This is a genomic window from Pedobacter ginsenosidimutans, from assembly GCF_001442625.1.
GTDB lineage: Bacteria > Bacteroidota > Bacteroidia > Sphingobacteriales > Sphingobacteriaceae > Pedobacter > Pedobacter ginsenosidimutans.
In genome coordinates, this window is the sequence record NZ_LMZQ01000021.1 from 1 (window position 1) to 52,184 (window position 52,184).

Sequence of the window (52,184 nt, forward strand, 5' to 3'; positions counted from 1 at the left end):
TAAAGCCTGTGTAAAAAGGGTAATGTTCGATTCAGCCGAAACGGCATCGCCCAGTAAATCGTGCAGATAAGGACTTAACACCCGGTTAACTACCTGGATCAAGCCATTTGAAGCCGGGATATTCTGTGATATGATACGCGAGCCGTTTAGGGTAAGCACAGTATCGGTTCCCTTGATCCAGTGTGTGGCATATAACTTACCCCCCCGCGAGCGTAGCTCCTGGTTAAACAGATAGGGCAGTTTATTCAGCTCATATTTTCCATCCAGGGTATGGTATTGGGCAATACGCGAAATAATAGTGGGGTTTGCGGTGAGCACACTTACCGGACCTGCATAGCCCGCCAATGAAAATGCGGCATCCGAAGGTACTAAAGCGGTGTAAGGTCCGGCACCCTCTTGTAAGGTTTTATCAAGACCACTGCGTTTTAACGCTGCACTAAACGATGAAAGATTAAAGTTATCGGCAATAACGAGGTTAATTTTATTGTTGTCGTAATCGCTCAGTTTATTTTCATCTTTACTACACGATGCACCCAAAATGGCCATCAGCAATAAAGAAAATAAGGTATTCTTATGGTATTGGTTAAATTGCTGTGCCATGTTCTATTTAAGTTTAAATCCTTTGGGGAAAAGTAAGTGGTCTACCACGTGTATTGGTCCGTTAAGGGTATTGATATCTGCATCGACAACTGTTGCCGCAGGGTATTCAGAGCCTTTTACCTTAAGCTGAGCACTGTTGTTGCTGCTGAGCGAAAACTCGAGCGGCATCGTATAGGTATATTCTATCGGAGGATTTCCACCAATATTAACCGGATAGCTATTAAGTGCCGGCTTCAGCACATTACTATAAAATACCGTTGCATTTTTGTCGGCTTTGTCACCTCCTGAAGTGGCTGGCTGGAACATCCTGCCCCAGTTACGGTGAAAATTGTATACAGTATCCATCGGGAAAGCGCCTACAGCCGAATAGCTGTTTTCATCAAAAAAAACACCATCCATACTGCGTTCGTTAAATTTCAGGATATCGGCAACGGTTTGAAATCCGGCCTGATGAAAAGCTTCATCTGTTGGCGCAAACAAAGTGGAGACCGTGATATTTGGCCCAATATAACCTGCATATAGAGGCGTTTCTATTCCCCAATCCTTTTTATAATAAAGGCGGTTGTAGGCATAGTCCCTCATAATGTCTTCCGGTTCGGGTCTAAACCCAAAAACTGCCTCAATATCGGCACCAATTTTATCAAGAAAAAGCTCATCCGCCATGCGTTGCGATTCAATGAACATCGTAAACCGTCCGTCGGCTTTTAAAGCTTCCAATATGGTTTTTGTAGGTCTTTCTACGGCTTTTTCTATAATATAAAGTCCGCCGTTTGTCGCAGGCAGGTAATTCACTTTACCCACGTTTTTACCGTTCATCAGTAAATCATCGCCTTTTAACCCCATATAATGCCTATAATAATATAAATCATATTGATTATTGCTTTCGGCATTGTCATAATACTTAACATATAGACCGGGATGGGACAAGAGACTTTTCACCATAAAATTATCGCTCCGCAATTTCAGTTCATCCTTGGTTACCGGGCCAATGGAGGTATAAAACATCATCAAACTGTCCAATTCTTCTACAGGCAGCTGATTAATGGCACTAGCGCTTAAACCCGCAGCCTGCATGGCCGCATCGTTTGGTGCGAAAACCGTAAATACAACTTTGCTGCCTTGCTGTTTAAGGATATTTTTGATATTGCTTTTTTGCCATGCACTGTAAAACAGTTTCGCAGGCGAAGCGGTCAATAACTGCTCTACCGTTTGCGTGGCATCGCTTTGAAACGGGACCCTGGCCCCTTCCAGATCGGGCATAAATTCCGTTTTTGAACAGGCACCTAAAAAAAGGATACAAGCCCATAAAACGAATACCCAAAAGTTTCTTAAATTTCTCATATTCATAATGATATATTATTTCTTGATCGCTTGTTCTGGCGTAACCAATCCACGGATTAAATGATGTACAATGCCGTTGCTACACAGGTTATCGTTTTTTGCGGTTAAATTGCTGGTCACTGAGTTTAAGATGACATCAGAAATGGTATTACCGCTACGCAGTGTAAGGGAATAGCCCAGCTTAAATTCGGGATACAACTTTCCGCCTCCGAAATTCATATAATGGCTATCGTTTTTGAGAAAATAGTTATAGGCACCGTTATTATTGATCAGTGAAAACACCTGGGAATCGGAGATAAAAAAGTGCCTGCCGTATAAAATATAAGCCCCAAAAAGCCTGTCGCCAATGTATTTACCAGTCTCCAATGTATTTAAGGAAGCTTCGGTAATGCCAACATCCTCAAGAGCCTTATTATTGGGTGCAAAAATGGTGAATGTTGTACCTATGGCCAATTGATCCCACAGGTTAAACTTCTTTAAACCTTGAACAAACACACTATAATCAGGATGTGCTGCCAGCCACTGTTGTACTGTTTTGTTAAAGTTTGGTTTCATTACATTATCCATTAAATGCAATATGCCATTGGCTACAACCACATCTTTCCTGATCACCTCAACCCCATCAATGTAAAGCTCGTTTTCAACACCTCCATTGGGATTAAAAGCTGCACGCGAAAGATATAATTCCGGACCTGTGAGCGTAGCATAACGGATATCTACCCCATTACTCGGCATATCATTTACCATCAGTTTACGTGGCAGAATATGATAGCCGATTATTTTCTTTAAGCTGTCGACATTCATTTTGTCAAAATCTGTCGTGCTGTAAATACCCTGGCGGTTAAAGGCTTCGTCGGTTGGCGCAAACACCGTAAAAGGTCCGGCTCCATTTAACTGTTCGGTGTATCCTGTTTTTTTGAGCGCGGCATAAAAAAGGCGCATTTCATAATTGTTCTTTACAAAATCGGCTGCCGGACGAATGTTTTCGTTAGGTAAGGGCACCGATAAATCATCGTGTTTACAGCCTGCAAAAAATAGCAGTTGCAAACCCACGATCAATGCAAAAAGCACCTTACCCATTCTTAAGACTGGTTTGTTATGATTGAAATTGTTTAATTTTTTCATTGAAATCATATTTTAATAAATGGGCGGTGCATATTTTCGTTGAATAGTGGTTAGATAAACCCTGCCATTAACCACTTCTACCGTATTTACCGTGGCGAAGGTTTTAGGGTTATTTACACCTGAATGGATATTGACCAGCAGATTGGGAAGTATGGCCGCATTATCGTTACTTGTCATCCTTACTTTGCCATTTTGTAGACAGTTAACAGAAACCCAGTTTCCCCCGTTATCGGTTGAGGCTTCGTAAAAAGGGTTATTGGTAATATCCATACCTGGTACAAAAAAATCGAACCTTTGCCACATGTTTGTGGTGATGCCATTGGCAGTTTTACCTGACCAGATCGGGAAACTTACGTAAGGAGTTACATCACTTGTTGTCGTATTCAGTTTAACATTGGCAAGATATTTCCCTTTAAAACCAGGTATTGTAGCTGCCCTGGCACTTAAATTACTTTGATCTTCGTAAAGCGACAGGAAAACATTCATTTCATCTTTCATTCCGCCCTGAAAACTGGCCATCAAATAATCTTCGGCCTTAAGCGATTTATCGGCTTCCCAATAACCTTTGGCACTCATGTTGTAAAAGTTAACATAGGTAAGAGAATCAGATAGAGGCAGCTTTTGAAAAATCTCTTCGCGGAGCAAGAGCCCGGTTCTTTTTGTTACAAAATCTTTTTGCAGTACGTGCAGGGTATATACCTCTTTACTGGTGAGGTTAAGTACGGTATCAATCAGGATATCTTTTTTTAGCTGATTCTCCAACTGAAAAAAGGGTACTGTATTTTTCGGACGATAAGCAAACATGATCCGTATTTTGCCCGATGGAACCTGTGCCCAGCTGCTTAAATCGAAACCGTTTAAAATTGGACCAACCAATACATTTTCCTTTCCAGGATATTCGGGATTGTTAAGCGAGGTACTGGTCCCAATGTGCGATGGATATGGAGGTGCGTAGGCATCGCGCTGATCTAAAAAGTCGCCTACAATTTCGGCGCTCGTTGGCATGCCATTACCATCCAACACCGGATTGATTAGCATACAAAAAAACGGCACTTTATTATCCTTACTGCCAAGCGTTTGCACATAATTAAGGTTGTTGAACACCCTTAAGTATGCCGGATCGTCGATCTTAGAGTATTCTACTTTAACGCAGCCTGGGTTAAGCAATAGCAGGCAGGCAGCAAAAAGCCATGTCAACTGTTCAAATCCTGTTTTTATCATTCTATTATTTAATCTCTCTTTTTTCATTATTTATTGTGTTTGATAATGATCATTCTTGCTTTACTTGCGGGCGTACTGCCTGTGCCCGACTGGCCGATAAGACCAACAGTATAAATTCCAGGCTCTTGTACAGGCAATCCCCGCCCTACTTTCTGATAAAGGTTTTTGTCTGCAATAAATGCCTCGCTTTTTAACACCTCGATATCATTGGCCCATATACCCGGCACCACATTGGGTTTAGAACGGTAGACCATAATTTCGAATGCTTTTTGTGTATAAACATTACTGATATAAGGGCGTTCGAACAAGGGCATACCAGGTTGAAGGTTAACACCTGCATTTGCATTGTCATTCCCTCCGGCCGAAGATTGCCCGTTGCTTTGGGTAAAAGTGATATAAGGATTACCCACCGAAAGATTTAAAAACCTTTTAAAGAAGAAATAACGGTACTCATTGCGGCTGTAAGTGGCATCGTCTTCTGCCCCTAGATAGGTTGTACCACTTAAATCGTTGGCTACAATGAGTACCTTGGGCGTACCGGATTGATCGGGATATAACCATGCGGTATAGTTCTGCGCCGGACGGAGCACCTGAATGGCACTGGCAATGGTTTTGCCAGATGCATCCAAAGCTTCAACGGTATGGTTGCCCTGGACAAGATTTGTATATGCGCCAGCTGTACCAAAAGCTAAATTGCTGGATATTGTTTTTCCATCTACTTTAAAACTTACATTTTGCGCCACCAGACCATTTACACCCTGTATCCTGAAATAAGTACTATTGGCCGATGGACTGTTATCGCTAATTACCTGAAATGAATTTTGGTAGGTTGATGCAGTTTCATCAAGTTCATTGATTAAATAATCAAATTTTTGCGGAGCAATCAAAATAGTATAAATCCCCCCTGGCTGATAGGTTTGAATTGGTGCATAAGTTAATTTCGTTGAACTCATCAAATCAACAGGAATGGTTGAAGTAGGCGGATCGATCAGGGTGATCGCATCTAAACCTGCGCCTAAGGCCGGCATCTGTCTTCCATCGTCCATTAGTACTTTAAACTGATAGGTTCCATAAGGCAGTTCTATATATTCTGAAGCCCTTGCCACCGGACCGATGTGATTGGTCCTCGCATCAACCAGGGTACCATCAGCATAAGCCAGCGACACGTTTCCACTCAAATCTTCCTGGCTGCCACTGCTGTTAAGTGCTGGGTTTTTAATTGATCCGGAAAGGTTTACAATCCTGATCTTAAAATGATCGGGTTTTGATGGCGCGGTAGTCCCTCTTTTAATAGTAACAACTTCCGGCTGATCATCCATTGCAAAAGTTGGTAGCAGAAAATAATCGGTTGGATTGTTATAATCGTTTTTTACATCGAGTTTTACATTCCCCACAACGACAGGGGTATAACTTCTCGCCATAAAATCGAGTTTAGCGGTTTCCTGTGCATTGAACAGGTCTTGCGGAATAAACCAGGTTTTCCCCAACTGTCCGTTTGAGGGAAAATACGAAGTACCCGGATACTGCAGGCTGTTTGGCTTGTTAGGTTCCCGCACGATAAAATTGGTCAGGCTGTCGCCATTGGCAATCACCTGGTTAAAACCTGCTATATTGATAATACGGGCAGTTGAACTGACGCGGTTCTGCGTTAAAATCCTGTTATCTGCTTCGAAATTGGTCTTTTCCTTTTTACAGGCCTGAAACAACAACATCATACTGAAGCAGAGCAGACTAAAGCATTTATAATTTATCTTATTCATTATTTAAATAGATTATAGGTAAAGCCTAACATAATTTCGGCACCACGGGTATAACTTCTGTTGATGTATTCGTTGCCATACCATTTGCCCCCTGTTTGCGGGTTCGCATACACGGTTTTGATATCGGGGTTAAAGATATTTTTGGCATAACCTTTAAACTTGACACTTTTAGTAAGGCGCTGACTGAATACAAAATCCAAAACGGGTACCGGACGGGTGTATAAATCGGGTTCGCCGGTGAGGTTAATCTGCACCAAACGTTCGCCCACCACATTAAAGGTTAGGGTAAAATCAGAGCCCGATTTTGGATTTTCATAATTTAACCAGGCGTTGATAGAATATGGTGCCTGTTCAAAAAGCGGGCTGTTTTTTGGTGTATAACGGTCGAGCGAGCGGATGGCCTCGTAACGCTCAGGCGTTTTTTTAATGTCGCTCTGTGCGAGCAATAAGTTAGAACCGAAATAGAAATTTTTCAATGGATCCCAGATATTGCCCAAGCTTTTCACTACCTCTAATTCAAGTCCCCATACCCGCCCCACGTTAGGATCGTTCTGGAACTGAATGGTAGGAAATTCGGGATAGGTAGCTGCTAAACCAGCGGTTTGCAAGCTAAAAACCTTTACCAATTGATTTTCGATACGTTTACCAAATGCCGAAACAGCAAGCACCTCTCCTTTTGCCGGGAACCATTCCCACCTGAAATCGAGATTTTGGGTAAACTGGTTTTTAAGGTTTGGATTACCGACCACTAACCCCATCTGAAAGGCATCAAATTCAAAAACATTGGTAATTTCCCTCAATTCTGGTCTGGCGAGCGTAGTGTTATAAGCACTACGGAAATTCATGTTATGGTTTAGCGTATAGGTTGCATTAACCGAGTAAAATGGTTTATACCCTGTTTTATATACCGAGTTTGGATTAATCGGATTTAAAGGAATTTTGCCTCCGTTTGCTCCTCCGGCAGTAAGCGAAGGATCTAAAAACACACCGGAAGTATCAACAGATGAACCAATATTGGTCATTTCGAAGCGGACACCACCTGCAATACGCAGCTTTTCAGTCAGCTTTAAATCCAGCATGCCATAAAATGCATTGGTTTCGAAATAACCTGTATAGTTATTGGGCGATTTCTGGCTATTGTATAAAAATCCGCTAATAGGCATCATGCCCTCGCCCTGATTTCCGGTAGGGAGTTTAACACCGATAAATTCGCTGCTTACCAGGCGGTCCAGATTGCCTTCGGCGCCGTAAAGTGGTAAGGCCTTATTGCTGGTAAAGTTAGATCCCGGCAGAAAAAGCTGGTTTTCGCTAAAGGTCCGGTCCCTGAACAGATAATTTACACCGGTTTTCAATTCCTGTTTTTGTCCGAACAGTTTAAAAGGGATACTTAAATCACCTTTGTAATTGTAGTTTTTCTCATCAAGATTCCTCCACCTTCTTCCGTTAGGTTCGGCCTGTATAATGCCATAAGGGCCAAAACCGTTTACATAACCAGAGGTTAAGGCATAAAGGTGTTTGCTGTAAACGCTTGCAGGAGCGCCACTTCCTGTTCCTACTGTATAATAACCACCACCCCTTGGGATATAATCGGCCAAACTGGCGAAACGGAAATCAGGATCGTTTTGTTTCGATCTCGAACTGGCTACATTATAACTTAAACGTGGGGATAATTCTTTATCAAAAAACTTATGCTCACCCTGCAGGTTAAAAGTGTTCAGGTTACGGAAGGTTTGTTTTAACGAATAAGTTGTCGTTTTTACCTCTCCCGGTAAGCCCGTATATTCATACCGGCCAGCTAAATTAGTGGCTTTGGTTTCGCCACCCCAGCTGCCCAGGTATTGCATGCTGATTTCGTTACGGCGGTTAAACTGATAGGTAAGCCCAACCAGGGTACCATAGTTGAGTGTTTCTATACCAGTGTTTTCTTTATAGGTCTGGTATTTACCCATATACAAACTGTTCGGCGTAATATAGTTCGGAATGTTCCGTGGACTGTAAACATCGGGGTTACCGGTAACCACCCCCTGGTAAATGCTGTACTGGGTTAAATCGCCTCCGCTGATATCGGTAATGCGGCGATAGTAATTTCCGCCCATGATTAAACCGAGTTTATGTTTTTTAAACACATTAAAGCTGTTGCCATATGTAGCCGAATACAACTGGTTTAACGGCGCTTTTTTGTACTGTGTAGTCATTACCGGATCGAAAGACTGCATAATGTTGTTGATTCGGTTTACTTCCTGATAGGCTGTAGGGCTATAATTGCTGTTGGCAATCATACTTTGGATAGATCCCAGGCCGTTAGGATATTGACTGGCCAGGTTTTTAAAGTCGCTGCTTAAGTTTTTATTACTGATCTTATTGCCAAAGGCCCCCATATCACTGTTCCAGAAGCTATTGTACTGACCGCCGATACCCACATTCGAGTTGACACCTGATTGGGCGATGATCTCGAAAGTTTCCTTTTCAGGAACGGATTTGGTTTTCAATTCTACAATACCCGCAGCGGCATCGGCCGGTTTATCAGGTGTTACGGTTTTGTATATGGTTATATTATCAAGCAGTGATGCCGGAACCAGATCCAATGGTATGGTGCTCCTGTCGGGATCAGATGAGGCTAAACGCACACCGTTCAGCTGCCCGATTACACTTCTATCGCCTAAACCGCGGATGGCTACATATTTATCGTCTGTTACCGTAACCCCTGAAACACGCTGCAAAGCCTGCGTGGTTGTGATACTCCCTGTTCGCTCTATTAACTGGGCTGAAATTGCATCCTGTACAATGGCCGAATTTTTACGTTCATCGAGTACAGCAACATCGGTATTCCCTTTTCTGCGGGCCTGTACCATCACTTCATTCAGCTGTGTAGTTGAGGACTTTAAAGCAATGTTTAATACTTTGGTACTGGCATCGACTTTAATTTCGCGGCTAATATAGCCCATGTAAGAAATAATTAAGATAGCACCACCTTCCGGAACGGTAATCCTGAAATTTCCGTTCACATCGCTCGACGCTGCAGCAGTCCCGCCCTTAACTTTTATACTTACCCCAATCAGCGTCTCTTTGTTCTTCTCATCGAAAACCGTTCCTGTGATTAAAATCGGCACTGGTTTTCTGGTAATCACCACATATCCCTCTACCACACTGTATTTAAGATTGGTATTGGCTAAAATGCTGTTCAGTGCATCGGCAACACTGATGTTTTCGTTATTGAGGTTAACCTTTTTGCTTATGTTGTTCAACAGGTTTACCGCCACATTAATCTGGATATTGCCCTGTTTTTCTACAACAGCCAGACTATTTTCTATAGTTGCGGCTTCGAGCCTGAGTTTGATTTTCCGATTGAGATCCTGACCTGATACATTATTGGCGAAGAGAAGCCCTAAGCCCGTAAGATTTGCAAGGATCACTAGAAAAGAGCATTTCATAAAGAAATAAATTTTATCTGCGGGCAGATTGTTATCAGCCATCTGCCTCAGTTTCTTTTTAACATGATACAAGGCCTTATAACATTGCCTTGCATATTGAAAAGAAACATGCAGATGTAATACTTTTTGCATATTTTTGATCATTATGATTTTTCGCCTTTGGGCGGATATTATGAATATTTTATCGTGGGCTGACGGGTCTTCGAAAACAGCCAGTCCGTTGATGATTTACGCGTCCTCCCTCAAAGGGGGACGTTTTTATTATTAGTCTGTTTGTTACATCCCCATCCTTTCTCTCCTAAAAAATGCTAACATGATTTTGATTGATTTTATAGTTAAAATTGCCCGCAATACTGAGAATCTTAATCAGCTTGCTTAACGGGATATCGGTGGTTAAATTCACCCTGATCTGCCTTTCAGCTACCGCAGGACTTTTTATTTCGATGGCAACATTATAGGTTCTTTCTAAAATGTCGGTAATATCAGCAATCCTTGTTTTCCTGAATACCAATTTTCCGTTCTTCCATGCAATGATATCTTCAACAGGTACTTTACCCAGTTCACGCGCACCGGTCTTCCCGTTCCACACTACACTCTGGCCTGGAAGCAATACCGCAATAGGATGTAATACCTTGTTTACTTCACGGTCTACCCTCACCTTTCCTGTACTTACCAAAACACTCACCGGTTGATTTAAAAAAGCATCAACTTTAAAGGAGGTGCCCAATACCCTGGTTACTATATTTCCCGTATGAATGATAAATGGCCTTTTCGGATTTTTAGTGACTTCAAAAAAAGCTTCCCCCTTTAAAGATATCGCCCGAACATTTGTGGCAAATTTTGAAGGAAAAGAAAGTGTACTGCCCGGGCCCAGGTATACTATCGAACTGTCTGGCAAAAGAATTTTGGAACGCTTGCCCTTTGGATTTTCAAAATGCTGATCTATTAGTGCATACTGCTGAGTTTTTTTGTCCAGTCTTGGGATCAACAGTGAAATAGAACCGATAATTAACGCAATGGCCGCGGCATACGATAGGTACCTGCGGAGTTTTATATTTTTCGATGCTAAGCCTAAAACAATTGGTTCATTACCACCGATATTTCCGGCCGATTGCATTCCGTGGAATTTCGCAAGTGCCTGCGAAACATCTGGTTCAATGTACTCATCAGCAGTTGATGCCGCAATCTCGTCCATCACCTCGGAAAAAAGAACAGAAAGGTCACCTGCAGACAGCAGCGATTTTATCTCGGCAGTTTCTTCCGCCGTACATCCGCCGTTAATATATTTTCTGATGAGGGCTTTTTTTTCCGTTTTATGATCCATTGAGGTTGTTCTTCAATCATCATAACACAACTTTTTAAGGATACCACCTATCGAAAGGCAGAAAAAATATATTTTTTATTTAGGAAGGCAAAAACAAAAGAATATGCGCCGCCAGAAGCAAAAAAAGTGTAAAATCGGCATGCTCTTTTATGTGCTGCCTGAAAAAGCTAAGCGCCGCAACCATATAATTTTCGACAGTATTTACAGAAAGGTTCATATCACTGGCAATTTCGGCATAAGTTTTATTTTCCTCCCTGCTCATCTGAAATACTTTTCTGCGGGCAGGGCTTAACTGGCTAAGTTTTTCGCGGTAAATCTCTTCGAGCTGTGCGTACACCAGTGCATCATCTGAGGGCCGTGATTTCACAACCTCGGTCTCGAGCTGTTCATCAAGCTCAACAGTAGCCATTATTTTTTTGCGGTAATGGTTGTACAGCGCATTTTTGACCGAGCGGTAAAGATATGGGCCCAGATCGGTCTCTATTGAAATGTCACCCTGTTTCTTCCACAGACCGAGCATCACATCCATCACCAGTTCTTCTGCAACAAAAGTATCTTTAATGTTTTTTAAGGCATAACGGTAAAGTGCCGCATAATACCGTTTAAAAAGAAAATCGAAGGCAGCAGGACTTCCGTTTTTATGCTTTTCTAACAATACTGCATCCGGTAAATCTTTTATCTTATTGAACATGCCTGGGAAAGGGAATCTCTGTGCAGCAAAAATAAAACCTATACCGGCGTTGTATATTAAGGCAATATTAAGTTATTGAACATTACCGTAGCTTAACGGACCTGATGGGAATAAAACAGAATAAACCACAACATCTGTCACGGCTTATTTACTAACCAAATGATATAGCCAATATGTATATTGTAAAATTAGAAACCAAACATGAACAAGCCATGAAGCCCTGTCCAAAATAAAAAGTGGATAGACTGCTTATCATTTACCGCTAATGTTGTAGAGGAAGGAATCGAACCTTCTGCGTGCTCCCGGCAAGCGCTCTACAGCGATCATTTTCTCTTGACCGCTGCAAAAGTAATAAGTAAGATCACATTTAAAAGTGCAGACCAAAAGTTTAATGATTTGGTTTGATAAAAAGCATTACGACATAAAAGCCACTCGATTCTTTTGGATTAATCCTTCTTTTCAACAGGAGCGGTCCCTCCTCTCCTGAGATCAAATTTGCTCCTAAAATCTACATCATTCCTTACCTAAAGTTAATATGGAGTTCATACTGAGCGACTAGTTTTGCACACAGTTTATGAACCCATCCTCTGACAGTAATCTATTCGAACTGATAAAAGCCAGCAATCATTTGGCTTATACTTCAATTATAGATAGATACTGGGAAGAGTTGTACAGACATATCTACTCAAAGATCAAAAATTCAGAGGATGCTAAAGATATGGTCCAGGATATTTTCCTAAGCCTTTGGAAAAACCGTTTAAACATTATACTTAATAAAAATGACAGCCTGGCCCCCTATCTTTTCCGGTCGGCCAAATATGCGGTGATAAATCATTTTTCCAGACCAGGGGTAACCCTTGCAGATGAGCAGGCTTTATCGACGGCCTTAGAAGCACCATCTGAGATAAAGACAGACGATCTGTTGTTAGTCCATGAGCTCCAAAACATCCTTGAAAATGAAGTCAGTCAGCTTCCGGAAAGACTACAGCGACCTTACCGTTTAAGCCGGGAACAGGATCTGCCGATCAGGGAAATTGCGAAAACGCTTTCCCTGTCTGAACAGACTGTTAAAAATAATATCAGCGCAGCCATGAGTGCAATCCGGTTTAAGTTAGGAAAGTACAATTCTGAAGGCACAATTATCCATATTCTGGCTTTGGCAGCCCTCCTTCACCATAAATAATTAACAAAAACTTAACAAGCGCTTAAAGTACCCTCCACCCTCAGCTGTGATCTCTATAGTAACGATGTCACAACATAAAAATCAAAAAGCATTAAAATCGGTACTTAAAAAATACCTTGAGAAAAAAGCAAACGCAAAAGAACTCGAGGCTGTTGAGAAGTGGTACGAAGAACTGGGAAAAGAATCGCATGAAGATGCTCACCTGAACCGGGCAGATGCGATAAAAAACTTAGGCAGGTCGATCAAAAACAATGTTCTACAAAAAACCCTGGAGCATAGAAAAACCAGAATGAAGTCTCGATACATCAAGTATGCAGCCATATTTCTCTTAATGATCAGTGCAGGGCTTACCTTTTACCAACAGCATCATCACAGCGGAATACCTGAAACGGATATCAATTTTAAATCCAGCCATCAAGCTGCCAAGGAAATTACATTAAAAGACGGTTCAATTATATTGCTAAATGTTGGTAGTGAATTAATAGTAGCTAAGGACTTTGGAGAACGTGAAAGAAATGTAGCGCTAAAGGGAGAAGGATTTTTTAAAATAGCAAAAGATAAGAAAAAGCCTTTTATCATAAAATCTGGTGTACTCAAAACCATCGTTGTCGGCACTTCATTCAATATTAACGCATATCCAGATCTGGATAGAATTAAAATTGCCGTCACCACCGGGAAAGTGAGGGTTTCTAGAAAAACATTAAGAGGCGAAGAAGTACTTGCTACCGGCATGACCAAAAATGCTAGTTTAACTTTTGATAAATCTACGGGAAGTGCAACAGTTAAAACTGAAGACGCTGCACTGATATCTTCATGGAAAGACAATAAACTCTATATCGATAATGCAACAGTAGGTGAAATCGCAACGCAGTTGGAACGATACTATCACCTAAATGTAGTCTTCAATCCAAAAATCGATAAAGGAAAAAGATATACGATCCGCTTTAACCAGGAACCGGCAAACAGGGTAATGGAAATCCTGTCGATTCTTACGAAAACAAAATTTACCTACCGAACCAATCAAATCACTATAAAATAAAGATTATGTAACAGGTGTAAAAAACAAAAAAAGCCGAAAATGCGCTAACACTTTCGGCCAGTTATGAGCATTGAAGCAATGCTCATCATTTCCAATGATCTCTTAAAAACATTAAAAAATTATTCAAATATGCAAAAATATTACCCGGGTTGCAAACACCCGTCATGGTCACTTTTTAACTTAAAAATGAAGCTAACAATAGCCCTGCTTTTTCTTTCAAATGCATTGCTCTTCGCGGGACCAACTGCCGGACAATCTATGAATGAAATCAAAATAGACCTCTCGGCGAAAGATCTTTCCTTGAGAAAAGTACTGGATCTGATCGAAAAAAGAACTTCGTTCATAATTGGTTATGAAAATAATAATTTAATCAATACAAAAAACTTCAGCATAGAAGCCAGACAAAAATCCGTAGCTGAAGTCCTGGGTCAGTTAATGAAAAATTCGCCTGTAGAAATCCTGCAGATCAGCGACAGATACATTCTTATTAATACAAAAAAACCACTTCCTCCAATGTATGTTTCGGGAACAATTACCGATAAACGCACTGGCGAAAGTCTGCCAGGGGTAAGTATCAGGGTAAAAGGCGGTACTGCAATCACCCAGACGGATAGTAAGGGGAATTACAAATTAACGGTTCTATCAGATCATCAGGACATTGTGATTGAAGCCAGATCGATTGGATTCAAAACCCAGGAATTCATGGTTGCAAGAAATTCTACAAGCCTGACCATCAACTTCCGGTTAGAAGAAGACCTTTTAGGTTTGGATGAGATCGTTGTGACCGGACAGGGAATCGATGTGAGCAAAAGAAGGCTTTCTTCAAACGTGGTGAGCATTTCTGAAAAAGACATCAGGGATATTCCTGCATCCAGGATAGACCAGTTATTGCAATCGAAATTACCTAATGCCCAGATCAGGCTAACAGGAGGGCAGGCCGGCGCAACATCAATCATCCGTTCGAGAGGAGTCAACTCTGCTTTCATTAGCTCTACGCCTATCATCTATGTGGATGGGGTTAGAATGGACAACCTAAATACCCGGGCAGCATTAGGTGGTGGCAGTGCAACCGGGGCTGCAATCAGTTCTATTTCTGACATCCCGATGGACAATATTGAAAAAATCGAATTCGTTAACGGCGGCGCGGCCACTACTTTATATGGCTCAGATGCCGCCAATGGAGTTATCCAGATCATTACCAAAAAAGGTGGCGCCGATAAAACGGATATTACCCTGGAAACCCAACTGGGTGTAGAAACACCAACAACAGATTACCTTCACTTTAAACGCACCAAAGATCTATTGATGCAGAATGGATTTTATCAGAAACACAATATTGCCCTGAATGGTGGTGATGGTAAATTCGGATACAGCTTTTCGGGAGGTTACCAAAACAGTACTGGTACGCAGATCTATGACCAGAATAGCAATAGGAGAATTGATCTCAGAACTGGCTTAAGAGCCTCTTTAGGCACAAAGGTTACCTATGAAAGCTCATTTAGTTATATCAACAACAAATACAAAAGAAGCCGGAACGGAAACCAGGGTGGCTATACGGGTTTATGGTTTGCAGAGAGCGGAGCATCTTCTATCACAGGACCAAGATTTAAAAGCGATCTTGATGCAATGAGCGATGATGAATTCTCTGCAATCACTGCATTTGTAGATAAAGCGGAAGCTTTGCAGGATAACGGCATCACCATCAACAGGTTCCAGACTTCACAAATTTTCAAGTACCAACCTTTAAAAAACCTAACCTTCAAGGCTACAGGCGGAGTTGATTACCGTGCGCAGAGGCAAAATATAATCACAACCAATGAATACCTTTCACATACGACCAACACCGTGATTACCAATCAGGGAAGCATAGATAATTTTGACAGAAATTATCTAGGATTAACTTTTGAGTTTAACGGACAGTATGAGGCTAAGGTTGGTGATTTTTCTTTTATTACCACAGCAGGCGGTCAACTTTTCAGAAACGAGGACCACCAGATCCAATATAGCGGAACAAATATAAGGGATGGTGCCCAAACCATTAATATTGCTGCTACCCGTACGGGCGATGAGTACTATTCTGCAGTAACAAGTTATGGTATGTATCTGCAGGAAAATGCCGGCTATAAAAACAAGTTGTTTCTGGATTTAGGTTTACGTGGTGATGGTAACTCAGCTTTCGGAAAGAATATTGGCATCCAGTATTATCCAAAAGTTGGACTCTCTTACATTCCAAGTGCTGAAAAGTATTTCCAGTCTATTTCAAAAGTTGTGTCATCCGCGAAGATTCGCGGCAATTATGGTATTGCGGGCAACTTCCCTACTCCTTTTGCTAATGAGCGCACAATATCATTTATTGGTTTTAATGGAGAACAGGCCGCATCGTTTGGCCAGGCCGGAAATAATGACCTGAAACCTGAGAAAACAACAACCATCGAAGCAGGTCTTGATATTGGGTTCTTGAACGACCGGGTTATCCTTTCAGCAGGATTCTACCATTCAATCACCAAAGATGCATTATTTGTAGTTCCACCTGCCCCATCAACGGGACAGAGCAGTCAGTTGCAAAACACAGGAAAAATTTTAAACCGGGGACTGGAATTCAACACCGTTCTGACCCCCATTAAAACGACTTATACCAGCCTTAGATTCAACATATCTGTGAATACCTTATACAACAAGGTGGTAAGTTCAGGCGGTGCCGCTCCATTTAACATTAATGGTTTCAGTGCCAGAACAGTGCAAACAGTTGTACAGGAAGGTTATCCAATTGGCTTTATCAGGGGGAATTATGGGGTATTTGACGCCCAGGGACTACTGGTAAGTACAGCTGCACAACAAAACTTGGGTACTACCATACCAGATCTTTTTGGGAGTATCGGGATGAATTTCCAGTACAGATCATTCAATTTCTTTGCTAATGCCGATTACCAGAAAGGTGCAAACGCGGTATCATTTGACAGACAGTTCCGCTTTAACTATGGTACCTCAACAGAGGGGATTCCACAGGACGAAATTGATAAAAGTGGAAGAACCAGATGGCTGGATGTAACTAACATGTTTGTCGAAAAAACCGATTACATCAAGATCAGGACCATCGGGATAGGTTATAATTTTAAGCCAGCAGCATGGAACAAAGCTGTTAAGAGCGTAAATATTGGTTTTTCAGTTGTAAACCCACTCAACTTTGCCAGCTCAAGTTTCGATCCGGAAACAACGATCAGTGGAAGTGCCCAAGGACAGAATGGCGCTACAACCGGCGGTATTTCCTATTCTACATATTCTGCTCCAAGACAGTTTGTAGGCTCACTAAGGGTAAATTTTTAAACATAAAAGATGAAAACATATATAAAAAATATTTTTACGGCAGGTATAGCTTGCATTCTGCTGGCCGGCTGCGCAAAAGACAACCCTAACATTACCGATGAGGTTTACTTAACCACAACTAATGTTTCCACAACCTGGCTAACAGGATTAAAGCGCCAAATGGCACTAACGATGAACCAGGTGATTGTAAATACAGAGCTGGTATCAGATAATTATTTTAATAACAGAACATTGAGTAATAAAGTATTTGATATCCCACAGATCGATAATTTTGATCTGGATGTTAACAATATCCAATCTGCAATTCAACGTTTAAGAGAAATGTCCGAATATGGCTTAACCACTGTCGTCAATGCAGATAAATCAACCACTCCGGTACAAAAAGCAGAAATGTATTTTATAAATGCTTATGCACATGTGCTAAGTGGAGAATTGTTTACAGGCCTCCCAGGAACGGCTAAAGGGGTAGTGCTCTCGCCAGCCCAGCATTATGCTATAGCGATTACCGCATTGGATCAGGCGATTTCCTTACAAACCAACGCCACTGAAAAAGCAGCATACACACTGTTGAAAGCGAGGGTTTATTATGATCTTGGCGATGCGGCACAGGCAAAAACATTTGCAACCTCTGTAATGGCTACTCCACTACTACTTAAACAACAGGCCTTTGATGGGCAAAATGCGGCTTCAAATGATTTTCAGACTTATCTTTTCTCCTCAACGACGAATGAGTTTGCACCACTTCCCCGTCTGGATTTCCTGGATCCGAAATATTATAATACAGGTACAGTTGCGCTGGATCAGAAGCCAGTAAGTTACCTTAAAGGTGAAGAGGCCTATCTAATTCTAGCAGAAATTCAGGTTTCTACTGGTGATTTAGCAGGAACTAAAACAACCCTGAAAAGCCTATTAACGGATGTTATTGCAAAAAGAACTATTGTTTCTTTGAGTGATGTGAAGGAAACCAGGAACGGCGGTAACCGGAACGATTACCCATTGACTGCGGTAAAAGTAAAGTTTGATGAGACAGATGTTGAACGTTCAGGTTATGTATTAGACCGGAAAACAGCCAATATCAATATTTCAACCGTTTCTGGCACCAAGGTTAGCCCAACGGACATTGATGCGGCAACTACCCAGGATGCGCTATTGTATCTAGTTTATAGAATGAGGCAGGAAATTTTTATTTCTGAAGGCAGGCGAATGAGCGATTTGGGTATTAAATTCCCGGTGTCGCAAACCGAACAATTGAATAATCCTAATGTGAAACCAGCTGACCTGGTTGCTCAAATCCCATCGTTTATCCCGAAAAACCGGGGAATGGATGATTTCACCAATAATGCAGTAAGCGGAGTGGTTACCATGAAATACGATATGAACAAGGTCCTGGTCAGCAATAAAACAGCAAAAGAAATTTTTCCATTTATTAATTAATAAAAGAGATGAAACTGAATCGCTTAAAAAAAATAATTACCCTAAATATCCTGGTAGCCTCTACAATTGCCGTACAAGCACAAACGGCCAAGTATGTTGTTTTGGTTAGTATTGATGGATTTCGCCCCGATTTTTATCTGGACAAAAGCTGGCCCACTCCAAATCTTCAGCAGCTGGTAGCAAGCGGGTCTTATGCCAAGGGTGTACGCTGTATTTTCCCAAGTGTTACTTACCCCTCTCACACAACTTTGATTACTGGCACCTTCCCTGCTAAACATGGCATTACTTATAACACCATGCCAAATGAGGAGAACAAATATGAATGGACTACCGATGCCAAAAAAATTAAAGCAGAAACACTTTGGCAGGCTGCCAGAAAAAAAGGGTTAAAATCTGCATCTGTTTCCTGGCCTATCTCTGTTGGCGCAGAGGTAGACTATAATTTACCTGAAATTTGGTCAGAAACCAATATGGCCGATCGGAAGAGCGCAATCTCCGCACTGGCAACACCAAAAGGCTTGTTGGAAGAGATGGAAAAATATGCCATCGGGGATGTGGATATGGAAGATTTAAACCTGAGCTCTTTGGCTATGGATGAAAATAACAGCCGCATGGCTGCCTACATCCTGCGAAAATACAAGCCAAATCTGTTAAGTATACATATTGCAGGCGTTGATGGCGCAGAACATAAGGATGGAAGATCCGGTGATGGAGTGAGTAAAGCGGTTGCCTCGGCTGATCATGCAGTAATGAACTTAATGGATGCGATTAAAAAAGCTGGAATGCAAGATAGCACGACCATCATCATCACTGGCGATCATGGTTTTGTTAACGTAGAAAAAACACTGTCTCCTAATGTTTGGTTAACCGAAATGGGTGTTGACAGTAAAGTGGGGAAAGAAGAACCTATGGCTAAGTTCCAATCCGCAGGAGGCTCAGCTTTTTTTCATCTTAAAAACAGTAAAGACCTAACTTTGCTTAAAAAAGTCCGCCAGAAATTAGCTGATTTACCTGCAGAATACAAGCAGATGTTTCGGATTGTGGAGCGTGATGAGCTTACTAAAATCGGAGCGGATCCACATGCTAGTTTCGCATTGGCTGCAGCCAATGGTGTGTATATTCAGGATGCCACTACAGGTCCGGTTTCAGTACCTAAAAAAGGCGGTGCACACGGTTATTTCCCAGATAGCCCGGAAATACGTACCGGTTTTATTATCGCCGGAGCGGGAGTAAAAAATGGAGTTATTCTGGAATCCATTAACCTGGAAGACGTGGCACCGACTGTTGCCAGAGTACTTGGTTTTTCCTTAACTAATCCTGATGGGAAAGCAGTAACACAATTTCTAAAATAGCATTGCCTTGAAATCTGTCAAAAGCCCCATTCATAATGCATTGGGGCTTTTTTGATTGCCAACAGAAAGGATTTTTAGCCCGCTTTAGTATACTGGCCCAAATCACATATATAAACTTTACAGGAAATAATTTCCCCGGTAATTTGCATTTGTTTTCCATGTACCTTTATAAAAAACTTAATGAAAAACGCTAGTATTAAAATAACATTGATCACCCTTTCCCTGCCTGGTTCCTGCAGAAAAAGTAAAGACACAACACCCGGTTTATAGAAACGAAAACCAATTTTGCCACCCACAAACCAGCATCATTCTCTGCAATAAAAAACGCTAAGTATTTAGTACAATTAAGTTTAATTACATGTGCAAATATCTTGGGCTTAAAATTTGTCTTAGCCGATCCCCATTAATCAGATCATCATTAATAACGGCTACAGATATAAAAAATCACCACTGGAAATCATATTTTACAATTTAACTTCCAATGATGATTAAATCACCCTATAAATCAAGCCTAATTATGGAGTTTTTTAGTCTTAAGGTATTCGATAAGTTCTTTTGGGCGATCCGTTTGAATCAGGTTTGCCTTATGGCTAACCAGCCAGCCCCAGCTTTCATCCTTCTTATTTTCTTCCACCGCCATATCATCATCATGCCCACCATTTTGTTCCGGCCATAAACTATTGATCCAGAGGCCGTAACTTGCCCTTAAATTTCCAAGATGGGTTAATATTGATAAGGTATCGCTACTGAAATTGGCCTGAATAATTGTTTGTTTATGTGGCTGGTAACTTTCAATAATCTGAGCCGCATCTGTTCTTTTCATATCCACTATTGGCATTAGGATAATGTCATCGTCAATCTTGCCCTGCTCCTGCTCAATTATTGTTAAGGGCGTACTTCCCTTTACATTAATAATTGCCTGCCCGATCATTCCATGTTCACGCAGTTCTTTGACCACCTGCGGAAAATAATCATATCCTTTATCTACATCTATAATGATCTTATCTTTTGCAATGGCTAGTACCTCCGTAAAGGTAGGGATCCTGTGTTTAGTCGGATGCCCTGAACCTGAGCGTAAGAAAAATGTTTTTAATTCGGATAAAGTATAGTCTGAAACATTTCCTTTACCGGTGGTAGTTCTATCAATGGTTTGATCGTGCATAACCACAAGATATCCGTCCTTTGTTTTCTTCAGATCCAGCTCCATAATATCTACTCCCATAACAATACAGTTTTTAAGGGCCTGAATGGAATTCTCCGGTGTATTTCGCCAATCGCCACGATGGGCGGTAACCAGGACATCTTTACTTTTTGGATCAAAAACATTTTTGAGGCTTACCTCAGGTTTCGGTTGAGCAAATCCGCTAAAGGTGATAAGTACTACAAATAGCGATAGAATAATTGTTTTCATTTTGTATTTTATTTGGAGATATGTTATGATTATGGATTTTGTTTGATAGCCGGATCTGTATCGATCTGGTCCTGTGGGATTGGCTGAAGCAGATCGCGGTCCGTAATCCTGGTTGTGATGTTCTGTGAAGAAAACCAGGCATTCATCACAGAAACTGCTGTACCTGTTCTCAATAAATCAAACCAACGGTGGCCTTCACCGATCAGTTCCAATCTTCTCTCAAAAGAAATCGCAGCCCTCACATCAACCTGACTTTGTTGCCCGGCATCGGTCAGACCTGCCCGCTTTCTTACCATATTCAGATAGATTTTTGCTGGTTCCGGATTCCCCAGTTCATTTTCATCTTCTGCTAGCATCAGCAGTACATCAGCATAACGCAAAACAACAAAGTTACTTCCGCCATCTACAGGTGTTGTAGTAGAGGCTTTCAACTTGGTAGAAAATGGTGTTCCCGCAGCGGTAATCCCAACATAGGCTGTTTTACGCTTATCTGTACTGCTGTACAATTGATAGAAACTTTTGGTCGGCAGATTATGACCTTTAGCACCACTGATTGTACCCGAAGGGCTAAACTGCTGATAAGCCGAACTGCCTTCACTGTTACCGTTTATTCCAGATGCAAACTGAACGGCAAAAATGATTTCGTTGTTGTTTTTGTTACTCAGTGCAAAAATATCTGCAGGCTCACTGAGCAATTGGTGCCTGCCAGAGGCCACGACATCAGCCAATACAGCTTTGCTTTCTGCAAACCTGCCTAAGGTTAGGTATACTTTCCCCAATAATGATTGGGCCGCTGTTTTTACTACTTTGCCCGGTGTAGCGGTAGTTACGGGCAATTCCTGTATGGCACTGTTCAGGTCCGAGACGATCTGTGTATATACTGCATCTTTATTATTGCGCCCCTGTCCAAAAAACTCGTTGGGATTGGTTGTTTCCTTTATCACCAGCGGCACATCGCCAAATACCCTAACCATATTGAAATAAAGTAACGCGCGGATGAAATGCATTTCTCCTTTTCTGGCCTGCTTTACCGTTGAAGCGGTATAGGAAATGGCATCAATTCTATTAAGCACTGTATTGGCACGCTGGATGCCCTGGTAAGAATTCTTCCATAAATCCGAAAGCATACCATTGGATGCAACAGTAGTAAACTGATCGAGCTGTCCATACATCCCACCATCGTTTGCGGGTACCTCATCAAATGTATTATCTGATGGAATTTCCCCGATTGCAGGAAGATAAAGCCCGTAAAGTCCGTTTAACTGTAAAGTACCATAAACGGCATTAACATATTCTTCTACTTCAGTTTCAGTGGTGAGAAAATTAGCCAGAGATTTAGAAGTAATGGGCTGCTGGTCCAGTTCTTTAGTACAGGATGCTAAAACGAAAAGACAAAATAGGCCTCCTGTGATAAGCATTTTATTGATTATTTTTTTCATGTGATTGATCGTTTTATACAATACGTTAAAAAGTTAGGTTAAACCCGGCAACAAAAGATCTGGCTACGGGATAGTTCGAATAGGAATATCCGGAGGTGAGTACATTGTCACTTGTTGCATCTGGATTAAAGCCACGGAAATCGGTGATGGTAAGCAGGTTATTGCCCGTTATATATACGCTTGCCCTGGATACTTTTAATTTCGACAATAAACCAGAAGAAAAATTATAGGTGAGCTGAGCATTACGCAAACGCAGGTAATCTGCTTTCTGGAAGAAAACACTCGAAGCATTGGTATTTAACCTGTTGGCCGAGTAGTTGGTATTGGACTGTGCCAGAAACCCGCTGGGATTGTTCACTGGGTGATATCTATTTTCATAATAATAAGTGTCGGCCATCGAGAATCCTTCACCTGATTCCATATTGACCAACCCGTTATCGTAGATTTTTCTGCCCCAGATCCCGTTTATGGAAAAACTAAGCTCGAAGCTTTTATATGTAAAACTGCTATTGAACCCATAGGTAACCTTTGGCGCATAGGTACCAAAGCCCATCCTATCATCGGGCGTTATTTTTCCATCATTGTTTACATCCTGCACAATATAATCGCCCAGCAAGGTTCCTGTAATATGTGGACTGCTGTCAATCTCATTCTGGTTTTTGTACACCCCAGTTACGTTATAACCATAAAGTTCGGCAATTGGCCCTCCTACTTTAGTCCTAAATGCGCTATTGGTCCCAGTAACAATCTGGTTCTGCCCTGGTCCAAGTTCGAGAACCTTATTTTTATTGGTAGCAATGTTGGCACCAAAATTCCAGTTTAAAGGGCCAAGTTTAATGCTTGTACCGGAGAGCTCAAGTTCAAAACCTTTATTGCTGGCCCTACCCACATTTTGCAAAGCGCTATCGTAACCAGATTGCGCTGGCACAGGGACCTGAAGTAAAAGATCCGAAGTAACCATCGAATAATAATTGGCAGAAAGGTTCAGTTTTTTAAATAACCCCAGATCAAATCCAACATTATAAGAGGTTTTTGTTTCCCACGAAAGTGTGCTATTGGCAGGATTAACTGCTGCAAAGCCGGGAAGAAGCGTAGATCCGCTTACATAGCTTAAAGGATTTGCCAGTGCATAAGAACTGTAATTACCGATCTGGTTATTTCCTGCTTTACCGTATGTTGCCCTAAACTTTAATAGATCAATCCAGTCCATCTTCGGAAAGAAATCTTCTCTGCTCGCTATCCATCCCACGGTTACAGATGGAAAATTACCCCATTTGGCATCCTGGCCAAACCTCGAAGAACCATCTCTTCTAACCGCAGCTGAGAACAGATATCTGTTTGCATAGGCATACTGTAACCTTGCCAGATAAGAAAGCTGTGTCCATATGTACCTTACCGGAACGACCGAAAATGAAGATGCCCCGGCAATGTTATCGATATTATTATCAGGAATACCAGTCCCCGAAACCAAGGTGCTGTTACCGGATTCTTTTTGAAAGGTTGTTCCTGCCAAAATATTGATATCGTGTTTACCAAAGGTCTTTTCAAAAGTGAGGGTATTTTCCCAAAGGTAATTGATTACAGAACCCTTTGTTTCGCTGGCCCTTGCAGGTTTTGGTGCAGCCGTACGGTATTCGCCAACATCAGATGGAGTAAAAAAGTCGATAAAATTACTGCTATAGTCACCTCCCAAAAGTGATTTAAACGTAAGCCCCTCCAGGGGCTTAAAATTTACATATGCATTTCCAAAAGTCCTGAACAGGTTTCTGTTGTATTTCGTTTTTTCCATTATTGCAACAGGGTTTTCACCCAAAGCGCCGTCTTCTGCAGTATTGGCTACAATCTGCTGGCTTATGGCTAAAGACCCATCGGCATTACGCGCTGGAAAGAAAGGATACATGATCAGTGCGGCCCCTATTGCATCGCTGCTCCTGCTTGCATCATTCTGAAAAAACTTCTGTTGATTATAACTTGGATTGATACTTAAACCTACGTCGAATGACCTGGATATTTTGGAATCAAATTTAAACGACATGCTATAGCGCTTCAGGCCAGTCTCAATCACAATCCCGTCCTGATCAAAATAATTACCGGAAAAATAATATTTAGATTTCTCATTTCCTCCGGAAAGGGCAACGTTATAACTGCTTATTGGTGCCGTACGGAAAATTTCATTCAGCCAATCTGTATTCGTCAAGCCAGACTGATTGTTCAGATAAGGCTGTATGTAATTCAACCTTAAGTCTCTTTTATTGGCCCCTTTAGAAACCCTGGTGGCATAGTCGTCTGCAATATTTCTGGTCAAAGGATTCCTCGACACATAACCCCAGTCGCGGGCTTCGGTATTCAGCTGAGCGAATTGATAACCATCTACAAGTTCCACCCTGTCAGCACGCACTTGAGCACCGGTATAAAAGTCGAATGAAACCGTATTTTTATCAGAACGGCCGTTTTTGGTGGTAATCAGGATCACACCGTTGGCCGCCCTTGAACCATAAATGGCAGCAGAGGCCGGATCTTTTAGAATATCAATGGTTTCAATATCCTGAGGATTAACGGTATTTAGCGAGCTTCCTTCTGAAAGCGGAAAGCCATCCACAACAACTAAAGGACTTACGCCTGCAGTAAGTGTACCGATACCTCGGATCACAATCTGCGGATCCGTGCCTGGTTGTGCAGAGGCATCATTGATCACCACACCCGCTGCTTTTCCTGCTAGTTGCTGCGCAAAATTACTTCCGGAATATTTATTCAGTTCTTCTGATTTGACCTGAGAAATGGCTCCGGTAATCTTGGTTTTCTTCTGACTGCCATAACCAACAACAACTACATCATTTAAGCCCGATGAGCTGGTTTCCATGCGGATAAGGATAGAATTATTGATCCCAGGATTGATTAAAAACCCTGTAGACGTTTTCTTTTCGTAACCGATGTAGTTGAAAGAAAAATCATATCTGTTTCCGATTTTCAAATTATTGAAAACAAAGATTCCTTTAGGGTCTGTAAAGGTACTTTCCTGTTTTTTAGTCACTGGGTCTACCATTATTACCGATACACCGGGAAGTATTGCTCCTTTTTCATCAACTACGGTTCCCCTGACAGAAGTTACCTGCTGTGCCTGTACAGCAAAGGTAATCATGGTCAGTAGCGCTAATGCTGTCAAGCATTTTAATTTTCTGATTGTCTTTTTAAGTGTGTTTGTTTGCATGATGGGATTAAAAAATTAAGCAATAGTGTTCCATTATCCTGTTTTCAGGATATCCATTTTGGCTAAACCAAGGGTTAAAAGTTATTTTTGTTTGCTGATGATAATGCTGTTAGCGGCCAGTTTAAAAGTTAATCCGTTCATATTACAGATGGCGGGCAATATCCCGTTCAATTTTTCTGTAGCGCCGAAAGTTCCGGTAAAGTATAATTTTTGCAGTTCGGCCTCTTCGATCCCCTCATACCCAACCTCAACGTGATAGCGTTTTGATACACTGCTGAATACCCTACTCAAAGGCGCTTCATTAAACACAAGTGCTTCCTTTAAAGGTATTTTGGCAATTGACTGGGGCTTTACCGGTTTTGCGGGGTTCTCAAAATTAATAACCACCTTTTCTTTCCGTTTTGTATTGATCGATAACTGCTGACCGGGGAGTAAATAAACATCTTTCATAGCCATAGCACTTTCAGCAGTGGTTCTAACAACAACCTTTCCTTCCTGCAATTTCACCGTAACCCGGTCCTCCTTATTGGTATTGACTGTAAACTCGGTACCAAGCGCGGTAGTAGTAAAGCCATTTGCACTTACAATAAATGGGTGATGTTTATCTTTGGCTACCTTGAAAGTGGCCTCTCCTTTCATGCTGATGTTCCTGCTTTTACGGTCGAAAGGCTCATAGTAGCTTAACGAACTACCTGGTTGCAAAATTACCCTAGATCCGTCAGAAAGATTGATCAGTATTGCACTATTGCCCGAATTATATGGCTGCTTTAATATTTCTTCTTTGAACTTTGGAATATTATCTGCAGATTCCTGCTTCCGTTCGGTGCCATCACGATAGATGTAAAATATTGCACCTAAAACCACAATTAATATAGCGGCAACCAGTTTTATCCAGTTATAGAGCGGAAGTATTTTCGCTTTTGGCTGAATTTCCTGATTATCCATCCGGACATGAAGTTTTGATAAAAGATCTTGAAAACGTTTTTCTGTAATTTTTTCTTCCCCCAAAGGAAGTCTTTTTACATAATCGTCGCGTAAAATAGTTTTCAGGTCAGCAGGCCGTTCGTTAATCAGCTCAAAAAGTTTCTCTTGCTCGCCCGGACTGATCTTTTTTGACCAGAATTTATCTATTAGTTCCTTTATTTCATTCATCTGCTTATAAATACGCTCAGGTGTGAAATTTGGGGGTGCCGGTCTATGTTATCAAAACATTAAATTACCATTAATAAAATCAGAGGTTTATCAGCATCACCAAAATTGAAATACTGATTACCCCACCGGAAGGGTTCCTGGAAACGATATATTCCTTTATAAAGTATTTGGACTGCTTTAGATAGTCTTTTACAGATTCAATAGAAAGCCCTAAAATCTGTGCTGTTTCCTTTTGAGATTTCCCTTCAAACCTGCACAGCCTGAATACCTTTTGCTTTTGGGGGGAAAGTGCGTTTATCGCTTCTTCGAGCATATTGAGTTCTGCCTCCACAAGGCGTTTATCAGGGAATATTTCTTCGGCAACAGAATAAAAAGGATCATAGCTACCGACATACTGAATAGCCTGTTTTACTTTTTTTCTTAAGGAAGAGATTGATTTATTATAACTCACCACAAATAGCCATGCAGATACCGGTTGTTCGGGATCGAGTTTGGCCCTGTTTTCCCAAAGTGCAAAAAAAACATCCTGAAGAATGTCCTCTGCAATAGAATGATCTTTTATAAGTTTAAAAATATTGGCATATACAACCTTATGATACTGCGTGTAGATCTGATCAAAAGTTGCCCTATCTTGCAACGGATCATTATGAAATTGGTGCTTTACCATGGGGATTTAAATTGACCGGATTAAAAGACTATGATAAACCAATATTATTTTCAGCAAAATTAGGCCACCTATGTTAACTATATATTAAATTTATCTGCATTTACATCACCTAATGCATCTTAGAAACTATAAGTTCCAACTTTATAACTGATTTTTCAGTACAGTCCTTCCCTAGTGAATATTTTATCTTTCATTGTCCTATATTCAAGAGATTATTATAAAATAAATTATTTAGATCTGAATCTTAAAGTTGCTTTTGCGCCAAGTCAAATTATATAAACCTGACTTTTTTAGTAGAAATGTCAGTTAAAAGAAATAATAGTGTCATCAGTAATATTTCCACTGTCATTGGATTAGTTTTTGCCTAGATTTAGGTAACTTATTATTCAAAGATTACTCCTATTATGAAAAAGGCACTCCCATATATTCTGGCTACAGCGATCTCCATTATTGCTGTTTTTTCTTCTTTTAAACTAGCTGATCCAGAGCTCGGTATTTCTACTGCGTTACTAACCTGGACTGGGTGCCTTTGGATCATATCTACAAGTAGAAAAAATAACCGTTGTCTATCCAGGTAAAGATCAAACTATAATAAAGGCAATCTGAGGTGAAAATATTAAACGTTTAACTTATAAACAAACGGATCCGAAGGGTCAGCTGCTCGATTTTGGCACCAGTGACGAATGTTTTGGTTAGCCTTTTTTCCAGCTTTGCAAATTCATTATATGCTTTAATATTTTTTTACCGAACGTTTTTCTTTAAGCTGTAAATCTTTTCTTCCAATTGCTTCTTGATTATCCCATAGTCTTCAGGGGAGATTTGATCATTAATTAATAGCTTCCTTACTTTATAAACCTTACTGTTCTGTGCCTCCACATCCATTGCAGCTGACCAATCTATAATTCAGGGTATTTAATGAGTTTATACTTTTTACAGGAATTTTAGCGATTGTTTTATTGACAATTCAAATTTACACCACACCTTAAGAAATTAAGAAATTTGATTTACCGTTAATAAGTCTTCTGAAATTTTAATAAGATAACCGATCTTGTTAAATCAAAGGCTTTATGCTTGTGTGTGGGATATTCTCTATCATAAAATGTGTTGATATCGGTTTTTAAAACGTATAGAATCAATCGGTTCGATTATGATAATTTTGAATTTAAAACAGGCAGATTTCTCGAGAGAAATCTGCCTGTTTTAAATTTAGTAGCCAGGATTTTGATATGCTTTCTTTGCTTCGTCAGACATTTGCATACCATCTATCTGTCCTTGTGGAATTGGACGGAGATAAAGATTTGGTGTAATCGTTCTGGTAACCGTTACCGGTGTATGGTCGCCATATCCTGTACCACAAATACTAAAGGTAGTGGATAACTCTGCCCATTTTTGCGTTCTAATGAGGTCGAATCTCCTGTATCCTTCCGCATAATATTCACGCGATCGCTCTGCTAAAATATAATTGATATCAATTGTTGCCGGGGTTGCTGCAATCATGGCTGCACTATTGTCGGCTACTTTTGCCACATTACCATTATTATCCCAACGCCATTTTCCGGCACGGGCCCTCACCACATTGATCAGTTCGCGCGCACTTTTACCTGCTTTAGGTGTTGCACCTTTTACAGCAGCTTCGGCAGCTACGAAATAAAGTTCAGAAAACTTTGCAATAGGATAAGGCCGGGTGCTACCTGCATTTGGCTGACCTAAACCTGTGCCATTATCTGTGCGGTAAGGGCCCAGTTTCCAAAGACCCGGATAAACGATTCTGCTTATTCCCGATGGGGAAATTACATAGTCGGCCCTTCCCGGCAATGTACCGGCGCCAACATTACTTGTTCCGGCTCCGCTTGGATAACTTACGGCGCTATTGTCAGCATCCAGAAAGCTTAAAACGGCATTTCCGGGAACGATAGACAAACCATTGGCATTAACCAAAGAGGCAGGGGCAGATTCTGGAGGGTTATATCCTTTAGGCCAATTTCCACGATATACCGTTGTAAAGGTACCATCATAACGCGAATCCAATGTTTTATCGGCAAAAGTATTTTTAAACACTTCAATAGGTGGAGCCATCCTGTTCCACGGCCTGCCAAGGTGCTGCTCCGCTTCGCGCTGAACCGAACTGATTCCTCCGCTTCTGATATTCGTATAGTTCCAGGTCATCATCCAACCTGCAAAATTATCAGGTGCCCCGCCACTACCAAAGGTTAAACTCCCGCCATTAAAACGTTCGCTCGTTTGGGTATGATCAGCATATAACAACATTTCTTTATTACGATCATTCGATCCTAAATTCACATCATAATAAGTATCGACTAAACCATAAGATCCAGGACTTTCGATAGCTGCAGTTGAAACATCATAAGCTTGTTGAAAATACCAGTTTGCGTCATGTCCGTCAGGATCAGTACGGTTTGCTGCAGGATAGGTTGGGATATTGTTAGGATTTTGCAACCACCATCCATAAGTAAGGTAGGCTTTTGCAAGATACAGTCGGGCCAAAGTTTTTGTTACCCCTCCTGTAACGCGGGCAGCAACTGGTAAATCGGCAACGGCTGTCAATAAATCAGGAAACACGGCCTTTGTATACACTTCGGGAACTGTATTGCGAACTGATGTTCTTACGGGGCTGGTATTGAATTTAAGTTGTCCGGCACCCAAATCGAGTGGTACCCCGCCAAAGGTTTGTACCAATAAAAAATAATCAAAGGCGCGGAAGAATCTTGCTTCCGCAACCAATGAAGAGGCAATACCTGCGGCACTGGCATTCTCAATTACGCCACTTGCTGTATTAATATTCGGAAAGGCTTCTCCCCATAATACGCTACTGGGATAACTTGTAGAAAGTATTGACCCAACACCTGAACAATCCATATCCTTAAAATTACCATCAGCATCTTTGCCCCAGGTAGCCTCATCGGTACCGGTAATTAGCGAATTGTAATAATAGGCCTGCCCATACATGTTGCGGAGGTGACCGTACATTGCTGTAAGACCACCGTTTACCCCTGTTACTGTTTTAAAGTAATCTGGTGTAAAGATACTGCGGGGTTCTTCTTCAAGAATTTTTTTACAGCCTGAGAAAACGACCATCCCAAGCCAAACGCTCAATGTTATATTTAAATGTATACGTTTCATATCGGTATATTAAAATGTTAAATTAAGACCAGCTACATAGTTACGGGTAGACGGGGTATTGGTACCAATGGTTAAAATTCTCCGCGGATAAACCGATGCTACCGCAGCGTTTTCATCGCCGTATGAATTTGTTTCAGGATCCATGCCCGACTCGCGATGATATGGAGAGAACATCACAAAAGGATTCTGAACGGTTAAATACATCCGGAGCTTCACTCTGGAATCTTTTAACAAACTTTGATTGAAATCATATCCTAAAGAGATGGTCCGGATTTTTAAGAAAGAAGCATCAAAATAACCTAATGTACTTCCATACTTAGGGTTATCACCGCTTGCAATACCGCCAGGTTTTGGATACTTTGCTCCTGTATTTTCAGGGGTCCAGTAATCAACTTTAACGTTATTTCTTCTACCAGATAAGAGATTCAGGTATCCGGAAGAACCATATAATGTACTAAGCAAAATTCCACCGTCTTTAAATAATCCTACTACATTGAGGTCAAATCCTTTATAAGCTACTCTTGTATTAAATCCTCCTGATAATTTAGGATCCACATCCATGATCTGTCTATCTGCTGCTCCGATAGGTCTTGTTGGTTTGCCGGTCGCATCAAAATCACCCGTGTATTTTACTTTAATCATCCCCACATTACCGCCTGGCTCTAAAACATTCAGGTATGGATCTCCGGCCTGCCATAGACCTACTTTTTCAAAATCATAAATGGCATTGATGTTATGGCCCACAAACCAAGCATTCCCTTCGTCTCTGGTCTGGCCTGATGCAAGGGCAACAAGTTTGTTCCGGTTTGCATAAAGATTAAATCCTACATCCCATGACCAGCCTCCCTTATCATTAAAAATATTACCATTAACACTCAGTTCCCACCCTTTATTCTGGGTTTGTCCGATGTTCGCAGTATAACTGCCCACACCTGCGGTAGAAGGCAGTGCAACACCTAATAATATATCTTTGGTATTGGTTACATAGTATTCAAATGTTCCTGTCAGTCTGCTTTTTAGCAAGGAGAAATCGAGGCCATAGTTCCAGGTTTGTGAATATTCCCAGCCTAAACCCGGGCTTGGTAACTGAGAAACATAATATCCTGTGGCATAGTTGTTATCGCCAAAATTGTAAGGGCGCGAACTTAGCAAACCAAGGGTTTGATATGGATTTACCGCTTGGTTTGATGTTTGACCGTAACCCACTCTGATCTTCAATCTGTCAATAGCCGTTATTCCTTTCATAAAATTCTCATTCATCAGGTTCCAACCCACAGAAACAGCCGGATAAGTATTCCATTTATGCCCTGGCGCCAAGCGTGATGATGCATCAGATCTGATGGTTGCACTGATTAAATAACGATTATCATAAGCATACATCACTCTTCCCATGTAAGACATGAGTCCACTTAAGCTGTAGTTCCCGTTACCGATTGTTAACTCTCCATTGGCCTGGCCAAGATTGTAAAACTGAAAAGCATCAGACGGAATATCACGTGCTGACATGGATGAGGAATTGAACTTATTCTGTTCAGCAGAATATAGGGCTACTACATTGATGTTGTGCTTTTCTGAAAAGGTTCTGTCATAAGTCAATAAATTCTCAAGTGTCCAATGGTAGGTTTGCGAATTGCTAACCCCGGCAGTAGAAACCGTAGTAGCAGTGGCACTTCCAATGCCAACACCTGTATAGTTACCATTGTTGCTCTGGATAAAATCAAGGCCTAGATTGGTACGGTATTTTAGTCCTTTTACCCATGGAATGTTAACCTCGCCATAAAAAGAGTTATAGGTAGCAAAGCCACGCGTTTCATTCAACCATTTATCACTGAGATTCTCAGTAAGTTCGCGGGTGTAAATCCACGATTCATCCTGAGGCATTCTGATTGTTCTTTTTAGGCTGCCATCTGCATTATAAGGATTTGCGATAGGCGAATTGCTCAGGATTCCATAAACGCCGAGTTGATTGCCTTCACTTAAGTTGTAATTGTTATTGGTGGTAAATCCAATCCTTAAGAAACTGGCAATCTGTTGATCCATGGATGCTTTCATTGAATACCGGGTGTACTGTTGAGTTGGGATCAGACTTTGATTCTGATAATAGCCACCTCCAAAACTGTAGCTGCCGGTAGTAGATCCGCCAGATACACCTACATCATGACTGGTTACAACTGCTGATTTATCATAGAATAAATCTTGCCAATCGGTGTTTACATCGTTAGATTCATCTACACCATTGGTTGTAAATAATCCAGCTGCCTTGCGCAGCGCAATAAATTCCGGGCCATCCATCATTGGATATTTGGCAAAAAGGGTTTGTAAACCAGTATATGAATTATAGGATACTTTGGCGGGAGCGCCTTGTTGGCCGCGGTTAGTGGTAATCAATATTACTCCGTTTGCTCCCCTCGAGCCATAAATCGCAGTAGCGGAAGCATCTTTTAAAATATCTAAACTTTTAATGTCGTTGGGATTAATATCGCCAATAGAGCCTGGAAATGGAATCCCATCAAGCACCACCAACGGGTCGTTACTGGCTGAAAGTGAGCGCTGACCACGGATCAGAATCTGCATGGTTGCACCTGGTTTGGTAGAAGTTTGTGAAATATTTACCCCTGCTATTCGACCTTGTATAGCCTGTGCCACATTGGGTGCGGGTATTTCTCGAACTTTATCGCCCGATATGTTTGCCACAGAACCCGTTACCGATTCTTTGCGCTGGGTTCCATACCCTACCACTACAACTTGTTCAAGTTCAGCAGCGCTCGGAAGTAATGTCACATTGATTTCGGTTTGATTTCTGACCGGAACCTCACGACTTGTAAATCCGATGTAAGAAAACACCAGTACCGAACTGCTTGCTGGAACCGCAATACTGAAGTTTCCTGTACCCAGGGTTGTTGTACTGGTTGAGGTTCCCTTGACCAGAATACTTACACCCGGAAGAGCGTTTCCCTGATCATCCACAACACGCCCTTTTACCTGGGTTTGTGCATGTGCAGCAACTACAAAAAGTGCAAAAAAAGCAATCAGTGATAGTTTGGCTAGACGTTTGGAAAGTCCTGCACCAGGCTTTACAAAAAACTGTAAAAATTCATTCCTCATAAAAATTTGGTTTATAATGGTTAAAGTCCATGCTTCACTCCGTAATGAGCCGACTGGTTATCCAAAGCTGGATAATGAGCATCTTTAACAGAAGCGAATAAACATGATAGCAGTAAAGTTATTCGATGAGCACAAAAGCATAAGTGTCAATTGTTCATAAATATGGAATAAATGTTCAAAGGAAGGGATCGACTAAAAACGATTATTAACCGAAGGAAAGTACTTCGGCTACAAAACATGAAGCCATCCTATGCAATCGATTGTAAACTAAACAGATGCAATAAAAAGTCACCTAAATATTCTTTAACGACAACAAATATTGAAGGGGTCGCTTCGATTATTTATTTTTTCGAAACAATAAAAAATTGCAGTAAGATCTTTTCAAAAACTCAGAAATTTTGAATGTTGTTAGTGCTATAAGTAAAAGATGGCAACCCTTAGCTCAAGGGTGAGTTGCACTTAATTTTATGTTTATAAGAATTTATTGCTGGTTCAACCATAAAAGGAAAGCTGAGTAATACTTACCCGGGATCCAGAACAAGTTTTCAGCCCGATCTATCATTTGACAGATAACAAGCGCTTGCCCTGAATCCGAGAAGTACGCTAAACCAAACTTATTTTTTCTCTATACGTTATTATTACAGCACAAAAAATGCTATTTGTAGATTATTTTCAGGTGGTTAGTTACTCAAAAACGGCTACGAAACCATCATTCTTTTTCAGGTCGATTTTCAATTCTCCAGAGGCTGGTATTTTTACTTCTTTGGCAAAAAACCCGTTGTGGCTGTCACTATCGTTTCCTGAAGAAATAAGTTTACCTGTTTTGTTTTTGAGAAAAGTAAGATTTAATGCCAGGGATTTGTTGATTTGTTCTCCATTCAATCCTGTAACATACCATTTGGAACCCGATTTTCTGGCTACAACATATAACTTGCCCGGGTATCCATCAATAAATTTTACATCATCCCATTGAGCAGGCAACGCTTTTAAGAAATCTTTAACCTCAACAGGTACATGGTCCATTCCATCCGGTGTTTCGGCATAGTGCTGTATGCCCGATAAAAAGGCCACTGCTGTAGCCAGTTCAAATGCAGCGGTTGTTTGTCGTTCAATATTGGGGATCTTGTATAAACACATCGGTGTGAAATCCATCGGATCAAAGACATTTCTGATCATGGCACTGGCAACCATGTGTTGAGGTGCTTTGTTGGCCGCATCTTGCCCAAATGTGATCATTTCGTATCCCAGTACGGCCTCTGCAGTCATTAAATTTGGGTAAGTCCGTTGCAATCCCCTGGGCAGCGTAGCTCCATGAAAATTGACCAACAAATGGTGGGCGGCGGCATCGGTTAAAATATCATGGTAGTAAGCAATCATAGATTGTCCGTCGCCACCAAAAAAATCGATTTTTATACCTTTAATACCCATTTCTTCAAGCCTGCCAAACTCCTTTATACGTTCCTCGTGTGTTAACAGCTTATCCCTTGGTGTAAATTTTACGGTATTCCAATCACCTGCTGAATTATACCAGAGCAACATACCCACATTTTTTTTTCTTGCATAATCAGCTAAAACCGCAACCGAATCATATCCAATGGTCTGATCCCAATTTGCATCGATCAAACAATACTGCCACTTCATATCTGCAGCGTAATCAATATATTTTTTCTGAACAGGGTATATCGTTGCCTTATCCTTTTCTAACACCCAGCTCCATGCGGCTTTTCCGGGTTTTACGAACGATGAATCTTTTAATCTGGATGCAGGGGTAAGATCTGTACCGAGGGTCGATTCCATAATTGTAGCCAGATCGCCTATGGCAATGATCCGCCAGGGCGTAATCCATGGAAGTGTAGATTCGGGATAAAGGGCCCCTCCCTTTATTTTTTCAGCTTCCTGGGGAAAATTGATCCGATATTCGCCGCCAGGTGATAAACGTTGCAAAGCGGTTCCACAATAATTTCTTTCCAGTCCGGCTTCTGTAAGCATCACCCAGGTATCGCCCGTTTTAAATAAAGCCGGATATACCCACCCGTTAGCACTGGAAGATGGCGTACCTACCGGGATAGCCATATTATAATATACCTCGTATGAAGGGTTGGTATGTTCAAATCCTGTTTGTGCCTCGGCTTTGGCCTGTAACCAGGCCAACGTACCTTCGGGAAAGTGAAAACTTGTATGTTCTGACTGTATTTTTCTTAACGATGGATCTTTCTCCGGAAATTCGTAACGAAAGGCCGCTCCATCATTAGAAACACGAAAAATAATATTCATGCTTTTGCCTGTTGGCGTTTTGGTCGATATCACCAATTCATTTGCTGTATAGGTTATCGATTTCTTTTTGGCATTGAGCATTACATAACTCTCTTTCAATTTTCGCTCCGCAGTACCAACGACTTTTAATGCCTTTGTAAAGTCTTCATCTTCTCTGATAATGCCCAGTTTAGAATTTTGTAAGATTGTTCTTTTACCCTTGGTAATGCTGTAAGTTCCCTGAGCGGGATTACAGGTCAGAATAATTTTCAGATCAGGACTGGAAACATGATAGCTTATTGTTTCCTGTGCATAAATGCAGGTATTTACAATGGTAAAAATGATAAATAAACGGATAAATTTCATGAGGTTCTAATTATTTGAGCAGCAGCGTATATAACCTGCCTGGTTTGGTTGGTATATCGTAAACAAAAGTCTTTTTCAATGGATTAGCGGTTAAACTGACTTCCGGGGCTATAATAGGTTCCTGGGTTTCGGCAATAGAATAGAACATATTCGGATTAGTACCTACTGCATTTTTCAACTCAATAAGGTCGCTTTTCATTTCATTTGGAACCCTTAGCCGTAAATTTCCACCAAGCGTTGATTTAATTACGGCTTTGATTATCTGCCCATTAGACCATTCTAGATTGAGTACCTCAAAGCCTCCCCTGGCCCTTAACCCTTTAACGGAACCTTTTTCCTTCCATACATCTGGCAAAGCGGGCAATAAATGCAATGCCTCATCGGCACTTTGCATCAGCATCTCGGTAATGCCGGAGGTACAGCCAAAATTACCATCTATCTGAAACGGTGGATGGGCATCAAAAAGATTATTGTAGGTGCCACCACCGCCCGGATTAACGCCCAGTGGTGTGAGTTGGTTCTGAATCAGACGATAAGCATGATTTCCATCCTGCATCCTTGCCCACCAATTTATTTTCCAGCCCATACTCCATCCGGTAGATACATCGCCTCTTTGAAGCAAGGTATTTTTTGCAGCGGCATAAAGTAATGGCGTACGGTAGGCAGAAATCTGGTTAGAGGGGAATAAACCATAAAGGTGAGAAATATGACGGTGTTTATCGTTCGGACTGTCTATATCATCCAGCCATTCCTGTAATTGGCCATGTTTGCCAATGTGCATAGGCGATAACTTATTGCGCATCTGCAATAAACTATCGGCAAAAACACCATCAACTCCCAGTATTTTGGCAGCACGGATAGCGGTAGAAAACACATCGAAAACAATTTGGTTATCCATGGTGGTACCCGCATCAATAGAGGAGCCTCCGTGTGCCGCAGGTGCATTTTCGGGAGAAGTACCCGGATTAACCACCAAATACTTCAGTCTTGGGTGCACCACCAGAAAATCTTTGTAAAAAGTTGCTGCATTTTTTAAAACAGGATAGATGCTTTTAAGGTATTGGCGATCTCCTCCATATAGATAATGTTCCCAAAGATGCTGACTGGCCCAGCCACCTCCAGCGTTCCAGATTCCCCAGAATGCACCATCCACTGGTCCCGTGCTTCTCCAGATATCGCTGTTGTGATGTGCCATCCAGCCCCTTGCGCCATACATGTTTTTAGCAGTGGCCTTGCCCGTTTCAGCCATTTCACCTACCATTTTAAGAAAAGGTTGGTGCAGCTCGGGCAAATTGGTGGGCTCTGCGGGCCAGTAATTCATTTGAGCGTTAATATTAATGGTGTATTTACTGTCCCAGGGTGGATAAAGCTTATCATTCCAGATGCCTTGTAAATTGGCAGGCTGACCTCCAGGTTGGGAAGAACTGATTAACAGATAGCGGCCAAACTGGTAATATAGATTAACAAACTGAAGATCTGTTGAGTTCCTGAAATTCATTAACCTTTTGTCTGTTGGTAAGTCCGTACCATTGCTCTCCCCTAAATCAAGCTGAACACGATTGAAGTATTTGTGGTAGTTGGCGAGATGGGTAGCCAGGATTTTATCATAAGATTCCGCTGAAGCCTGATTCAGGTAATCCAGTGCCCGTTTATAAGCATTGCCGCTGATGTCGTTATAGTGGTTAAAATTTGTAGCAATGGAGATGAAAATGGTTACTGCATTGGCATGCTCAACAACAATACTCGAATCGGTAGCTTTCAATGTACCGCCTTCATTGCTAAATCTGCTGATTACGTTGTATTTTACAAGTCCTTTAACACCTTCATGATCGCTGGTCAACCCTTCCATTACCAGATCTTTAACCGCTGAGGTACTTATTGAAACCTTTTTATGGGGCGTGGTATAATTTGCGGTAAAAGAAATGCTGGCGGCTTTAGTGGCGGTAAGTTTTATTACCACTACGCGGTTACCGTGTGCGGCAAAAGCTGTTCGGGTATAGGTTACATCGCCAATGTTATAGTTTATTTTACTTAGGGCGTTTTCGATATCGAGTTCTCTATAGTAGTTTTGGTACTTTTCATGACCGGGAAAAACGAGTTGAAGATTGCCGGCTGGCTGAAAGATCTGTCCGGATGATTTTTTTCCAAACATGATTTTATTGGCCAGATTTTCAGCTTCCTTATGCTTCCCCTGAAAAATGAGTGCGCGGATTTCAGGTAAATGGCCCAAAGTTTCCGGAACATCATTTTGATAGGGACTACCACTCCAAAGGCTATGTTCATTGAGTTTTATCACTTCTTTTGCCACATTACCATAAATCATTGCCCCTAAAAAGCCGTTACCAACAGGAAGTGCATTTTCCCAAACAGCACCTGCAGGCTGTTCGTACCAAAGCTTTAATTTTGACTTTACAGGCGCTTGTGCAAAAACCAAGGTGCCTGTAAAAAGCAATAAAATTATCTTACTGAATCTTAGTATCATACTGCGGATATTTATAGAGAAATGCATAGGCCAGGGAAAAGCTTTTGCAAAAGATCGTATTTTGGTAATGTCAACATATAATTTTATTCAGAAAGATTTATTTAAACAAGGTAGAGGAGAACTGATAAAGGTTATTTCGCCAAACAGGCCAGGTGTGCCCTCCCGGATATTCGTGGTAGCTAAAATTGATATTCAGCGCTTTAAATTTATCCATCATCACCTGGCAGTTATTATAGGCAATATCCTCCTTCGCACCCATGGCAATCCACAACTGCTTTAGGTTGGTGTTGATTTTTTCACGGTTGTTTTTCATTCCTGCATACTGAAGCTCGGCTATTGTGTTTTGACGTGGCACAACCCATCCTGAACTAAATACACCCAGGTATGCGAATTTATCGGTATTGTTAATCCCGGTATAAAGCGTATGCATCCCGCCCATCGATAAACCGGCCAATGCCCTGTTTTGCGCATCGGTTTTGGTGCGGTAAGTGCTTTCAACCAATGGAATAATCACTTCTTTCAATTCCGATTCGAAAGTTTTTAATCCGGCCTCGCCAAAGGCAGCTCCACCTACATTTGCGCTGGGCATTACAATAATCATCGGTTTGGCTTTTTGAGCAGCAATAAGATTGTCGAGGATCAGATCTGTTTTACCCTGGTTGGCCCAGCCGGTTTCATCTTCTCCCCCTCCATGGAGAATATAAAGTACCGGGTATTTTTCGTTTCCCTGTGCATCATAAAAAGGCGGTGTGTAAACATACAGCTGCCTCCATGACCTGGTTACTTTTGAGTAATATTTTTTGATCCGGAGCTCGCCATGCGGAACATCCTTCAACGCATAATAATCGCCTTTTGAAAAAGGGATTTCAATTCCGCTGGCCATGCGCCGCATTCCGAAAAAAGACTTACTGGCCGGATCTGCTACAGGAAGGCCATCAATAATGAGCGAATAATAATGAAACCCTTCACCCAAAGAATCAGTTGTAACGGTCCACCTGCCGTTTTCATTTTTGACCATATCGTACTTTCGGCCCAGATCTACCTGAACACTGTGCGCATTGGGCGCTGAAAGATTGAAAACAACTTTATGGTCATCAGTGATCTGTGGATAGCCACCAGCGCCAATATTGGTTGAGGCCGGCGCACCTGCTACCGGATATTTTGAAAAAGTAGTGGTATCAACCGGTTTAAATAACAATTGCGAAAACATGTACAATCCATTCTTCCAAACTTTAAAATCGTGAAAACCAGGCTCGATAAAATAGATATGTGGCACCTTGTTTTTAGTCAGATAATCGTGCGTACGCTTACTATTGACAATGAGGTTATCACTAGCACCACAAGAGATGAATAACAATTTGAGCATGGTTGCGGTCTTTTTTGGATCAGGCACAAGCACTTCTGGCATTTTGGTATTCGGTGCTGAAGAAAAACCAGCTATCCAGGCAAATTTATTCAGATTTCCCAATCCGAAATTCAAAGCCTGCCCTCCCCCCATTGATAAGCCTGCAATCGCCCGGTGTTCGCGGTCTTTATATACGCTGAACTTCCGTTCCACAAAAGGAATAAGATCATTAATTAGATCCTTTTCAAAGGTAGCAAAGGCCTGCACTTTATCCCTGTCCATAATGTTCCCGATGGCACGGTCATCTTTCATGGCTCTACCGTTCGGCATAATTACCACCATAGGTGCTAACTTACCGTTGGCATAAAGATTATCCAGAATCACCTGGGGATTACCTCCATTAAGCCATTCTTTTTCATCACCTCCGATACCATGCAAAAGATATAAAACCGGATATTTTAATTGTTTACTGTAACCTGGCGGCGTATACACCAATGTTTTACGCTTATTGCCCACAGTTTTTGACAAGTAGACCAATGTATCGATTTTTCCGTGCGGAATTGCAGGCTGGATAATGTCAAAGCCTTCTGGAGCGCTGGACACGATCTGCTGAGCAAAACCATTAAAGGCATAAGCACTTAGACTGACAAAAAGCACTGTTATTTTAACAAAGAGGGATTTATTTGTTTTTTTCATATCTGGTCAGGTTAATATTTGGTTTAGCGAAACTACCGGATCTGTTGCTTTTTTGTAGGAAGATTTGATTATTATAATAGAAAATATGTTCATCTGCTGTATTTTTCACCTACTTTGTGGTTAAATGCATGTTCAATTTTCTTTTACCAAACGGTCTTCCACTTTTCTTTTAACACTAATGTATTCGGAAGGCTGCATATTAAATTTTGCTTTAAACGACTTGGCAAAATAATTAGGGGTAGCAAATCCAACCATGTAAGCAATTTGTGAAACATTCAAATCACTTTTTTCCAATAAAACAACCGCCTTATCGAGTTTAACCGAACGGATGTATTCAATTGGCGAAAGCCCTGTTAATTCAAGTATTTTATTATAAAGTGAACCTCTGCTCATACCTACATGTTTGCTTAGGTCTTCTACCGATAGTTTAGGGTTGTTTAAATTATCATCAATATAAACCGCCACTTTCTTAAGCAAACGGTCGCTATGTGATTCGATTGTTACCGCTGTTGTCTCCACCTTGATCTGCTTGCTATAGGTGTCTTTGAACCTTTTGTTGAGGGAAAGCAGATTTTTAATCTTTGCATTTAAAATCTCAAAGTTGAACGGCTTGGTCAGATAATCGTTTGCACCGGTTTCCAGCCCTTTTATCTGTTCCTCTTCTCCGGTTAAGGCAGTTAGCAATATGATGGGAATGTGGTTGGTCCGTTTATCTGATTTAACTTTTTTACATAGTTCTATCCCACTCATATAAGGCATGTTGATATCACTTACAATTATCTGGGGATGGTTCGACAGCGTTTTTTGCCAACCTTCCTGTCCGTTGCTGGCCTCATATATCCTGTAGAAAGACTGCAGTCCATCTTTAAGATAGGCACGAAAATCCTCATTATCCTCTACTAATAAAATTGAAGGGATATCTGTATCCCGATCCGGTCTGGATATGGCGGCGTTCAACTCCGGTGCGCCTTTATCTGCAGAATCCGAAAAATCGATCATCAATTCGGCTGCAGACCGGACATTAGAGAACGGGAGTTCGATGGTGAAAACACTTCCCTGACCGGTTTTACTCCGTACAGCGATTTTTCCGCCATGTAATTTCACAAATTCCTGTGCAATTGAAAGACCTATGCCACTTCCCTGATTCAAGATCGGCGCTATTCCGTCTGCCTGGAAAAAACGTTGAAAGATTCTTTCCTGATCCGTCTCTGAAATGCCTATGCCCGAATCGGCAACCGTAATGATCAGCGTAGCTGCATTATCTGCGCCGGGCAATGTAACCTTCTCCAGCTCAACTGAAATCCTTCCACCCAATGGGGTAAACTTGAATGCATTTGATAAAAGATTAAACAGCACCCTTTCTATTTTATCATGATCAAAAGGTGCATTAAAATAGCTCAATTGACTTTTGAACACCAACTGTATCTGCTTGCATTCGCTCAGATCGTTGAATGATTCTAGAACCTCTTTGATGAAAGAAACGATATCTGTTTCAACAGCATTTAAAGTGAGTTCCCGGTCCTCTATTTTTCTGAAATCCAGGATCTGGTTGACCAGGTTTAACAACCGCCTTGTATTGCGCTTGATCATCAATAAGGGATTGGTAACATGCTCATCACGCTGTTCAGCAATCAGCTTATCTACAGGGCCCATGATGAGTGAAAGCGGAGTCCTGAACTCATGGCTGAGATTTGTCAGAAACTTGATTTTGAGTTTATCCAGGGTCCTTAACTGTTCGGCTTCTTTACGATGCTGCGCTAAGCGCTGCTCTGCCTTCATTTTTTCCTGAACAAGGGCAAACTTTCTTTTGAGTTTCTGGATACCCAGATGCCGTATATAGAAAAGCGTACCGACAATGGTGAGGATATAAAAAATATAAGCATATGTGGTTTTCCAGAGCGGAGGGCTAACATCAATTGCGATGGAAGTTTCTGAGGCATTCCAGATGCCGTTACTGTTGCTTGCTTTAACATGAAAGACATATTCCCCTGGATCAAGATTGGTATAGGACACCGATTTTGTCGAGCCTGCCTTTATCCAATCCTTGTCAAACCCCTCTAATTTATAGAAATACTGATTATCCTCAGGGACGGTGTAATTGATGCTGACATAGCTGAGTGTGAAACTCTGTTTATAGTCCAGGTTAATATTTTTGGCAATGGATATATGCTCCTGGATAGGGCTGGCCTTGCCGGGTAGAACTGATGAATTTGAAACCTTTAGATCTGTAAAGATCACCGAGGGAACACTTCTGTTATTTTTAAAGAACCTTGGGTTAAAATAATTGAAGCCAGCGGCTCCTCCAAAATAGATCTCCCCTCCGGCAGTTCGCATCCCCGCGCCACGGATAAAATTGTTGTTCTGAACACCATTATAGACCGTGTAGTTCGTAAATACTTTTGTTATGGGATCAAAACTGCTGATACCTTTATTTGTACTTACCCAGATCAGCCCCCTTAAGTCTTCTACTATAGCATATACTGTAGCGTTGTTCAATCCATTTTTTTCGGAATAGTTGATGAAACTGTTCTTTTTACCATCATAGAGACTCAGCCCCCCACTAAAAGTTCCGACCCATAAATTGCCCGACCTGTCCTTTAATATCGACAGCGTGAGATCATTCGGCAGGTTATTGTTTTTTTTGTTCAGAACCGAAAATTTATGGGTAAACTGATCAAGTATAGATATTCCTGATCCATAAGTGCCGATCCACATATTATTTTGATCATCTTCTTCTATGAACCTGATGAAATTATTCCCTGGAAAATCCACCTCATTGGGCGCCTGAGGGTTCTTGCAGTATTTCAAAACCACTTTAGCATCCGGGGTCATCAGGTTCACTCCTCCTCCGTTGGTTCCTACCCAGATTTTGCCAGTCCTGTCTTCTTTTAAACAAAAAATGTCATTCGAATTCAGCCCATCGGCTTTGGTGGAGCGTTTGATCTGCAATAAATCATCCGTTAACAGATCCATAGACACCAAGCCGTTTGAATAGGTTCCCATGAGCAGTTTTTTTTCTTTGGTAATCGCCATGGCGATTATGGAAATATTGTTCATTGCACTTCCATCAGGCAGTTTGGCATTGAACCGTTTTATCAGCTCGGTACGCGGATTGAAAAGATTTAGCCCACCACCATCTGTGCCCACAAATATTTCATCCCGGTACTGCGCAAAAGAAGTGATTACAGCTGCACTCAAACCATTGGGATCGAAAACATTACTTTGCTTTAGATTAAAAAGATTCAGATTGGAATCGTATTTACTTATCCCGCCATGAAACGGGCCCAGCCAGTAGATCCCGTCATTAATATAAATACTGCTGATCGATTTCCCCGTGAGCGAATAGGAATCTCTGTAGTTCGGCTTGTAGGATGTAATAGCGGCACTATTGAGATCAATAATTTTCAGCCCTTCATCAGTACCTGCCCATAATTGATTGTTTTTATCTATTGCCAGACTGATCACCCTGCTACTGGCAAGTGCATTGAGGTCGCCGGCCCTGTAGACAAAAGCACTGAATCCACCCCGGTCAGGCAATTTCCTGCATATTCCACGCGCTGTACCAAACCAGATATTTCCCGATTTATCCTCACAGATCGTGTTGATCTCGTTACTGATCGGAGTTGACGCATTGGAGGAATTATGGCGGTAAATCCTGAAAGCCTTTTCTTTCCTGTCATAAAGATACACCCCATTGTTTGATCCGATCCACAATCTGTTTTTGCTATCCGCTAACAGACAGTTAAAGGATAGTTGAGCTGAAGATTTTCTGTTAGGGGTTTGCTTAATGTGATTGGTGATCTTATTTGTTTTTGGATCCAGCTCATCAAGCCCATTATAAGTTGCTACCCAAACATGGCCTAAATGATCTGTAGTCACAGCATGAATAAGATCGCTGCTAAGACCGCCCTTTACATTGGCAGGATAGGTTATGAAGGAATTCTTTTTACGGTCAAATAAACTCAAAGAGCCCAGAGAACTCCCCACCCATAGGTTACCCGAATTATCCTCATGTAGAGCCCTTATATCATTGGACTGCAGGCCTGTCGGATCATTTTCATTAAACTTATAAACGGTGAAGTTGCTGCCGTCGTATTTATTCAGTCCGTCCTCTGTGCCAAACCACATAAAACCAAAGTGGTCTTTTATTATCGCATTGACTGTATTGGATGATAGGCCATCTTTTATCTGCAATGCTGTAAAATTTATTTTTTGCTGTTGCGCATAGTCTTTTACTGGGGAAATCAGAAATGAGACCGCAAAGCACAGGAATATTTTATTAAAAGCACATTTAAAAATCATGGTTTTATTTTTTGATCTGAGCGGCAACATTGATATCGGGCTTGGACAGCCCCGTTTACACTGCCTTTTAGAAAACCAAAACCCCACGTAACCAAACCGGCTGACCTGCTGCAGCGCATGGAAAATATTTTAACCGGGTGAAGATATGACAACAGGGAAATTTTGATCACCCTGTAAGTAAAGCTATGGCCCATATTATCTATTTGTTGTTTATCAGTTAGGTAGGTAGTACCCAGAGCTGAACATATCTGGTTATTTAATCCGAGCACCTGGTTTTCGCCCATGGTTTCCGAATTCAAGCTAAAATAACCTGATTATCTGATGAGCGTTAAGTCAATTGTGAAAATTATAGCAATAAATGTTCAATATCCCCCTATGTTCGTCCTACTTCATCGGGTGAAATAAAATTTAAAGGGGCCAAACAGCTAAATAGAAACATTTGTCACAGATTTTTATCTAAACGTACACATCCTTAAGTCAAACTATTTGGAACTTGCAAAAGTTAAGAAAACCAAATATATGAGACGATTATTATTTTTAACAATATTTACCACAATAGCCCTTCTACACGTTACCTGTCCAGTTCAGGCACAGGAATATCCATTTGAAGATTACAAATTACCTTTTGATAAGAGGGTTGATGATCTGGTGTCCAGATTAACACTTGAGGAAAAAGTTTTTCAGATGCTTAATTCAGCACCTGCAATTCCAAGATTAAAAATTCCGGCTTACGATTGGTGGAATGAAACACTGCACGGGGTTGCCAGAACGCCGTTTAAGGTTACCGTATATCCGCAGGCCATTGCAATGGCAGCCATGTTCGATCCTGCAGCGCTGGCTACAATGGCAGACTATTCTGCTTTGGAAGGGCGGGCAATTTACAACAAGGCGGTTTCGCTTGGCCGTACAAACGAGCGCTATCTGGGGCTTACCTATTGGACACCCAATATCAATATCTTTAGAGACCCGAGATGGGGACGCGGTCAGGAAACCTATGGAGAGGACCCTTATTTAACCGCTACACTGGGAGATGCATTTGTAAGGGGTTTGCAGGGCAATGACCCAAAGTACCTGAAAGCTGCTGCTTGTGCGAAACATTATGCTGTACACAGCGGACCGGAACCGCTACGCCACGTATTCAATGCAGATGTTAGTGCCTTTGATCTTTGGGACACTTATTTGCCAGCTTTTGAAAAACTGGTTACTAAATCGGAAGTTGCCGGAGTGATGTGTGCTTATAACGCATTTCAAGGCCAACCATGTTGCGGCAGCGATCTTTTAATGACCGACATTTTAAGAAAAAAATGGGGTTTTAAGGGCTATGTTACTTCTGATTGTTGGGCCATTGATGATTTCTTTAAAAATCACAAAACCCACAAAGACGCAGCAAGTGCTTCGGCTGATGCTGTTTTTCACGGAACTGATCTCGACTGTGGAACTGATGCTTATAAAGCTTTACTTACTGCGGTTAAAAACGGCATTATTACAGAAAAAGATATTGACGTATCGGTAAAAAGACTGTTCATGATCCGGTTCAGGCTTGGCATGTTCGATCCGCCTTCGATGGTGAAATACGCCAATACACCAATAACAGTTTTAGAAAACAGTGCCCACAAAGCCCATGCACTTAAAATGGCAAGGGCATCGATGGTTTTGTTAAAAAACGATTCCAACACACTTCCGTTGAAAAAGAATCTAAAGAAACTTGTGGTGCTTGGTCCGAATGCCAATAATGACATTTCGGTGCTGGGAAATTACAATGGTACCCCATCAACCATTACAACGGTTCTTCAGGGCATAAAAGATAAACTGGGAAATCAAACAGAGGTGATATTTGAACAGGCAATTTCGTTTGCGAGCGATACGATCCTACATTATCGAAATTTGGAGAACCAATTATCCGCAGATGGCCACCAGGGTTTCAAGGCCGAATATTTCAAGGGCATAGAACTGCAGGGAGCGCCTTTTTTAACGCGGTTCGAAAAAACAATAAACCACAACTGGCAAGAGGGTGAGCAAATTGGTGAAGGTTTGGCGGCAAACCATTTTTCTGCCAGGTTTAGCACGGTATTTAAAGCTTTAAAGTCAGAAGAAATCACCTTTGAAGTAGATGGTGATGATGGCTACCGTTTAAAGGTAAACGGGCAAAAAGTTTTAGATGCCTGGTCTAAAAACAGGTGGGGCGCTAAAACGTATAAAATTCCGGTTTCGAAGGATTCTACATACAAAATTGAAATGGAGTACTGGCAAGGTGAGGGTGGCGCAAAGATCCGCTTTGCGGGAGGTACCTTTGGGCGCACAGATTTTACTGAGCTGGTTGCACGCCATCGCGATGCAGATGCATTTATATTCGTTGGCGGCATTTCTCCGCAGCTTGAAGGCGAAGAAATGAAAGTAAATGTGCCTGGTTTTAATGGCGGCGACAGAACCTCTATCATGCTTCCCCAGGCGCAAACCTCACTCATGAAAGCTTTAAAATCGAGTGGCAAGCCAGTTGTTTTTGTGATGATGACAGGAAGTGCCATCGCCATTCCATGGGAAGCCGAAAACATACCCGCTATTGTTAATGCCTGGTACGGCGGCCAATCGGCAGGAACTGCGGTAGCTGATTTGCTGTTTGGTGATTACAGCCCTTCAGGAAGACTTCCGGTAACCTTTTATAAGAGTGACAAGGATCTAAAAGATTTTAATGATTATAACATGGAAAATCGGACCTATAGATATTTCAAAGGCAAACCCCTTTTTGGATTCGGATATGGATTAAGCTACTCTACATTCAATTATCACAACTTTATCTTACCTTCAAACCTTAAATCAGGCAAAGGAACAAGTTTGTCTGTAAGGATCACCAATACCGGTAAAATGCAGAGCGACGAGGTTGCCCAGCTGTATGTGATGCACAATAATTTAAAAATCAAATCAGCTAAAAAAGCCCTCAAGGGGTATCAAAGGGTTAGCCTGGCACCTGGTGAAAGCAAACTTGTTCATTTTAAATTATCACCTGATGAACTTGCTTATATTGATGATAAAGGAACAAAAAGACCACTAAAAGGCGAGATCACATTATCGATCGGTGGAAGTCAGCCAGATGAGAAGCTGAAAACAAGCGGTAATATTGTAACCAGAAAACTAATAATCAACTAGATGAAAAAGATTACCCTGCTATTGATTATCATAACAGCTACTACCCATTTTCTGAAGGCTGAAGATGGACACCAGCTTTGGCTCCGCAATACTTCTGCCAAGCGGGTAAAGGTGGTATCACCAAGAAAGTCGCCCGTATTAACCATCGCTGTACAAGAAATTAAAAACGGGTGGCTGGGAAAAGATGGCGCAGAACTAAAATTTGATTTTGTTAAAGATGGCTCGATTACAAATGATGGATTTCGTTTGGAAGGCAATAAAATTGCCGCCAAAACGGATCTTGGTATCCTTTATGGAAGCTACGAGCTCCTTAGAAGGCAGTATTTAGGAAAGTCTGATCAAAATTATGCATCCAATCCCTCCTATTCAAGAAGAATCCTTAACCATTGGGATAATCTGGATGGCTCTGTAGAACGCGGGTATGCTGGTGGTTCGATATTTTGGAGACAGGGCGATTCTTCACTTCAGCTCAGTCTGGCCGATATCGCGTTGTACAAAGAATACGCAAGAGCCAATGCCTCAATAGGCATAAATGGTACAGTGCTCAATAATGTAAATGCTTCGGCAAAAATCCTGACCACAGCGTATCTCCAAAAGGTTCAGTCTATTGCCACAGTATTACGTCCATATGGTTTAAAGGTCTATTTATCGGTCAACTTTTCGTCACCGGTTACAGTTGGAAAACTTAAAACCGCCGATCCTCTTGTTCCTGCTGTTAGGCAATGGTGGGCAGCTAAGGCCAAAGAAATTTATTCATTGATTCCTGATTTTGGAGGATTCATTGTAAAAGCCAATAGCGAAGGGCAACCTGGCCCTCAAAATTTCGGAAGGACACACGTTGATGGCGCCAATATGATGGCTGATGCGCTCTCCCCTTTTGGAGGAATTGTAATGTGGCGTGCCTTTGTATATCAACCAAGTAATGAGGACCGTACCAAACAGGCCTATAATGAGTTTTTAAAATTTGATGGTAAATTCAAGAAAAACGTAATTATCCAGATCAAAAACGGACCACTTGATTTTCAGCCCCGGGAACCATTCAGTCCCTTATTCGGTGCCATGATTAAAACCCCTGTGATGCCAGAGTTTCAGATCACTCAGGAGTATCTGGGCTGGTCGAATCACCTGGTTTTTTTGTCTACCCTTTGGGAAGAATGTTTACAAAGCGATACCTACCGAAACGGTAAGGGAAGCACTGTAGCAGCCTGTACAGACGGGACATTGGATAAACGCACCTTCAGTGCAATTGCAGGGGTATCCAACATTGGATCGGAGAGAAATTGGACCGGGCATATTTTTGCACAGGCCAATTGGTATGCTTTTGGCAGACTTGTCTGGGACAATAAACTGAAGAGTGAAGATATTGCGGATGAATGGATTAGGCAAACTTTTTTAAGTCCTACGGAAAAGAAAATGGAGCGAACCCTTGTAAAGCCGATAAAAGAGATGATGATGCAGAGCAGAGAAGCAGCCGTGGATTATATGATGCCTTTGGGATTGCACCACATTTTTGCTGAAGGACACCATTATGGGCCTGCCCCATGGTTCTCGAATAAAGCCATCAGGGCTGATTGGACCTCGGTATACTACCATAATGCAGACCTTTTAGGAGTTGGTTTTAACAGAAGCAGCACAGGCAGCAATGCCGTTGAGCAATACCATGAACCACTCCGATCTACATTTAACAGCCTGGAAAGTTGTCCGGAAGAATATTTGTTGTGGTTTCACCATGTGCCATGGACTTATAAACTTAAAAACGGAAACGACCTTTGGACAGCGCTTTGTTATCGTTACGATTCGGGGTTGCAACGTGTTCGTGCTTTCCAGCGCATTTGGGACAGTACCAAGGGCTTGGTTGATGATGAGCGGTTCAAATCCGTGCAATCCAAGCTCAAGATCCAAAGCCGTGATGCACAGGTTTGGAAGGATGCCTGTCTGTTATATTTCCAGCAGTTTAGCAAAAGAGAAATTCCTTACAACTTGGAACGACCGGTATATGAATTGGATACTTTGAAAAAGCTGACCAAAAGTAAGGACTATGAATAGCCTGTTTTCATCAGGACAAAACCAAAAAATCCGGTAGTGCGAATTTTTTGCCCATCTAGCGCAAGTCTTAGCGCCCAGGCAAAAGCAAAGGCCTGACTTGTGCTTTTTCGTTAAATTAATACATTAATCCCCATCTAGCGCAAGTCTTAGCGCCCGGGCAAAAGCAAAGGCCTGACTTGTGCTTTTCCGTTAAATTAATTACATTAATCCTTTAAGGCCCCTATCTAGCGCAAGTCTTAGTGCCCAGGCACAAACAAAGGCCTGACTTGTACTTTTCGTTAAATTAATACATTAATCCCTATCTAGCGCAAGTCTTAGTGCCCAGGCACCCCATCTAGCGCAAGTCTTAGCGCCCGGGCGCAAGCAAAGGCCTGACTTGTGCTTTTCGTTAAATCAACACATCAATATCTATCAATCCTTTTCCTCCTTCATAATCTATAGCACTACTGTATAAATAGTCAGCTGCATTTGCCACCAGTCCGGCCTCAACTGGATTATTATGAAGATAATCAATTCGTTCTTCAAACATATTTAGATGTGGATCTAGTTCGATAGGATGGTTATCCTGTCTCCAAAACTGAAAGTTTTTATTATTGCTATTTTGCTGCCCGGCCTTTGAAAACAAGTACAACATCCATTCTTTCCTGCTTTCCATCGTGTTTTCTCTTATTTCTTTCAATATCCTATATGATGAATATTTCTTTAAATCCCGCATGATATTAGGCAAAAGATAACCTTCCTTACTGCTTATAATTAAATGTACATGATTGCTCATGATTATCCAGGCATGTAAGTTGAGGCCTTTTTCTTTTCTGCAATAAGATAAGCTTTCCAATAAAAGATCTCTGTAAACGGTCCGTGTAAAAACGTCAATCCAGCCCACAACAGCAAAAGAAATAAAATATATTGCTGTCGGCTCATGAAACTTATATTTTGTACTCATAACCGAATATAAAAGGATTATAGCAGATCATAAAAAAGCTTAACGTTGTTAAGTACATTTTAATAAGATTTTGACTAGCTATGTATTATGAAAGCACAAGTCAGCCAGCCCACGTTGTCCAAACCACTAAGACTTGCGCTAGTAAGGGCCTTCACCATCTAGCGCAAGTCTTAGCGCCCAGGCCCAAGCAAAGGCCTGACTTGTGCTTTTCGTTAAATTAATACATTGATCCTTTAAAGCACAAGTCAGCCAGCCCACGTTGTCCAAACCACTAAGACTTGCGCTAGTAAGGGCTAGTAAGGGTGCTTTCTTTAAATTAATACATTAATCACCATCTAGCGCAAGTCTTAGCGCCCAGGCAAAAGCAAAGGCCTGACTTGTGCTTTTTCGTTAAATTAATACATTAATCCTTTAAGGCACAAGTCAGCCAGCCCACATTGCCCAAAGCACTAAGACTTGCGCTAGTAAGGGTGCTTTCTTTAAATTAATACATTAATCCCTTTAAGGCACAAGTCCAAATCTAGCGCAAGTCTTAGCGCCCAGGCACAAGCAAAGGCCTGACTTGTGCTTTTCGTTAAATTAATACATTAATCCTTTAAAGCACAAGTCAGCCAGCCCACATTGTCCAAACCACTAAGACTTGCGCTAGAAAAGGTTAA

Annotated in this window: 27 protein-coding genes; 7 read left to right on the top strand and 20 right to left on the bottom strand. The window is 41.4% G+C overall.

What is annotated here, in order from left to right; genetic code table 11:
• The 8 genes from ASU31_RS20300 to ASU31_RS20335 all read right to left on the bottom strand — a co-directional run.
• Positions 1-600 (bottom strand): fasciclin domain-containing protein (locus tag ASU31_RS20300; protein WP_167346218.1); only part of this gene is annotated, 600 nt, incomplete at its 3' end.
• Between the two features lie 3 nt (positions 601-603).
• Positions 604-1,941, bottom strand: coding sequence for a fasciclin domain-containing protein (locus ASU31_RS20305; protein WP_167346219.1), 1,338 nt, complete (start codon positions 1,939-1,941; stop codon positions 604-606).
• A 15-nt stretch (positions 1,942-1,956) separates the two neighbouring features.
• On the bottom strand, positions 1,957-3,066 hold the full coding sequence (locus ASU31_RS20310; RefSeq protein ID WP_057934104.1) for a fasciclin domain-containing protein: 1,110 nt from the start codon (positions 3,064-3,066) through the stop codon (positions 1,957-1,959).
• A gap of 12 nt (positions 3,067-3,078) precedes the next feature.
• Entirely contained in the window at positions 3,079-4,314 is a 1,236-nt protein-coding gene (locus ASU31_RS20315) for a hypothetical protein (protein ID WP_245224571.1), read from the bottom strand.
• Complete coding sequence (locus ASU31_RS20320) at positions 4,314-6,047, bottom strand: DUF4397 domain-containing protein (protein WP_157258153.1); 1,734 nt, start codon at positions 6,045-6,047, stop codon at positions 4,314-4,316. The genes ASU31_RS20315 and ASU31_RS20320 overlap by 1 nt, the downstream gene beginning before the upstream one ends.
• Positions 6,047-9,610, bottom strand: coding sequence for a TonB-dependent receptor (locus ASU31_RS20325; RefSeq protein ID WP_245224572.1), 3,564 nt, complete (start codon positions 9,608-9,610; stop codon positions 6,047-6,049). The genes ASU31_RS20320 and ASU31_RS20325 overlap by 1 nt, the downstream gene beginning before the upstream one ends.
• 166 nt (positions 9,611-9,776) lie before the next feature.
• Entirely contained in the window at positions 9,777-10,802 is a 1,026-nt protein-coding gene (locus ASU31_RS20330) for a FecR family protein (protein ID WP_057934106.1), read from the bottom strand.
• A gap of 79 nt (positions 10,803-10,881) precedes the next feature.
• Positions 10,882-11,493 carry an RNA polymerase sigma-70 factor gene (locus tag ASU31_RS20335; protein WP_057934107.1) on the bottom strand — a complete coding sequence of 204 codons (612 nt, stop codon included), beginning with the start codon at positions 11,491-11,493 and terminating at the stop codon, positions 10,882-10,884.
• Between the two features lie 574 nt (positions 11,494-12,067).
• Between ASU31_RS20335 and ASU31_RS20340 the strand changes: the two genes are divergently transcribed.
• From ASU31_RS20340 to ASU31_RS20360, 5 genes are all read left to right on the top strand, one after another.
• A complete protein-coding gene (locus ASU31_RS20340) occupies positions 12,068-12,676 on the top strand; it encodes an RNA polymerase sigma factor (protein ID WP_057934108.1) in 609 nt (202 codons plus the stop codon).
• 64 nt (positions 12,677-12,740) lie between these two features.
• A complete protein-coding gene (locus ASU31_RS20345) occupies positions 12,741-13,715 on the top strand; it encodes a FecR family protein (RefSeq protein WP_057934109.1) in 975 nt (324 codons plus the stop codon).
• A gap of 186 nt (positions 13,716-13,901) precedes the next feature.
• Entirely contained in the window at positions 13,902-17,039 is a 3,138-nt protein-coding gene (locus ASU31_RS20350) for a TonB-dependent receptor domain-containing protein (protein WP_245224573.1), read from the top strand.
• Positions 17,040-17,048: 9 nt separating this feature from the next.
• Positions 17,049-18,473, top strand: coding sequence for a RagB/SusD family nutrient uptake outer membrane protein (locus ASU31_RS20355; protein ID WP_057934110.1), 1,425 nt, complete (start codon positions 17,049-17,051; stop codon positions 18,471-18,473).
• An 8-nt stretch (positions 18,474-18,481) separates the two neighbouring features.
• Positions 18,482-19,825: an alkaline phosphatase family protein gene (locus tag ASU31_RS20360; protein WP_057934111.1), complete on the top strand. Its 1,344-nt coding sequence runs from the start codon at positions 18,482-18,484 to the stop codon at positions 19,823-19,825.
• 511 nt (positions 19,826-20,336) lie between these two features.
• Here the strand turns inward: ASU31_RS20360 and ASU31_RS20370 are convergent.
• The 11 genes from ASU31_RS20370 to ASU31_RS20420 all read right to left on the bottom strand — a co-directional run bounded on the left by ASU31_RS20370 (position 20,337) and on the right by ASU31_RS20420 (position 45,392).
• Positions 20,337-21,236, bottom strand: coding sequence for a glycerophosphodiester phosphodiesterase family protein (locus ASU31_RS20370; RefSeq protein ID WP_057934113.1), 900 nt, complete (start codon positions 21,234-21,236; stop codon positions 20,337-20,339).
• A gap of 29 nt (positions 21,237-21,265) precedes the next feature.
• Positions 21,266-22,675 (bottom strand): RagB/SusD family nutrient uptake outer membrane protein, encoded by a 1,410-nt coding sequence (locus ASU31_RS20375; protein ID WP_083505457.1) that lies wholly within the window; start codon positions 22,673-22,675, stop codon positions 21,266-21,268.
• 25 nt (positions 22,676-22,700) lie between these two features.
• Positions 22,701-25,883 carry a SusC/RagA family TonB-linked outer membrane protein gene (locus tag ASU31_RS20380; RefSeq protein ID WP_057934114.1) on the bottom strand — a complete coding sequence of 1,061 codons (3,183 nt, stop codon included), beginning with the start codon at positions 25,881-25,883 and terminating at the stop codon, positions 22,701-22,703.
• Positions 25,884-25,964: 81 nt separating this feature from the next.
• On the bottom strand, positions 25,965-27,035 hold the full coding sequence (locus ASU31_RS20385; RefSeq protein WP_057934115.1) for a FecR family protein: 1,071 nt from the start codon (positions 27,033-27,035) through the stop codon (positions 25,965-25,967).
• 79 nt (positions 27,036-27,114) lie between these two features.
• Positions 27,115-27,702, bottom strand: coding sequence for an RNA polymerase sigma factor (locus ASU31_RS20390; RefSeq protein ID WP_057934116.1), 588 nt, complete (start codon positions 27,700-27,702; stop codon positions 27,115-27,117).
• A 1,206-nt stretch (positions 27,703-28,908) separates the two neighbouring features.
• Complete coding sequence (locus ASU31_RS20395) at positions 28,909-30,843, bottom strand: RagB/SusD family nutrient uptake outer membrane protein (protein ID WP_057934117.1); 1,935 nt, start codon at positions 30,841-30,843, stop codon at positions 28,909-28,911.
• A gap of 9 nt (positions 30,844-30,852) precedes the next feature.
• Positions 30,853-33,948, bottom strand: coding sequence for a SusC/RagA family TonB-linked outer membrane protein (locus ASU31_RS20400; protein ID WP_083505458.1), 3,096 nt, complete (start codon positions 33,946-33,948; stop codon positions 30,853-30,855).
• 684 nt (positions 33,949-34,632) lie between these two features.
• Entirely contained in the window at positions 34,633-36,567 is a 1,935-nt protein-coding gene (locus tag ASU31_RS20405) for a glycoside hydrolase family 97 protein (RefSeq protein ID WP_057934118.1), read from the bottom strand.
• Positions 36,568-36,577: 10 nt separating this feature from the next.
• Positions 36,578-39,049, bottom strand: a complete 2,472-nt coding sequence (locus ASU31_RS20410; RefSeq protein WP_057934128.1) for a glycoside hydrolase family 95 protein — start codon at positions 39,047-39,049, stop codon at positions 36,578-36,580.
• 97 nt (positions 39,050-39,146) lie between these two features.
• On the bottom strand, positions 39,147-41,090 hold the full coding sequence (locus ASU31_RS20415; RefSeq protein WP_057934119.1) for an alpha/beta hydrolase-fold protein: 1,944 nt from the start codon (positions 41,088-41,090) through the stop codon (positions 39,147-39,149).
• A gap of 132 nt (positions 41,091-41,222) precedes the next feature.
• The gene (locus tag ASU31_RS20420; RefSeq protein ID WP_057934120.1) at positions 41,223-45,392 is read right to left on the bottom strand and encodes a hybrid sensor histidine kinase/response regulator transcription factor; all 4,170 of its coding nucleotides are present in this window, start codon (positions 45,390-45,392) and stop codon (positions 41,223-41,225) included.
• Positions 45,393-45,911: 519 nt separating this feature from the next.
• Between ASU31_RS20420 and ASU31_RS20430 the strand changes: the two genes are divergently transcribed.
• Positions 45,912-48,536: a glycoside hydrolase family 3 C-terminal domain-containing protein gene (locus tag ASU31_RS20430; RefSeq protein WP_057934129.1), complete on the top strand. Its 2,625-nt coding sequence runs from the start codon at positions 45,912-45,914 to the stop codon at positions 48,534-48,536.
• A complete protein-coding gene (locus ASU31_RS20435) occupies positions 48,537-50,582 on the top strand; it encodes an alpha-glucuronidase (RefSeq protein ID WP_157258155.1) in 2,046 nt (681 codons plus the stop codon).
• A 388-nt stretch (positions 50,583-50,970) separates the two neighbouring features.
• On the opposite strand, the gene ASU31_RS20440 is transcribed toward ASU31_RS20435, so the two are convergent.
• Positions 50,971-51,525 carry an REP-associated tyrosine transposase gene (locus ASU31_RS20440; protein ID WP_057934122.1) on the bottom strand — a complete coding sequence of 185 codons (555 nt, stop codon included), beginning with the start codon at positions 51,523-51,525 and terminating at the stop codon, positions 50,971-50,973.
• Positions 51,526-52,184: the final 659 nt, after the last annotated feature.

What these genes read in the sequence shown, in the direction of transcription:
- ASU31_RS20390 (WP_057934116.1), bottom strand. Translation starts at nt 27,702, where the DNA reads ATGGTAAAGCACCAATTTCATAATGATCCGTTGCAAGATAGGGCAACT.
- ASU31_RS20400 (WP_083505458.1), bottom strand. Translation starts at nt 33,948, where the DNA reads ATGAGGAATGAATTTTTACAGTTTTTTGTAAAGCCTGGTGCAGGACTT.
- ASU31_RS20310 (WP_057934104.1), bottom strand. Translation starts at nt 3,066, where the DNA reads ATGAAAAAATTAAACAATTTCAATCATAACAAACCAGTCTTAAGAATG.
- ASU31_RS20350 (WP_245224573.1), top strand. Translation starts at nt 13,902, where the DNA reads ATGAAGCTAACAATAGCCCTGCTTTTTCTTTCAAATGCATTGCTCTTC.
- ASU31_RS20340 (WP_057934108.1), top strand. Translation starts at nt 12,068, where the DNA reads ATGAACCCATCCTCTGACAGTAATCTATTCGAACTGATAAAAGCCAGC.
- ASU31_RS20330 (WP_057934106.1), bottom strand. Translation starts at nt 10,802, where the DNA reads ATGGATCATAAAACGGAAAAAAAAGCCCTCATCAGAAAATATATTAAC.
- ASU31_RS20320 (WP_157258153.1), bottom strand. Translation starts at nt 6,047, where the DNA reads ATGAATAAGATAAATTATAAATGCTTTAGTCTGCTCTGCTTCAGTATG.
- ASU31_RS20385 (WP_057934115.1), bottom strand. Translation starts at nt 27,035, where the DNA reads ATGAATGAAATAAAGGAACTAATAGATAAATTCTGGTCAAAAAAGATC.
- ASU31_RS20380 (WP_057934114.1), bottom strand. Translation starts at nt 25,883, where the DNA reads ATGCAAACAAACACACTTAAAAAGACAATCAGAAAATTAAAATGCTTG.
- ASU31_RS20370 (WP_057934113.1), bottom strand. Translation starts at nt 21,236, where the DNA reads ATGAAAACAATTATTCTATCGCTATTTGTAGTACTTATCACCTTTAGC.
- ASU31_RS20405 (WP_057934118.1), bottom strand. Translation starts at nt 36,567, where the DNA reads ATGAAATTTATCCGTTTATTTATCATTTTTACCATTGTAAATACCTGC.
- ASU31_RS20360 (WP_057934111.1), top strand. Translation starts at nt 18,482, where the DNA reads ATGAAACTGAATCGCTTAAAAAAAATAATTACCCTAAATATCCTGGTA.
- ASU31_RS20305 (WP_167346219.1), bottom strand. Translation starts at nt 1,941, where the DNA reads ATGAGAAATTTAAGAAACTTTTGGGTATTCGTTTTATGGGCTTGTATC.
- ASU31_RS20395 (WP_057934117.1), bottom strand. Translation starts at nt 30,843, where the DNA reads ATGAAACGTATACATTTAAATATAACATTGAGCGTTTGGCTTGGGATG.
- ASU31_RS20345 (WP_057934109.1), top strand. Translation starts at nt 12,741, where the DNA reads ATGTCACAACATAAAAATCAAAAAGCATTAAAATCGGTACTTAAAAAA.
- ASU31_RS20410 (WP_057934128.1), bottom strand. Translation starts at nt 39,049, where the DNA reads ATGATACTAAGATTCAGTAAGATAATTTTATTGCTTTTTACAGGCACC.
- ASU31_RS20375 (WP_083505457.1), bottom strand. Translation starts at nt 22,675, where the DNA reads ATGAAAAAAATAATCAATAAAATGCTTATCACAGGAGGCCTATTTTGT.
- ASU31_RS20440 (WP_057934122.1), bottom strand. Translation starts at nt 51,525, where the DNA reads ATGAGTACAAAATATAAGTTTCATGAGCCGACAGCAATATATTTTATT.
- ASU31_RS20335 (WP_057934107.1), bottom strand. Translation starts at nt 11,493, where the DNA reads ATGTTCAATAAGATAAAAGATTTACCGGATGCAGTATTGTTAGAAAAG.
- ASU31_RS20355 (WP_057934110.1), top strand. Translation starts at nt 17,049, where the DNA reads ATGAAAACATATATAAAAAATATTTTTACGGCAGGTATAGCTTGCATT.
- ASU31_RS20325 (WP_245224572.1), bottom strand. Translation starts at nt 9,610, where the DNA reads ATGCAAAAAGTATTACATCTGCATGTTTCTTTTCAATATGCAAGGCAA.
- ASU31_RS20315 (WP_245224571.1), bottom strand. Translation starts at nt 4,314, where the DNA reads ATGAAAAAAGAGAGATTAAATAATAGAATGATAAAAACAGGATTTGAA.
- ASU31_RS20435 (WP_157258155.1), top strand. Translation starts at nt 48,537, where the DNA reads ATGAAAAAGATTACCCTGCTATTGATTATCATAACAGCTACTACCCAT.
- ASU31_RS20420 (WP_057934120.1), bottom strand. Translation starts at nt 45,392, where the DNA reads ATGATTTTTAAATGTGCTTTTAATAAAATATTCCTGTGCTTTGCGGTC.
- ASU31_RS20430 (WP_057934129.1), top strand. Translation starts at nt 45,912, where the DNA reads ATGAGACGATTATTATTTTTAACAATATTTACCACAATAGCCCTTCTA.
- ASU31_RS20415 (WP_057934119.1), bottom strand. Translation starts at nt 41,090, where the DNA reads ATGAAAAAAACAAATAAATCCCTCTTTGTTAAAATAACAGTGCTTTTT.